This window comes from Rhodocytophaga aerolata (assembly GCF_030503435.1).
Lineage (GTDB): Bacteria > Bacteroidota > Bacteroidia > Cytophagales > 172606-1 > Rhodocytophaga > Rhodocytophaga aerolata.
The window spans coordinates 230,687-288,357 of sequence record NZ_JAUKPO010000002.1; the positions used below are offsets into that span (position 1 = coordinate 230,687).

Below are 57,671 nucleotides of genomic sequence, written 5' to 3' on the forward strand. Positions count from 1 at the left end.
TACAACCCCATTACAGGTTAAATCGACACTGGTTGCCTTCTGTATAGGTATACTTAGTTGTTTGCTGTCAGCCAGCTTGTCTGCTCAAAACAACCCTATTACGGAACTTACTTACTATGCAACAGAAGATGTAAAAACACAAAATCCGCCTTCCTTTCCCGGCGGTCATGAGGAACTGGAAGAGTTTATCAGAAACGAGGTAGAAAACTCCCCGAATGAAATAAAATTAGGCCGAAAAGTATACATTACAGCCAAGATAGATGAATCAGGAAAAGTTATTGAGTTAAAACCTGCTTTTAACGCAGATCCTCCATTAGAGAAGGAATTGAAAAGAATTGCTTCCTTAATGCCTGTCTGGCAAGCAGGAACCGTAAATGGCAAAGGCGTACGTACAGACTATACCTTTGTTTTAAAACGAAACTAAAAAAAGTTGGGATTTACCGCTGTTTATACCCATTGGCCAGGCACTAACTCCTAAGCCTCATGCAATACTCTACAGCCTTGAGTTAACTAACCCAGTAGTTGAATGATAGAATGTATGTGAAGGCAAGTAGGTACACGTAACTTAGGAAAGATACTTGCCTTCTATACCTACCTTCTGTTTTGTTAAAACAAGCCAATAAACCAGTCGATCAGTTTCCACAGTACAAACACCACCACACCTAATAGTACCAGTAAAACCAATCCTACACCTATCAGCAAGCCGGTGCCACTTCCACTGTGTTTTCCTTCCAGCTGATGTTCTTTCAGTAATTTATAATTCCGGTAATTAGCTTTATACGCCACATCAAAAAGGTCGCCTATCAAAGGGATACTTCCCACTGCCGCATCGATCATTACATTGCCTATCATTTTTATAATGACTTTCCGGCTTACCCCATATTTCACCATAGACAAAATAAGAATACTGGAGATACTGAATGTAACAGCTTCTCCTACAATAGGGAATAGCCCAATAATAGGGTCTAAGCCAAAACGGATATTGGTACCTGGAATGCGGAAGCGGTTATCCATTACGTTAATCACCCGCTCTATCCATTTCAACTCATGGATATCTCTTAGCGGTACCTGTGGTTGCATGGCGCCGGAATGGCCATATGATATACCTGGCTGTGCTGCATGCGGTACAGCCGGATTGTTTATTGAATATTTACCTGCATTTGCCATAGTTTTTTCTCCTATATAAGGTAGTCTATGTACAGGTACGCATTTTCTAGCAGCAAGTTCTCAAGAAATACTTGACCCTATTTAGCTATTGCCAGTTTGTAGGTGTAGCCGAAGTGTATGCCAGTTTCTATGCGGCAATAATAGATACCGGCCGGCCATCCACTTACTGGTAACACCATAGAAGCAGCCGATGGTTGCAGAGGATTCCGGCTTATCTCCTGGCCATACAAGTTGTAGATTAATAACTGAGCATTGTGTGAAGCATACGGTAGCTGATAATGTATAGCTACCTCTGCCAGAGCAGGATTCGGATAAATTTTCTGAATATGAAGCGAAGGATCTGGGACAGAATGGTTTAACCCAGTGGTCGTTGTACAAATGTTTGCCTGATATAACTTACGCCCGGTACCCATAAACTCTTCATCCGTTACATAGACCGTACAATTATCCATAAAGGCTATCCCTTCTTTTTGTGACAGCCTGCTCATGTCTAACCTGCTGACTTTTCCGCTAAAAAACCGTGATCCGCTGAATTCGCTGAAAACATAAATCTTAGTATAAGTAAGTAATGCCAGCCGCTGCTTATCCGGACTAATGGCAGCAGCAGTAATCTGTCCACTCAGCATATCAGTGCCAGTATAAAAGCTATCCACTAAAGCGGCTGTGTATGTACCAGCTACCGCAGGCAAGCGGTAAAGTTTGGTGTACCCATTAAAGGGTGTTGTCTGATTTTTAGAAAACAAGTAGAGTGAATCATTAAAAAAGATCATTGCCTCCATGTCAAAGTTCTTCTGGTTGTCGGCAGGCGGATAAGCTTTCTGGTCCGGGTATTTGAATTGAATGGTTGCAGCAGCTACACTATTTCCGGGAATAGAAGCCGGCGGGGGAATTTTGTAGATGTACAGACCTTTGCGGTCATTTCCGTTATTGCCAAAGTCTCCTACATAGATATTCCCAGCGGCATCTTTGGTTATATCTTCCCAATCCGTTTTGCCAGCATTGGTAACGGCAATGGTACGGGTTATATTCCCTAACGTATCAAAGGCATACACGGCTGCTTGTCCGCCACTATCGTTGTGTGTCCAGAACTGATTAGGACCGGCCGTTTCCAGGCCTGAAGTCTCTGCTAACGAAGCAGGCAAGGTACATACTTCCCGCAGGGAAATTGTTTGGCCGTATAGGGTAGAAGCCATTAACAATACACAGCTGAGCAAAAAGAAAGATATTTTCATACTGTTTTATGCTGAAAATATCAACCGGGTAAACCAACGTATTATACTTATAGGGTCTGGTGGTATTATCACTGTACTTTTCCATTCTTTCCCTCCATATAATCCAATGTTAGCTGGCAAAGTGTTTTTACACCCAGTTTCATGCCGCTTTCGTCAATAAAGAAGTCAGGAGTATGATGCGGAGCCGCCTCTGAGGGATTTTTTCCTTTGGGCATACCTCCCACGAATACAAACAAACCCGGTACTTTCTGCTGGTAAAAAGCAAAGTCTTCGGCACCGGTAACAGCTCTGGTGAGAATAACATTTTCTTTTCCGGCTACAGCTTCCAGCGTAGGCACCATCCGGGAAGTTAACGTGGGGTCATTATAGGTTACCGGGTTGCCAATGGTTATATCTACTTCGGCAGTGGCGCCAGCACTTTCGGCTATTTTAGTAGCGGTTAGCTTTATTTTTTCATGAATTTTTTTCTGCATTTCTACATTTAGGGCCCGGATGGTGCCTACCATTTCTACTTCTTCTGGTATAATGTTGCCGCGTACGCCTCCATGTATGCTGCCAATAGTAACCACGGCGGCATCCTGTATCAGTTCTGTCTGGCGGCTGACAATCGTTTGTAACCCATTAATGATCTGGGCCGATACAGCAATTGGGTCAACGCCATCCCAAGGATAGGCTCCATGCACCTGCTTTCCTTTTACTTTTATGCGCAGCCCATCCGAACTGGCCATGGTACCTTCGGGGCGGTATTTGAGTTTCCCTACTTCAGTCAGCGAATTAATATGCAAGCCAAAAACTACGTCTACTTTGGGGTTCTCTAATACTCCTTCTTCTACCATCAGGGAAGCCCCGCCTTTTTCTCCACTGGGGGCGCCTTCTTCTGCCGGCTGAAATATAAACTTCACCGTGCCTTTTAGTTCATTGCGCATACCTGCCAGTATCTCTGCTGCTCCCATGAGCATGGCTACGTGTGTGTCGTGTCCGCAGGCATGCATAACGCCTACCGGCTGGCCATTGTATTCGCCTTTCGCTTTTGAGGCAAATGGAAGATTAACCCGCTCGGTAACCGGCAAGCCATCCATATCGGCACGCAAGGCTATTACAGGCCCGGGTTTTCCTCCTTTCAGAATACCTACTACGCCAGTATGCGCAATACCGGTTTTTACCTCTATGCCTAGTGCCTTTAGGTGGGCGGCTACTTTTTCGGCAGTTTTGAACTCCCGGTTGCTCAACTCCGGATGTTCGTGAAAATCCCTGCGCCATTCTATTACTTTGGGCTCCAGCTTATCTGCTTGCTTGGCTATGGCGGCTTGCCATTTACTTGACTGCCCGGCAGCTACAGAACAAGATAATACAACAATACCTACAGCAAGTAACGGTTTATAGAGAGGAAGGATAGGTTTATTCATATCAGATGTGGATTGATCCGGTAAATTATGCAATACTGCGGATAAATGAAATAAAACTGGTTGCAATTTAAAAGCAAAATAACCCATAGCCATACATGGGTTTTTGTATAGTGCCTTTCCAATGCTTGTGAATCCTGCTAAAATTTAGTAACTATCGATTACCAACCTCCACTTGCTTTACACAGTATAAGGTTATTGCTTTAAACATTTCATCTTTACATTATCATGGATTCACTACAGCATATCAGCAGAAAAGGCAAAAGTTATATTAAACAGTTACTACAAGTAGCTATGGCCGATGGCCATCTGGATGCACACGAAATAAATAACCTGATGCAAATAGCCAAGCGGATGGATATTACCGAGGAAGAGGTGCAGGACATACGAAACAATATGGATAAGGTACCTTTTACTCCCCCTAAAGGCACAAAAGATACCTTCCGCCTGCTGTTTGACCTGGTATGGATGATGATGATAGATGGGAATGTAATTGGCAACGAAATGCGGGTTTGTCAGAGCCTGGCCATGCAAATGGGTTTCGCCCCTGAAACAATCACTGACCTGGCAGGTTTTATCAGGCAGCATATAGCGAAGGGCGTACCGGCGGAGGAAATTTATCAGAAACTGGAACAAATGCTTACTTAATAACTTCTGATATAAAAAGTCAGGCATTATTTCTACAAGAAACAATGCCTGACTTTTTATGTAAACAAAATTGCTTTACAACCCTACATCTGCTTTAATTTCCCCGATCGTGTAGTTCACCGAAAAGTCCAGATACGCATACAATAACAAAATCACAAGTATCCAGGTAATTCCTGCTTTGAGGCCACTTGTCAGCAAACTCTCTTCATACGCTTTTTTTAGGGCAATCCACAAATAGACAAATAGGCTGAGCAGCCCTATACTAGCCAGGTCTTCATTAAAATTGCCAGGAATCAGAATAAGAAAGAGAAAAGCAAAAAAATGATAAGAAAACGTAAGGTGGTGAACGAAATAATATTTTTTACCGCTTCGATACAAGGCTCCCAGGAAAAGAGCCAGAATAGGCACCACCACCATTAGAAACGCAGGTAAATGATCATGCACTTTCTCCTGGAATAAAGCATCTACTTCCGTAGCTGTCATCTTCTGTGTAGCATAGATAGCTTCCAGGTCTGCCGGATTAAGCAACTCGGCAGAATTTTCTAGGGTTAGGGGATCAAACTGAGAGGCTACAAAAAAGAAAATAATACTCATACATAAATAAATCTGGGAGGGACTTACGTAGCTGGCCCGTTTGCCCTGGATATACTGTGCATCCAGCAGCCCTGGCTTAAACACCAGCCAACGTATGCTTTTTAGCGATCTGGAATCTATGTCAATAAGCGAACGAATATAGTCTACAACAAAATCCTTAAAATGAAGTTTGCTGGGTTCATGCTCCTGCCCGCAATTCACACAAAACTTTCCGGTAGCTGGTGTTTCGCAGTTGTCACAAACGCGTAAGGTTGAATGTTCCGGAACAGGTAGGGCTCCGGATAGTTGTATGGCTTCCATAGTCCTTAATCAAGAAAATATTCAGAATGTAAATTACTTTTGCTCAGCGGATAAGCGAATACATTTAGGTTCTTAAATACCTGTTGAGTGATGCATAAACAGTACCCATGAGTACGTATTCATTGAAAGAAACTGGCGCTGCAACCGAAAATAAAAAGCTGTTTATCAGGCTAAGTAAGTGTAGCTATCTATGTCTATTATATGTAAAATCGTCTTCTGCCTTATCCTTCGCACAAAAAGCACGTAAGAGAATACTATAGCAGCTGATTGGCTGAAGAAAAATTGGGTATTGACTGGCTTGTCTCATATATATGGAAACTCCTAAAGATATTATTGTTCAAAATTGGCAAGAACTCCAGGTAGCCCTTTTTCAGGACTCCTGGGATAAAAATATTAATCGCTACCGGTCTTCCTACCTATACCGCGGATTGTGGAATAAGAACTTTGATTTAAAAACCAGCCTGATTCGCCTGGGAGGTGCTTATGACCGGTTGGAACCGCATATATTGCGCAATTTTAGAAAGTATGCACATAATAATCCTTCTCCCGGAAATTCAGTATGGAACTGGCTGGCTGTAGCACAGCATCACGGGTTACCTACCCGCCTTCTGGACTGGACATATTCGCCATATGTGGCTTTGCACTTTGCTACGGCTCATCTGGGTCATTACGATAAAGATGCTGCTATCTGGTGTGTAAACTATGTAAAATCAACCCAGTATTTACCCAAAAAATTACAGGAAGCCATTTATAACGAAGGGTCCAATGTATTTACACCAGATGTACTGGAACCGGTCTGTGCTTCATTAAAAGAACTAGCCTCTTTACAGGAAGAACCCTTTGTTTTATTTCTGGAGCCACCTTCGCTGGATGCGCGAATTGTACATCAGTTTGCCTTGTTCTCTATGATGTCTACGCCACATGCCATACTTAGCCAGTGGTTGCAAAATCATTCCGAACTATATTTCCGTATAATTATTCCTGCCAGTTTAAAGTGGGAAATCAGAGATAAATTAGACCAGGCCAATATTACTGAAAGGGTGTTGTTTCCAGGTTTAGCTGGTTTAAGTCAGTGGTTAAAGCGCCATTATACCTCTGCACCTCCCCACAAGGGCGATGACGGAACGCAGTTACTGAATATTCCCTGGCACCTGGGTCCGGCAGAAATGGATGGTATGTTGTAGAAGAAATACCTATTTACAACAGCCCCATACACGTATAAAAAGAGAATATATACAAAATTGAATTATTAAACCTACAGCCACATAACCTATGAATTATTTACAATCAGCCGGTGCCGGATTAGCCGGTGCTTCTGCGCTCACTCTGCTTCATGAAACAGTAAGGCAATTTAATCCGGATGCTCCCAGAATGGATTTGCTGGGAATGCGTACTATTGATAAATACCTGCGTAAGGCAGACATACAACCTCCTCAGGGGAAGCAATTGCATACGGCTGCTTTGGTAGGCGATGTCATTTCTAACACACTGTATTACAGCCTAGCTGGTATCGGAAACAAAGATACCCTCTGGCTACGGGCCGCCGGTTTAGGATTGGCAGCAGGTATCGGTGCCATTGTATTACCAAAGCCCATGGGTATTGGCGATGCTCCCAGCTCCCGTACCCCGCAGACAAAAGCAATGACCGTTGCCTGGTATTTAGTCGGCGGATTGGCAACAGCCGCCATTTTACACCTGTTATCAAAAGATAAATAGACTATTCGGCCAAGTACTCTATGGGAGGGCTTATGTACTAACTTTTCCATAGAATACTTGAGTAGAAATCCACTGGGCCGATTAAGAAAAAAGAGGCAAAGTGAACTAAATAAAAGCCAGATTATTTGTTCTATCTGGCTTTTAAAAAGACATATATAGATTTACCAGTATTCGTACGCTTATCATCCATCTGGTATTTCTTCGTTTTCCACAGTAAGCTACTGCTGTATCTGCTATTTTCGGTGAACAATGAAAACAAAGCAAAAAGATAAGCGATAGGAGGAAAAGCAGGGAAAGCAATTTTGAAAAGGCATATGGCTAGTTTTTGTCAAAAGCACTTTGCAAAGTTGCCTTTTACTTAACGCCCTTCCGCTCAATCTCCCGAAGGTTTTCCATTTTTTTGTTCCGCAGGAAACCATTAATATCTTCAAAATGCTCCTTAATGCGTTTGTTGCCGAATTCAAATACCTTAGTCGCCAGGCCATCCAGAAAATCTCTGTCGTGCGATACCAGAATCAGGGTTCCGTCGAAGGCTTTCAGGGCATCTTTCAAAATGTCTTTGGTGCGGATATCCAGGTGGTTAGTAGGCTCATCCAGGATAAGCAAGTTGACTGGTTGCAAAAGTAATTTAATCATCGCCAGGCGGGTTTTTTCACCGCCGGAAAGTACCCGTACTTTTTTCTCAATAGCATCGCCACTGAACATAAAGGCTCCCAGGATATCTTTAATCTTGGTACGTATTTCGCCAACGGCAATATTATCTATCGTCTGAAACACGGTCAGGTCTTCGTCCAGGAGGGAAGCCTGGTTTTGGGCAAAGTAGCCGATCATAGAGTTATGGCCCATCTGAAGTCTGCCTTCATAGTCTATTTCGCCCATAATGGCTTTTACCAGCGTAGATTTACCTTCGCCATTTTTGCCCACAAAGGCTATTTTTTGTCCACGTTCAATGGTAAGAGAGGCATCTTTGAACACCGTATGGTCGCCGTATTTCTTGGTTAATCCTTCTACAATTACCGGATAGTTGCCAGAACGGGGAGCCGGCGGAAACTTCAGGTTCAGGGCCGAGGTATCTACTTCATCTACTTCCAGAATTTCCATCTTCTCCAGCATCTTCACCCGCGACTGTACCTGCAGGGTTTTGGAATAGGTACCTTTAAAGCGGTCTATAAACTCCTGAATATCGGCAATTTGCCGTTGCTGTTCATCAAAAGCTTTCTGCTGCTGCTCCCTCCGCTCCTTGCGTAGTTGCAGGTAATGCGAATAGGTAGCTTTGTAATCGTAAATGCGGCCCATCGTTACTTCAATGGTGCGGTTGGTAATATTATCTACAAAGGTTTTATCGTGGGAAATCACAATTACGGCCTTTGCATTGTTTACCAGAAAATCTTCCAGCCACTGAATAGACTCAATATCCAGGTGGTTGGTCGGCTCATCCAGGAGAATTAAGTCTGGTTTTTGCAGCAGAATTTTAGCCAGTTCTATCCGCATCCGCCAGCCGCCGCTGAACTCTTTGGTGGGCCTGGTAAAATCACTCCGTAGAAAACCCAAGCCTAATAAAGTTTTTTCCACCTCTGCGTCGAAATTGCTGTCTTCAATGGAATAATACTTCTCACTCAGGTCCGATACCTGTTCAATAATTTTGCTGTATTCATCTGACTCATAATCGGTACGTGTTTCCAAGGCATGATTCAGCTCATCTATCTGCTTTTTCATGGCCAGTATTTTACCAAACGCCTTAGACGTTTCTTCAAATACATTGCTGTCGTCTTCGATCAGTAAGTGCTGGGGCAGATAGGCAATAACGGCATCTTTGGGTGCCGATATTTTGCCGCGGGTAGGCTTGTTTACGCCGGCAATAATCTTTAATAAAGTGGATTTTCCCGCACCGTTTTTCCCCATCAGGGCTATGCGGTCATTCTCATTGATGTTGAAGGTAATATTGCTGAACAGCGCAGAGCCGTTAAACTCGACGGTGAGGGAGTCAACTGAAATCATGGTAAAATAAAATAAGCCGCAAAGATAGGGATTAATGTGGAAATGTGAAGATGAGAGAATTTGAAAATGAAAGGATTGTCAGAAATGAGCAAGCCACAACCTGTCAGGAACTTTATCACATTTGATACTATCTAAGGTTCAGTTTAGGTTCTCACCATTTCTTCCTTAATCTCACCTGGAAATGTTCTAAAATTTCAAAATAAAATAATAGATATTGCTGGCATTATCAGATTTTTTTTTACAAATTTCTGTTCACCACTCCTGATGAGTAAACCAGCAAAATTCATCAGGCTCTTATCTCAACCGGACTGTATCTAGGGTATCTAGGATGAAGACAACACGTTTGGTAAACTTATACCTAAGATAATCCGGTTCTAGTTTTGTATTTGACATAGTTTCCAATCAAAACGTACCGATATGCAGCTAACTGGCAAACAAGTTTTGAATGCAGCCCCTTCTAAAGTCTGGGAGAAGCTGATGGATACTCCTACACTAGCCAGGATAGTTCCGGGAATTACAAAACTGGAACAAACAGGCGAAAATGCGTATACCTCTACCATCCAGATCAAGATGGGCCCGGTAAATGGATCGTTTTCGGGTAATCTACAAATGCAAGACATTACAGAGCCAACGAATTTCACCTTGAAAGTGCAGCAGAACAGCAAGATCGGCAATGCCAATGCCGCTATTAAGGTAGACTTAATCCCTCTAAATGGGGAACAAACAGAAGTGGCTTTCGATGGCGATGCCAAACTTTCGGGATTGCTGGCGGGTATGGGGCAGCGGGTAATTAGTGGCGTAGCCAACACCTTAACCAAACAATTCTTCAGCAATCTGGAAAAAGAACTGGCTGGCTCCAACACCGAAAAAGTGTAGCGGATAAATTATCAGACTCGTATAGATTTTTTCACCATAAACCCCTATTCCTATGCAAATTCGTGTAAAGGTGAATGGCGTGGACTACACCCATGACGTAGAACCACGGTTACTGCTTGTCCATTACCTGCGGGATGTATTGCGTCTCACAGGCACCCACATAGGCTGCGATACCAGTATCTGCGGTGCCTGCACAGTGCAGGTAGATGGCAATGCTACCAAAAGTTGCACCCTGTTTGCCGTACAGGCAGATGGCTGTGAAATTACAACGGTAGAAGGCTTGTCGACCAATGGAGAACTGCATGCGCTGCAAGAAGGATTTAAAGAGATGCATGGCCTCCAATGTGGCTTCTGCACCCCGGGCATTCTGATGACGATGGATGAATACCTGAAAATTAATCCCAATCCTACCGAGGAAGAGATACGCCATGGTTTGAAAGGGCACCTGTGCCGCTGCACCGGTTATCAGAACATTGTAAAATCCGTACAGTATGCTGCCAACAAACTTAAGAAAGAGGAGGTACCAGTATGAGCACAATGAATGGAATGGTCGGAAAATCCGTGAAACGGGTGGAAGACAAACGCTTCGTTACTGGTAAAGGAAAATATACCGATGATATTATATTGCCTTTACAGACCTATGCCTACTTTGTGCGGAGCCCTTACGCACACGCCCGGATAGTGAATGTAGATACAGGAGCCGCTATAGATATGCCTGGGGTGCTTGCCATTTATACCGGAAAAGATGTGGAAGCCATTAATGGTGTACCCTGTGGCTGGCAGGTGAATTTCAAGAATGGAGATACCATGAAAGAGCCTAAACATCCTTTGCTGGTAGCCGACAAAGTTCGGCATGTAGGCGATGCGGTGGCAATGGTGGTTGCCCAAACCCGCGAACAAGCAAAAGATGCCGCACAAATGGTGATGGTCGATTATGAAGAGTTGCCGGTAGTAGTGAATGCCGCCGAGGCTGTAAAACCAGGGGCTCCCCAGGTTCATGCGGATGTACCCAACAATATCTGCTACGATTGGGAATTAGGCAATTCCAAGGCAGAAGTAGATCAGGCTATGTTGGAGGCCGCCCATATTACAAGTCTGGAGTTTGTAAATCAGCGCATGATAGCCAATGCCATTGAACCCCGCAGCTACAACGCCTTTTACGACGAGGCCAATGAAAAATATACGTTATATACCAGTACCCAGGACCCGCACCTGATCCGTTTGCTCATGTCGGCTTTTGTATTAGGTATTCCGGAGCATAAGGTGCGGGTAATTGGCCCGGACGTAGGGGGTGGATTTGGAAGCAAAGGCGATCATTATGCAGAAGAAGCCCTGCTTACCTGGGCATCTCAAAAAGTGGGCAGGCCCATAAAATGGACGGCAGAGCGCAGTGAGAGCTTTGTATCAGATGCGCAAGGACGCGACCATGTTACCAAAGCCGAAATGGGATTTGATAAAGAAGGTAAAATTCTGGCACTGCGGGTAAAAACCTATGCAAATCAGGGTGCTTATCTGGGCACGTTTGGCCCCGCTGTACCCACCTACCTTTACGGTACCTTAATGCAGGGGCTGTATACTACTCCCAAAATAAATGTAGATGTAACTGGTGTGTTCACCAATACCACCGTAGTGGATGCCTACCGGGGAGCAGGCCGGCCGGAGGCTACCTACCTGCTGGAGCGCCTCATTGACCTGGCTGCGCTGGAAATGGGTATGGATCCGGCAGATATTCGCTTTAAGAACTTCGTCCCACCTTTTGATGGAACAAATCAGCCAGGCTATCAGACACAGGTAGCCCTGCTGTACGATAGCGGAAATTATGAAGGGGTGCTCAGAAAAGGATTATCCATGCTTGGCTACGATGATTTCCGCAAAAAACAACAGGAAGCCACCCGGAACGGAAAACTGCTCGGGGTTGGATTTTCCACCTATATAGAAGCATGTGGTCTGGCACCATCAGCAGTAGCCGGAGCGTTAGGTGCAAGAGCGGGTTTATATGAAATGGGCCAGGTGCGGGTACAGCCCACCGGCAAAGTAACGATCTACACTGGTACACATGCACACGGGCAAGGCCATGAAACAACGTTTGCGCAGGTAGTAGCCGACAGGCTGGGTATACCCATGGCAGATATAGAAATCGTCCATGGCGACAGTGATAGCATGGCATTCGGTATGGGTACCTATGGTTCACGGAGTCTGGCGGTAGGTGGTTCGGCTATCGTAAAAAGTATTGATAAGGTGATAGAAAAAGGCAAGAAAATAGCCGCCCATAAACTGGAAGCCAATGCCGGTGATATGGAATTTGCCAATGGCAAGTTTACCGTAAAAGGCACCGATAAATCCATCAGCTTTGGCGATGTAGCGTTAACTGCCTATGTGCCCCATGTATATCCCGCAGATCTCGAACCCGGTCTGGATTTCACCAGTTTTTATGACCCTACCAACTTTACCTATCCGTTCGGCTGCCATATTGCGGTAGTAGAGGTAGATAAAGAAACAGGTAAGGTAGAGCTAAAACGGTTTATTGCTGTAGACGATGTAGGAAATATAATAAACCCTATGATTGTGGAAGGACAAATTCATGGCGGAGTGGCGCAAGGTATAGGACAAGCCTTGTTTGAAGGAGCCGAATTCGACAGCAATGGCCAGCTTACCAACGCTTCGTATATGGACTATTGCATGCCCAGGGCCGACGACTTACCCATGTTTGAAACTACCAATCAGGTTACGCCTTGCCCACATAATCCACTAGGAGCCAAAGGAGCCGGCGAAGCGGGAACCATAGGTGCTACCCCTGCTGTGGTAAATGCAGTAATTGATGCCCTGTGGAGCGGCGGCCATAAAGTGAAGGATATCCGCATGCCTTTAACCTCCGAAAGAGTGTGGCGGGCCATGCAGGCCAGTGTGAATTAAATCTAAACAACAAAACTTAGATAAAGAACTGATAACAGCTTTTGCAAAAGGCACCTGATAGAATCTTTAGCATAGTCAGTGGGTTTGTGCGGATTCTATACAGGGCTGTTGCAAAAGCGAGGCCTGCCCGGCCATGAGGGCAAAACTCTCGGTAAGGTGTATGGTCAATACTTACTTCCTGCTTGATTAAAATGGTATAAGTAGAATATATTTCTACATTCTGTAAATCTAACCACAACACAAATGATTCCAGTTGAATTTGACTATAAAAAAGCCATCTCTGTGGAAGAAGCTTTGGAAGCTTTATCCAGTGGAGATAGTAAACTTCTGGCCGGAGGCTACAGCCTGATCCCTGCCATGAAACTGCGCCTCAATCAGCCGTCCATGCTGATTGATATCGGAGGCATTGCCTCTCTCAAAGGCATAGAGGAAGAAGACGGGCAGATTATCATCAAAGCCGGCACCACCCACAACGACATTCTGAACAATGACCTCATTAAAACGCATCTTCCGTTTTTTCATGAAGCGGCCAGTATGATTGGCGATGTACAGGTACGGAACCGGGGTACCATTGGCGGAAGCCTGGCCCATGCCGATCCGGCTGCGGATTGGCCGGCACTGGTACTGGTAGCAGAGGCAACCATTGATGTGGTAGGCACTGGCGGTAAACGGAATATCAAAGCTGCTGATTTTTTTACCGGCTTGTTTACAACAGCCTTGGCCGAAAACGAAATTATTACCGCTATCCGCATTCCTATACCAGCTAATGGGTCGCGTATGGTGTATCTGAAGTTCGAAAATCCGGCTTCCAGGTTTGCCGTAGTGGGCTGTGCGGTGCTCCGCTCTTCTGATAAAAAAACCACGATTGCCTTTACTGGCGTAGCCGACTATGCCTTTAGAGATACCGCTGCCGAGCAGGTGGTTTCGGGAAAAATTCTGGACACAAATACTATTGCGGATGCAATGAATGCAGCTGTATATGGGGTGAACGTTTTAAGTGACAATTTTGCTTCTGAGGATTACCGCAGACATCTGGCAAAAGTGTATTTGAAGCGGGCATTACAAGCTATCGCATAGCTATACTGTGTTTACGGAGAAAGGATCGTTTGTAGAGGTGTAAACAGTGTTTCACAAAGCTCCTCTATTAAGGTTTTACTTTATGCAGCCCCCTTAAGATACTATACTAATATATATAGTTCTCTTTAGGGGGCTCTACTAATTATACTATTGTAGATTGGAAGCCCACAAAAATCTTAATAACGTTACCTTAGCCGACATCCGCAGCTTACTGCTGGAGCAAGGCTACATCACCGATGAATCAGTGTCTATGTCGCTGTTTCTTTCGCTTCAGTTAAATAAGCCACTGCTGGTGGAAGGGCCGGCAGGCGTAGGTAAAACTGAAATTGCTAAAGTAATGGCCAGAGCCTTGCAAACCGACCTGATCCGTCTGCAATGTTACGAGGGCCTGGATGCCACCCATGCTTTATATGAATGGAATTACCAGCGGCAACTGCTACACCTGAAAATGGTAGAACGCGAGCAGCAATCGGTAGATGAAAAGGAGCAAACCATTTTCAGTGACCAGTTCCTGATGAAGCGGCCATTATTGCAAGCCATTACTCATTCCCGCAAACCCGTCTTGCTGATTGATGAGGTAGACCGCTCTGATGAAGAATTTGAAAGTTTTTTACTGGAAGTACTCAGCGAATGGCAGATCACGATACCAGAAATTGGCACCATTACCGCTACGCACATTCCGCAGGTGATTCTTACCGGCAACCGCACCCGGGAACTTTCCGAAGCTTTGCGCCGCCGCTGCTTGTACCTGTATATTGACTATCCGGATTTTGAAAAAGAATGGCTCATTGTACGCCAGAAAGTACCACAAATAGATGCCAGACTTGGCGAGCAGATATGCCGCTTCATGCAACAACTCCGCCAGATGAAGCTGGAGAAAACACCCGGAGTGGCCGAAACCCTGGATTGGGCCATGGCTTTAACTGCGCTACACATCGACCATCTGGATAAAGCTATTATAGAGCAAACACTGGGTGTACTCATCAAAGACTGGCACGACACCCGGCAGGTACAAATGAGCCTGAGTGAACTGCTGGAAAAAACCGGTGTATACTCCAAACTTGATAATCTTTGATTACCCGCCATACTTCCTTATCCAGAAATATAGTCCATTTCTGCCGTTTTCTGCGCCAAAAAGGCTTTGCCCTAGGTGTAGAAGAAGAAACACTTGCATTGACCAGCCTAACCTATATAGACTATAGCAACCGGGATGTATTCCGCATAGCCCTCAAAGCTGTACTTTGTCGCAGCCAGCTTCAGTTACAAGAGTTTGACGAATTATTTACTCACTATTGGAAAGAGATAGATAAAGCCCTGGATTCTAAAGTACAAACAAAAGCTAAACCAAGCTTAAAACCGGGTGTTAATGAGGCTTCTTTTAAAGCATTGAAATCATGGCTGAACGGAAATAAACATGAAGAAGAGGAGCAAACGGCTTCCTATAGTTTTCAGGAAAGTTTCTCGCGGCAAGATTTCTCCAAAGTGCCAGCCGATGAACTGCAGGAGATGATGCGTATTATCAAAGCTTTATCCAGAAGGCTGGCGGCACAGGCAAACAGACGGTATGAAAAAACCATCAAACAAACCCAGCCAGACCTGCGCAGAACCTTACGGAAAAATATGCGGCTAGGGGGAGAATTATTGAAAATTGCTTTTAAAAAACCAAAAAAGAACCGCATTAAACTGGTGATATTGTGTGATGTCAGTAAGTCCATGGAGTTGTATTCGGCATTTCTGCTGCAGTTTATGTATTCCTTTAGCCAGGTGTACAGCCGCATAGAAACCTTTGCTTTCAGTACTTCCTTACAGCACCTGACTCCTCTATTAAAGAAGACAGATTTTGCTCAGGCGCTCCAAACACTCAGCGTACAACCCACAAGCTGGAGTGGTGGCACCCGTATCGGTGAAAGCCTGCATACCTTTGTTACACACTATGCCCAACGTTTGTTAAATAAACAAACTATTGTAATTATCCTCAGTGACGGATGGGATACAGGAGATGTAAAATTAGTCCAGGAAAGCATGGAAACGATACATGCCAGAGCCCGGAAAATAATCTGGCTGAACCCTCTGGCCGGATATACTGCTTACAAACCACAAGTAGCCGGTATGCAGGCTGCCTTACCCTATATAGATGTATTAGCCCCGGTACACAATGCCGAAAGTCTACAGAAGCTCAGTCAATGGCTTAGATTATAACATACGTATCCTAATTTAATTCTGTAGACTTGCTTACTATAGCTAAATTCATAGTAGTTATGCTACCTTTACAATTTGGTATCTGCTTTTTGAAATAAGCAGCCATAAAAGAAGTAGGCTAACACAATACCTGTATGCTGGAAAAGTTTAAAGCGTATGTACAAGACAAGGAGCTGTTCACTCCCAACGACAAAGTTATATTGGCTGTAAGCGGGGGGATCGATTCTGTGGTCATGTGCCACTTATTTCATCAGGCAAATTTTCCTTTTGCTATTGCCCATTGTAACTTTGGCTTACGGGGCGAAGAATCCGATGAAGATGAATTATTTGTAAAAAAGCTGGCAAAAAAGTATAAAGCCCCTTTCTATAGTGACCATTTTGAGGCGGCTGCTTTTGCAGAAAAAGAAAAAATATCTATCCAGATGGCTGCCCGTACCTTAAGGTATGAATGGTTCAACCGCTTAGCCGAATCAGAAGGGTATGCCTATATAGCCACTGCACACCACCTGAACGATAGTGTAGAAACCTTGCTATTAAATATAACCCGGGGCACTGGCATTGCCGGCTTGCATGGCATACAACCAAAAGTAAACAGGCTCATCCGCCCCCTCTTGTTTGCCGACAAGGAAGAAATACATGCCTATGTAGTCGAAAATCAATTAGCCTGGCGGGAAGATTCCTCGAATCAATCTATAAAATACCAACGGAACCTGATTCGCCATGAGGTGATTCCCCTGCTTAAAAAGATTAATCCTTCGCTGGAAAGCACGATGGAGCAAACCATTGAACGGCTTACCGCCGTTGAACATATATTTCAGGCAGAAGTAGAACGGGTACGGCAGCAAGTAATACGGAAGCAGGGAGACGTGGAATACCTGGATTTTACCTTCCTGCAGCAGGAAACCGAACCACTAATTAAACTTTATGAATTAATTAAAGAAACCCATTTTTCTTACACCCAGGCTCAGGATATATGGCAGGTACTGGAGGCTGAGCCAGGCCGGAGGTTTGAATCACCCACCCATACATTGGTAAAAGACCGTACAGAACTTATTATCACCCCCAAGCAGGTACAGCAATTCATCAGTGCTACTATAACAGAAAACCAAGATTTTTTTTCTAACGAAAGCCTGGAATTACGCTTTCAAGAGGTATCTGCAAAAAATTTCAGCATTCCTACTGATGCAAATATTGCTTGTCTGGATAAACAACTTATACAATTCCCCTTAAAGCTGCGCCAGTGGAAGCAAGGCGACTGGTTTTGTCCGCTAGGGATGAATAAAAAGAAGAAATTAAGCGATTTTCTGATAGATGTAAAAATTCCGCTTAACTTGAAAAGCAAGATTTGGGTGCTGACATCCAATGGCTCCATAGTGTGGATTATTGGACAACGGATAGATAACCGGTTTAAGATTACGGAGAAAACCGAACATATCTTGCAGATAACTGCCCGAATCAGCTAAAGCTTAAACCCTTTGCTGACATATAATTTTATTGGTAGATAATTAAATCTATATACGATTACTGCTGTATGATTAATCCATTTAAGAAAACATACTCCATCAAAGAGATGAATTTGTTCAGGTTCTTCTCTAAAAATTATCTGTTTGAAAAGCTGACACAAGAGGAAATGGCTGTTTTTTTTCCGCACCTGCACCTGCGTAATTATACTCGTGGAGAAGCTGTTTTTTTCAGGAATGACCCGAGCAGAGCTGTGTATATAGTTAAAACCGGCCGGGTAATGATTAATATTGACGTAGCCGACAAATTTGAATTTTTGAAGTTTGCCCGCCCTTCCGAGTCTTTTGGCAACAATGCGGTGCTGGAAAATAGCCGCCGGGCATACAATGCCGTAGTCGATTCAGATTACTGCGATCTGTATGTACTTCCGCAGGTGAATATTGTGGAAATATTTGAAGCCAATGTGGTGATACGGGCCAAAATGATTACAGCTCTTTGCGAGTTGTATAACCAACGTACCCTTAACTTGTTTAAAGCCTACCAATCTACCTTTGGTTTTTTTGATCTTAGCCAGGCATACATGGACGAAATGAATATGTAAACTTTTGATTGAAGCAAGAAAACAAGACAGCACATATATTTTCTATCCCTTGGTTGTTGATAAAATACAACGTATTTCCTTACATAACAGGCTTGCTTAAGGGAAAAACCTTGTCAGGAAGTTGGATCGATCCAGTAAAAAAATAGCACGATTACCTGACCAGTATTAGCAATTCCGCACGATAACTTATAAATTCGCGCGTGTAAAATGTATTTTGTTCACTAAACTCGTATACTTATATGAAAATTACAGTAGTGGGAGCAGGTAATGTGGGTGCTACATGTGCCGACGTCCTCGCTTATAAAGAAATAGGTAACCAGGTAGTATTATTAGATATCAAAGAAGGGATTGCCGAAGGAAAAGCCCTGGATATCTGGCAGAAAGCCCCAATCGATTTGTATGATACCCGCACTATAGGCGTAACGAATGATTATAGCCGGACAGCCGATTCGGATGTAGTAGTCATTACCTCTGGCTTACCCCGCAAACCAGGGATGAGCCGCGATGATCTTATCTCCACGAATGCTAACATTGTGCGTTCGGTTACAGAAAATGTAGTAAAACACTCTCCTAACGCCATCATTATTGTGGTTTCCAATCCACTGGATGTAATGACGTATTGTGCGCATATTACTTCTAAAATGCCCCGTACCAGAGTAATGGGTATGGCAGGTATCCTGGATACAGCCCGTTACAGAGCCTTTCTGGCTGACGAAATTAATTGTTCACCAAAAGACATACAAGCCATGCTAATGGGTGGCCATGGCGATACAATGGTACCTTTGCCGCGTTATACTACTGTTGGCGGTATTCCGGTAACTGAACTGGTTGCCAAAGACAAACTGGATGCCATTGTAAACCGTACCATTAATGGAGGAGGCGAACTGGTAAAACTAATGGGTACTTCTGCCTGGTATGCGCCTGGCTCGGCTGCCGCACAAATGGTAGAAGCCATTGTAAAAGACCAACGCAGAATATTCCCGGTTTGCTTGAAGCTGGAAGGCGAATACGACATTGATAATTGCTACCTGGGCGCGCCGGTTGTGTTGGGTAAAAATGGTATCGAAAAAATTATTGAACTTAAGCTGAACGACGAAGAAAAAGCCCTGCTGGAAGTTTCCAGACAGAAAGTAACGGAAGTAATGCAGGTTCTGGACAACATCGTTGAGAAAAGCTAAGCAGCTAAAATTCTTTTGTTTTTGCAAAAAAGTGATAAACCCGGTTTATCACTTTTTTATTGTTTATTGCTCAGCAGAATATTCGTTAAAAACAGGATCTGTTGGTCAAATTATTTTAACTAAATTACTGCAAATCAACCTATTGAACACATATACCGCATTTTACATCGGCTAGTTATCCTCTTCAGAAGCAGTAGTTACTGCTGATTTGTATACCACCCTCCGCTAGTTTACCTGATAAAGTACTGCTTGTCCTAGCTGAAGTTTCTATTCCTAGAATGAATCTTACATTTCCCTGGTTTGCCTTAACTTACCGGCGGCATAGTTTTAGAATTAAATCAATTAAATTATATCCACGATTTAGAAGCTCATCAGCCTTGCTACATGAAAACTAGGACATTGCATACAACTTCTGCACAGGAAAAGAACCTGGATAAGTTGATCTTATCGAATATGCATGATGTTATATGCCTGCACGATAAAGAGGGTAAGTTCGTTTATATCTCTCCTTCAGTGGAAAGGCAACTTGGGTACACGCCTGCAGAATTACTCAATGCTTCGGCATATAGCCTTGTATTTGCCGAAGACCAGCAAAAGATAGAAAGTGAATACTTGAAGCCCTTACTGAAAGGAAGTTTCAACACCAGTTTCACCTACCGTATCCGTAAAAAAGATAGCACGTACATATGGTTTGAAACGTTCATCTGGCGCATAGATCAAGCTGAAGAAGGCATTTCTTATCAATCTGTTTCCAGAAATATTACCGAGCGCATGTATGCCGAGCAGCGGCTGAAAGTACTGAATGAAAGCCTGGCTGAAGCGCAGAAAATAGCTCACATAGGCAACTGGGAATACAACCCTGTAACAAAGGAAATATGGTGGTCAGAGGAGTTATTTAACATTTATGGGTTAGATCATGCAAGTGTAGCTCCTTCATTTGAAGAGTTTGTAAAATATATCGCTCCGGACGATACGCAACTGGTTTTTGTTGAACTCAACAAGTGTATTCAACATGGGTTGATGTATGATGTTACCTACCGGATAATTCTCGCAGATCAATCCGTAAAATATATTCATACCATTGGCCGCCCGGTGTTAGCAGCTGATGGTAGAGTGATGTCCATAAAAGGGATTTGTCATGAAGTATCGCAGCAAAAGCTGGCGGAAGCCCAGCTGATAAAGGCAAAAGAGTTGGCTGAAGAATCGGTACGGATGAAAGAGCAGTTTCTGGCTAATATGAGCCACGAGATCCGTACGCCGCTGAATGGGATTGTTGGTGTCGCCCACTTATTGTCGAAAACTCCCTTGAATAAGGAGCAGAGGCAATTTATGGAAGCTATTAAATTTTCAGCCGACAACCTGATGGTAATTATCAATGATATTCTGGATCTGGCTAAAATCGAAGCCGGGAAAATGCATATCGAAGAAGCCCCTCTGCAAGTCAGGCAAGTAGTAAAAAATGTAGCAAACATGTTTTCTATCAAAACCAATGAAAAAAACCTGGCTTTGGTAGTAGACGTTGCAGAGAATGTTCCCGAATATATGCTCGGAGACTCCGTGCGGCTGAATCAAATATTGCTAAATCTGGTGGGCAATGCTGTCAAATTCACTCATACTGGTTCCATAACGGTTGGTGTGCGAATGATAAAAGAAACAGAGGGTGAGGCAACTCTTCGGTTTTCGGTGAAAGATACTGGTATTGGTATTGCCGAAGATAAATTGCAGTATATTTTTGAAAGCTTTACACAAGCTACGCACGACACTACCCGCAAATTTGGCGGAACAGGACTGGGTCTGGCTATCTGTAAAAAATTGGTGGAACTTCAGAAAGGAAAAATCGACATTAAAAGCACCTTAGGCGAAGGAAGTGAATTTAGCATTATTGTTCCCTACAAAAAAGATAAAACACATGCAGCCTCTGTCACCCGCGAACCAGCCATTCCTGACAAAGAATGTTTACCCGAAAACATCCGCATACTGCTTGCCGAAGATAACGAGATAAACCGGCTGATCCTGATTAATATGCTCAAGCGGTGGAAGTTGATAAAATCGCAGGTGGATATTGCTACCAATGGCAAAGAAGTGCTGGAGCTTTTAAGCAAACAAACCTATGATCTGATTCTGATGGATTGCCAGATGCCTGAAATGGATGGCTATACCACCACCCGTATTATCAGAAATGAGTTAGCTTCTCCAACCAGGGAAGTACCCATTATAGCCGTAACAGCCTCTGCCTTGCAGCAGGATAAAGAAAAAGTATTTGCAGCCGGCATGGATGACTTTATTCCCAAACCTTTTGAGCAGGCAGATTTATTTAACAAAATTTTGTCTGTTGTACGGCGTAACCCGGATTCTGTACCTCAGCTGCAGGTGAAAGAAATATCTCAGGAAACCCATGAAAAGCTTTTTGATCTTTCTTTCCTCAAGAGCATTGCCGGCGAAGATTTATACGAGTTGGAAGAGATCATTCTGAAATTCATTGAAAAACTTCCGATTGAAATAACCCTGATGGAGCAAGCCATGGCAGAGAAAAACTTTAAGCAAATGGCTGCCTATGCACATAAAATTAAGGCAAACGTCCGGTTCTTTGGCATAGAATCGCTGTTTGAAATAATTGAGCTACTCGAAAAAACAGGTACCGTTCCCAGAAACCAGGTAGATATTCAAATACTACAACACCATATAGGAACAGTAAAAAATATCTCTACAAAAGTACTGGCTGAATTAACTAAACTTGTTACGGTTAATAGCAGAGCTTAAATAAAAAGGCTGCCGATAAGGACAACCTTTTTATTCATCTACAGCAAATGAACTAAAGTAATGCCCATCCCTGGCGATACTGCCTGCGAATATACTCATTTGCCTCAGGCACATTTGTCACCCGCATATTGGGTCCATCCCAAAGCAATTTTTTCCCTGGCACCATCGCGGCAACCACACCCAGTAACATCGTCTCAGTTAAGGGTCCGGCATAATCGAAGTTAGAGCTGGGTTGTTTGTTATTTTTTATCCCATTTACCCAATCCATTTCGTGGCTGGTGGTTACCCGTTCTATTGTAGGTTTTGGCTGCTTATACGATTCCATTTTAGATTTTGGCAACAAACGTGGATTCCGGCCATATGTTTCGTGCATCAGCTTGCCTTTATCTCCTACAAATAATACGCCGCCTCCTTTGTCTATATTTTCACTAGGTTCCATTTCTTCGGGGCGTGGAGGCATCAGGCCACCATCGTACCAGGTCATCCGCACCGCTGGCATATCTCCACGAGCCGCAAAATCGTAATGCACAATAGAAGCCAGCGGATAGCTTTCCAGTACATCTTTTCCACTGGCATCTTTACTTTTACCAAAAGGCGTAGAAGTGGCTTCTATACTTACTGGCGCACCTAGTTTTAAGGCCCAGTTTGGATGATCTATCAGGTGGGCACCCATATCGCCTAGCGCACTTACGCCATAATCTACCCAGCCACGCCATTTAAAAGGAGTATACGCCGGATTATACGGACGGTAAGGCGCCGGACCGAGGAACAATTCCCAATCCAAGGTATCTGGTACGGCAGGTTTATCTTCAGGCCGCGGTATGCCTTGCGGCCAGATAGGGCGGTTGGTCCATACGTGTACCTCTGTTACTTTCCCGATGGCACCATCCGCTATCCATTCATTTATTTTCCGTGCATCGTCGCTGGAGTGGCCCTGGTTTCCCATTTGGGTGATCACTTTGGCTTTCCGGGCTTCTTCCGCCAGTGTACGGGCTTCGTGTACGGTATAGGTTAAAGGTTTTTGTACATACACATGTTTGCCCATTTTCATAGCGGCCAGGGCAATTACGGCATGCGTATGATCTGGGGTGGCAACTACTACTGCATCTATATCTTTCTGCTTATCCAGCATTTGCCGGTAATCTTTGTATTGCTTGGCCTTTCCGTAATGTTCTTTTAACCGCTTAAAATTCTCTGTCTGGTCATTAATAGACTTCCGTTCCTGGTCAGTTTTCACCTCTTTCAACCTGGCCTGCGCTTTTTCCATGTCTGCATCCAGCTTTTCGTAAGCCTTTTTGGTATAATCCCAGTCCACATCGCATAAAGCAACTATATTCTGTGTACTTAAATTAAGCAAATTAGCTCTGCCCATACCACCTACGCCTACCCCGGCAATATTTACTTTATCACTAGGCGGAATAAAACCCGGACCACCAATTACGTGGCGGGGAACAATCGTAAAAGCCGCAGCTGTGAAGGCCGCACCTTTAATAAACGTGCGGCGGGTAATCGGATTTTCTGTTTTAGCAGGTTCATCGTTTTTCATAACAGTATGGATTAAAGCAAGGTACAAGGTTATGTTTACTGAATATTACCCGAATTCTACCATAATTTTAGCACAATTGCCAGAAGTTTTACTAAAAAAGTAGGAACTATATTCGGGGTATAGTTCCTTACGAAGTCATAGCTAACACAAAAAGCCTGCGATTAGCAGGCTTTTTGTGTTACTAAATATATACTGCCGATTACTTTGCTTTACGAGGATTCGTCATAGCTACAATATCTACCCGGCGGTTAGATTTTTTTGCACTGGTAGCTGGCACGGTGGTAGTTGGCTGATTTTCTCCCATGGGTTGTACCGAAATGCGGGATTCATCAATGTTCCCATTTTCTACAAGCCAGTTCCTGACAGCCATGGCACGTTCAGAAGATAAGGCAATATTCTCCTTACTTGTTCCTTCCGAAGGATCGGCATATCCATAGATCCGGATATCACCTTTCGCTCTTTCAGCCATAGATAAAACTATCTTGTTTAACGTTTCCTTAGAATTTTCCCGGAGTTTGGCTTGTCCTTTGTCAAACAGAATAGATTCCTCCATGGAATAAACCGTATAGTCTTTATTTCCGCGGGTTTCTAATCCGATTACTGATACTTCCGGTAATTTTACGGAAGGTGCATTACGATCCAGCTGGTTCCACTGGGCATCCATATCGGTTGTTTCCGCATCATTGCTGGCCATGGTTTCATCCGGATCGTTAACTACTACACTGTCTGACACGGCAAGATCCTCATTTTTTGTGCTGCTGTCACTGCTCTGATTGCATCCATATAAAGAAGCAGTTATCAGCAAACTCAGAATGGCTGTTTTCTTAATCATAACTGTATTAGGTTTTAGTGATACTTTCATTACGGAGTTTATTCTTAAATTGTTAACCAAACTTTAGTCATCTTTGTAGCTATGGCCGACCAGTTTCTGAAAATGGGTTCCTTTATAAATTCTCCGGCATTTTTCCGGTATGCCATCTGCTGGCTCCTAGCAGCTTATTTTTTTCTAAACATACTTCCAGCCATAAGCCAGCCAAAACGAAAAACGGACGTATCTATACAAGGAGAAAAATTCTACATCAATGGAAAACCTACCTTTGAGGGCCGCACCTGGAATGGCTATCAGGTAGAAGGTTTATTGCCCAACTCCCGGATGGTACAAGGTATATTTGATGATTTAAATCCGGAAACACAATCCCGTTGGACTTACCCGGATGGAAAGAAATGGGATGCCAACCGCAATACCAAAGAATTTATAAAAGCCATGCCGCAATGGAAAAAACACGGATTACTGGCATTCACTATTAATCTGCAAGGCGGTAGCCCGGAAGGCTATTCTAAGAATCAACCCTGGTACAATTCGGCTGTCGATGAAAATGGAGAGTTGCGGCCAGCGTATATGGAACGTCTGCAAAAAATTTTGGACCGGGCCGATAAACTGGGGATGGTTGTTATACTGGGTATTTTTTATTTTGGACAAGATGAACGGGTGAAGGAGGAAGCAGCTGTACTAAAAGCCGTAGACAACACGGTAAACTGGCTTTTTGACCATAATTACCAGCATGTACTATTGGAGATAAATAATGAATGTGATATTAACTATACCCATGCTATTTTGCAGCCAGACCGCGTACATGAACTGATTGAACGGGTAAAAAATACGACACGCAACGGGCGGCGTTATCTGGTAAGCACCAGCTATGGTGGCGGCACTATTCCTAAACCAACTGTGGTAAAATCAGCAGATTTTCTGCTCTTACATGGCAACGGCGTAAGCGATCCAAAGCGTATAAAGGCAATGGTTGAAGAAACCCGGCGGGTAGAGGGATATACACCAAAGCCCATTGTATTTAATGAAGATGACCATTTTGATTTTGATCAGCCTGAAAATAATTTTGTAGCAGCCACCAAAGCCTATGCTTCCTGGGGGTATTTTGATTTCCGTATGAAAGATGAAGGCTACGAGGAAGGATACCAGAGTATACCGGTGAACTGGAAAATTAGCTCTGCACGTAAAAAAGGCTTTTTTAATAAACTAAAAGAAATTACCGGAGGTCTGTAAGGCAGGCGTTCAACTTAACCAAGTACTATTTATTGTTTCTAGTCATAGCCATGTTAGCTCTCGTAAAAAAATTACTTTTTCCTCTTATTGTCCTTTGTTTTGTTAGTTCTGTCCGGGCACAAACAGATACCAGCCATACCCCTTTTACCCTGGCAGATTTTTATTTATATAATCCCCGGCTGGAACAAAAAATTGATAACTATTTTAATAAAATGGACGACTCGCAACGGATAGGGCAAATGATTATACAGGCGGCCGGCCGGTTAGGCAAACCTACCGAAACCATTACTAAACTCTTGCGGGAACAAAAACTGGGAGGGGTGCTTATGCTGGGCGGAAACAAAGAAGAGTTGAAAAAACTGGGAAAAACACTCAATACACTGGTAGAACAAAACAAAGGTATTCCGTTGCTATACAGTGCCGATGCGGAACCCAGCCTAATCAATAGGAAGATAACCGGTGTGCAAAAAGTAAAAAACACCAGTGAAATTGCCAGCCTGGAAGAATGCCGGGAAATAGCCCGTACCATCAGCCAGGAACTTCTGGACATGGGCATCAAACAAAATTTTGCCCCGGTAACTGATTTAACAACTACTAACAAAGCTATTACTAACCGGAGCTTTGGCAACAGCCGCGATACCGTTGTTTGGATGAACGATGCTTTTATACAAACGACACAGGAAATGGGCCTTATTGCTACGGCTAAGCACTTTCCGGGGCATGGCTATGTAAAAGGCGATACCCACGTGCAACTAGTCTATATTGATGGGGAGCTGCAGGAAGTAGATACGTACAAGCCACTTATCCAGAATGGAGTATTAAGTGTAATGGTTGGCCACATTGCTGTAGCAAATAATGAAACCTACAATACAGAAGGTTTACCGGCTAGTTGTTCCAGGAAAATAGTAACGGATTTGCTAAAGAACGAATTAGGCTTTAAAGGATTAGTTGTAACCGATGCCATGAATATGGGAGCCCTGAACAAAATACCACTAGCCACTTTAAAAGCCGTACAAGCCGGTTGCGATATGATATTAATGCCTACTAACGAAACAGCTCTTATTACAGCGGTAGCTAAAGAAATGGCAACTGACGAAGCTTTTAAAAGCCAAGTATATACTTCCGTAAAGAAAATTCTGCGGGCAAAACTTTGCTTGGGAATGTTACAGTAAACGCTGCTTGTACTTGCCAAGGAGGGAGCAAACAAGGAACGTTGAAAATTCAGCATTCCTTGTTCAACTCTTCATTATTCATTGCTCAACAGAGCCCAACCAATTTACTCTTTCGCTACAAACGAACGTAGCTCAGCATCAATCCACTGGTTCCATTTTTCCTGGGCCGCATGGTTGAGCCCATGGCTTGTTTCCCCATCATACTGCTCTTGCAGCCGGTTCATCTCCCGGAACGATTCCAGGTACTGATATTGGATAATACTATTATAATCTTCCAGCGTAAGGCTATCGGGCTTAATTTTTTGCTTAAACCGTTCAGCAACCAGCTTTACAATATCGAAGTGCCGCTGCTCATGATTCAGGCCATAGGCATCTCTGGCATTATCCCGTACCCATGACGCATTTTTAAGCATATATACTTTCATGGTCAGGTTTACATGAATTACGCCATCCCTAACATTGCTCTGGCCTTGGTAAGAGAAACTAGGAAATACGGAGGCAGCATACTTGCCAACCCGTGGTGTATCACGGAAATCGTCCCAGATGAGGGGGCGGTTGGGTGAATAAAAAACCGTATCGTCCTCTACATTTTCCGTAAAGTCTGTAAACGTTACTTTAATAGCTTTCGCCAGTTTCTCATTGCCATCTGCCTCCTGATTCATCCACGTATCAAAATACCGGATGGCACTCACCAGCGACTGCCGGAGAACCCGTTCTATAGCCGCCTGCTGCCTAACAGAACGATTATATTGTGCGCCTCCCTTATAGGCAATCAGTTCTACCATTTCGCCATCTTGTTCCCATTCGAACGACATATGTATAGCTACCTTTCCAGCAATACGTCCCTGATCAGCCGGAGACTCGGTAACCAGGCATTCTTTCAAGCGGGCGGTGATAGGCCGTAGCTTTTTATTCTGAGGCAGACTTTTATGTATAAACTGACGGACCGCTGCAAAGCCACCTCCTTCCAGATCTACAGGCTGAGGCGTAGCAAGCAGTTGCGTACTGCCAGGAACGGTAAGTAAATAGGCTATGGCCTTGCGGTCTTTACGTTCATCTACTATAGAAGCAAGGTAATATTCCTTGGGTGTAAAGGGCATGGGTTCTGCCTGCAGCCGAAAACTTGCGGCAGTAGCTACTGTCTGGCCAATGGCTGATTGGCCCAACAGCATTACCATACCCATACTTATCCACAGAGAATAAGCCATTATAATACGCACCCGTTTCCAGCGGTGATACGGTCGACTACAGATCCCAGATAGGCTAAATAAAATATGAATCATTGGTAAGATGATAAAAGAATTGAAGCTATCTATCCACACAGCAAAATAGCATGATTTTCAGGCGTTACCAGCTTCTAAGTAGGTAACATTGGTAGACTTGCTCAAGTTCGCAGATGGTAGAGAGAGTTTCAGCTACGTATACGTGGGAAATACAAAAATTCTCTACCTCCAGAAAGACTGATAACTTTATTTTCAGGGAGCATTGCCTGTTTAAGCTAAAAAAGAGTATACTTATAATGTAAAAAACTACCTTACTTTTTCCCTAACCTTACCAATGAAAAGAAGAACTTTTATAAAGAACGGCTCACTAGCCAGCTTAACCTTATCTACCTTCATTCTCGGATCGTGCAACCAAACTTCCACCACAAAAGAGACAGCTACCACCGCTGCAACTAGTGCTGAATCCGGGGAGTTTGCATTGAATGAAGTAACCTTAAGCCAGTTACAGCAATACATGAAAGAGGGCAAATACACGTCCCGTGCCATTACCCAACTCTATCTGGATCGCATACAAGCCATTGATAAAAGTGGTCCCAAACTAAACTCCGTTATTGAAACCAACCCCGATGCGTTAACTATAGCCGATGCCATGGACCAGGAGCGGAAAGCTGGTAAAGTGAGAGGCCCACTGCATGGTATTCCGGTATTGATTAAAGACAACATAGATACGGCCGACAAAATGGCTACTTCCGCCGGCTCTATTGCCCTGGCCGATAACAAAGCCGCCAAAGATGCTTTTATTGTAGCCAAGCTGCGTGAAGCGGGAGCCGTGTTGTTGGGTAAAACGAATTTAAGTGAGTGGGCGAATTTCCGGTCTACCCGTTCGTCGAGTGGGTGGAGCAGCCGCGGAGGGCAGACGAATAATCCCTACATTCTGCAACGTAATCCTTGCGGCTCCAGCTCTGGTTCCGGTGTGGCTCCTTCCGCTAACTTATGTGCTTTAGCTATCGGGACGGAAACCGATGGGTCTATTACGTGTCCTGCCTCGATTAATGGCATTGTGGGCATTAAACCAACCGTAGGTTTGTGGAGCCGTTCGGGTATTATTCCCATTTCGCATACGCAAGACACCGCAGGTCCCATGGCCAGAACCGTAACCGATGCTGCTATCCTATTAAGTGCGCTTACCGGTGTCGATGCAGAAGATGCCGTTACCCAAGAAAGTGAGGGAAAAAGCCAATCGGACTATACCCGTTTTCTGGATGCCAATGCGTTGCAGGGCAAAAGAATTGGCGTAGAGAAATCTTTCCTCAAAGGCCATGAAGAAGTGGATGCTTTACTACAAAAAACCCTGGAACTGCTGAAAAGTAAAGGAGCTACTATTGTGGAAGTGGAAGTGATGAAACACATGGGTGAGATCAGTGACAGTGAATACACCGTGCTGCAATACGAATTTAAAGATGGCCTGAACCGGTATCTGGCTAAGGCAAATGGGCAAGTAAAATCGCTGAAAGATCTCATTGCCTTCAACAAACAGTACGAAGACAAAGCTATGCCCTATTTCAAGCAGGAAATTTTAGAAAGTTCTGAAGCCAAAGGCGACCTGAACAGCAAAGAATACAAAGAGGCTTTAGCAAAAAACAAACGGGTTTCCAGAAACACCATTGATACCGTGCTGAAAGAAAATTCCCTGGATGCCATCTGCGGACCAACCTACGGGCCTTCCTGGTGTACCGACCTCATCAATGGCGACCACTTCAGTGGCTATGGGCTTACCTCTCCGTCAGCCGTATCTGGGTATCCGCATATTACCGTGCCTATGGGTATGGTAAAAGGTTTGCCTATCGGATTCTCTTTCTTCAGCACCGCCTACCGTGAAGGTGAATTAATTGCCATTGCCTATGCCTATGAACAAGCCTCTAAAAACAGAGTAGCTCCTACGTTTCAGCCTGTGGCAGTGTAGGAGAAAAAACACGGATATAGTAGATAACTGTTAATACAGAATGTGCCTGCTATACTTATTTGAATACAACTATTGCCTATACTAAATGAAAGAAGCTGATAACCTATTGTGGAACAAAATAAAAACCTTTGAGTTAGATGACCCTACAGCTCCATTGACTTTCACCGACCGGCTCGCTAGAGAGAATGGATGGAGTATGGAGTATAGCCTGAAGACAGTATGCGAATACAAAAAATTTATGTTCTTGCTTTGTTTAGCTCCTCATCCCTTAACCCCTTCCGATCAAGTAGACCAAGTCTGGCATTTGCATCTACTCTACACATACTCGTACTGGACACTATTTTGTCAGCATACAATCAAGCGGGCTATTCATCACGGTCCTACAAAGGGAGGATCGCTGGAAAAGGAGCAATACCTGGACTGGTACATAAAAACTAAAGCATTTTATCAGGATATTTTTGAGCAAGCACCTCCTGAAGATATTTGGCCATCAGCTGAAAAAAGGTTCAAGGAAAGACATTTTCAGCGGGTAAACCTAAGCCAGTACTGGCTAGTTAAAAAGCCTCAGTTCTTTAATCCATGAAATATTTAACTATGCTTTCTCCGGCCGAAACCCTGTTGGTACTCAGGAGAGAAACTACTACATTAAACGAATTGTTAAAAGTAACTTTGTGGGACTTATTGTATAAATCTGTCTTGCAAACTTTACAAGTCAGCCGGCAGCCTTCTCCGCAAGATCCTCCGTGTACCTTCATTTACATAGTAAAGGGTGAGTATTTTGATACGTATAAACCACTTCCTCATGAGGGAGTATTTTTGTATCCTTTCCCTACTAATAATGGTATAGAAATTCTGTTTCGCCATCTAGTGAAAATAGCTTACCAGAACGCTGGGAGTCGTCAAAAGTTTCTCCATCTGGTAAGTCAATCTGAACAGATGAAAACTTGCTTTTCACAGACTAAGCTGCAAAAGATATTTGGTGGATATTCGATTACAGCCAATGGCCTAGCCTTGGAAAAAGACCTGGCCAAAGAATTAGCCGAATTAGAAGCCCGCTTACCTTCCTTGCTTGAATCAGGAAAAGAAAAAGTGCTGGAAATATACAGGCAGATCAAAGGAAACATGCTGCTTATTCAAGGGATTGAGTCAACTTCATTGGGCGGGCTTGATAAGCAACTATGGGAAGAAGTACAGCAGGAACAAAACATGCCTTTACCGGCAAGTTGTAGCGGTACTTTTAGCTCATTTGATTCCTACTCAGAAAGCTTTGATAGTAGTTGTGGAGGAGACAGCAATGGTGGGGATTCGGGAGGAGATGGATGTTAAGGATGTGGAGGATGTGGAGGCGATTAATCTCAAAATCCATATTACAGGCAATATAGACTAAAACAGTACGGCTTGTAAAGTACAAATATGCTCAAGAGAAATTTCCATATAGAGTTTAACAAAACACCTGATCATGCCTTAGACTATCTGCTGGGAACCCTGGAAGATACTAGAGTTACTACCCTACAAATCCTAGAAAAGTTAACCTTCCAGGAAGTCGATTGGCAGTACAAAGAAGGCTGGAATACCATAGGGGCATTATTATCACATATTACTGCTTTGGAACATTATTTCCGGATTGAATTTATAGAAGGCCGTAGATTAACCGAGGAAGAAAATGAACGGTGGCTACCGGGACTAGATATGGGCAAATATCTGCCCCAACTAATAAATGGGCAATCTATAGAAACTTATATTGCTCACCTGGAAGAATCAAGGCAACTGCTGTTAGAGGCTCTAAAAAAACTAACCTTTGAAGATCTGGTGAGAAGAATAGAGGATTATGATCCGGTTACAGGTTGTAACCTGGCCTGGGTTTTACACCACATGATGGAAGACGAAATTTATCACAGAGGCCAGATTAGTATACTGCGAAAGTTGTACAAAGAAAGCCATTTGTAAATAGCTAAATGAAAGTCAGGTAGATTTTAAGCAAGAAGAGTTGAAATCTTCTGCAACTTTGTAGCCTGTTGACTGAGTAATTATTAAATATAAACATACCTCAATTAGTAAGCTAGATAAAAATCTGTTGCTTGGTAGATAAATAGTTTGCAAAAGCCGTAGAAGTACTCTATACAAAACCAGACAACAATCCATGAATGAACAGAAATTTTGGGAGATCATCGAGGCTTCCTGGGAAAAGCTACCTATGCTAAACGGTATGCGGCAGGAAGCATTACAAACCAATGAGCCCGATTTATTTGAAGGCCTTAGCTTTGGACTAGAAGATGAAGTAGTAGAAGAACTGGAGCAGCAACTTGCCCAGTTGAGCAAAGAAGACCTCACCAAGTTTATCCGGATTATGGAAGAAAAATTGCATAATATAGACCGGGAAGAAATTCATGCCCATACCGATGGGTCAGATGATGGATTTTTGTATTGCCGGGGTTTTATTGTAGGCATGGGAGAAAGATACTATACCTTCATAGATCAGAACCCTACCAAAGCAATGCTGGATACAGAAGCCGAATCAGTGTGTTTTGCAGGATATGAAGTGTATCAATCCCGATTCGGAGAGGAATTTGAACGAAACACCATTCACCGTACTGAATCTGGTTCCAATCCCCATGGATGGCGTGAATAATGAACTAAATGAAGAAATAAAGTATGGTATGCTTACCAGTATGCATGAGAAGTTTTATACCAATGCTGTATCATCCCTATCAACCTACCTGATCTTAATAAGAATGGTTGCAATGGTGCTGCTCAGCCTGCTGGCAAACGCTGCCTTTGCACAGTACATTGACTCTTCTACCGTTGATATCAAAATTGGCCTTGGGCCTTCCTACCTTAAAACAGGCACTATTCTTATAGGCAAAGCGGAAGTAGAACTAACAAAGAAATGGAATACCTATATTAGTCAGGCTGTGTCGGTAAGTGGCGGCTATGGAGACGTACAATTTTATGATAAATACGCCTCTGCCAGCCAGACAGCTTTTACTACCCATGTAGATGCCAATATCTTTCTGTCGCCTTTTGGAAATAACCGGTACGATAATTTTAAGCTAGGCACCGGCTTTTCAGTGATGTATATATCGGAAAAATATCCCTTCCAAAATATCTATCTGCCACCGCCCAACAGAGTTTCCTTAGGCTACAACCTGATTATTGAAAATGAAGTAGCTGTATCCAGAAAGTATTTGATTGGGGTAAAAGCCATTATGCAGTCGTATTTAAATAAGGATATTGCCACTAGTGTATTTTTGAAAGCAGGAAGAAAGTTTTGATGGTATATTAATAGATGTCTCCTGCTGAATAACCTGGCCGGAACACACCTATCAGTAATTTACTTCTATGAACAGCCTCGCAAAAATTATGCTGCTTATTACCTGCTTATTTCTGTTACATATCCCTGCTTTGTATGCACAAACAAACGATTCGTTGACATATACGGAAATTTTAAACATACCCTATTACACAGGTACAGGAGCAGACAGCAGCTACCACAAATTGAATCTGGTACTACCCAAGGGAAAAACAAACATGCCTTTACTCTTATGGATTGGGGGCGGTGCCTGGTCGTATGTTGATAGGCATCAGGAGATGGAGCTGGCTCGGAAAATAGCCGGGCAAGGAATTGCGGTAGCCTCGGTGGGTCACCGGCTGAGTCCGGCAACCTGGAAAGATCCTGCTTTGAACACTGGTATACACCATTCGGAACACATAAAAGATATTGCCAGAGCATTTAAGTGGTTGTACGGCCATGCTGCCCGATATGGCTATTCGCAGAACGATCTGTTTGTGGGTGGCTTCTCATCTGGCGGACACCTGGCAGCCTTACTCAGCCTGGATCACCGGTATTTGAATTCTATTCAGCAAATTAAAGGAGTAATTCCGGTTTCAGGCACTTATGATATACCGCATTACTACCAGATATTATCGTCCGGAAGTGGCCAGCAACTAGCCGATTCTCATGTAAAAGGGGTATTTGGCAGTTCACAAGAAGATTTTCTGGATGCTTCTCCTACCACGTATCTGCAAAATCTATCACTGCCAATGCTATTGATCTCAGACAGAAACACCTATGTGTATACCAAATTTTTTGAAGATAAAATAAAGGCAACCGGTTTTAAAAAACTGCAGGTGCTGCATAGCACTGACTTAAGCCATAGCGAACTCTGGAAAAACCTATCGTTTGCAGACAAAAGTAAATACCGGGATTCAATCGTAGATTTTATTAACTCCCATACCTCTTTTTAACCTTACTAATACAGCATGACCGGAAAACACATTTTCTCTAGTTCCCGCAGAGAAGCATTGGTAAAACTTTCATTAGGCACAGGAGCTTTAGCTTTTGGCGCTTTACCAAAACAAGTAATGGCTGATGCCTTACCCAAAAAACTAGGAATTGCTTTAGTTGGCTTAGGCAATTATAGCACCATGCAACTGGCTCCTGCCTTGCAGGAAACCAACCTATGCAAACTGGCAGGTATAGTTACCGGTTCGCCTGATAAAGCCAAAATCTGGTCGCAGAAGTATGCCATTCATCAGAAAAATATCTACAACTACGAGAATTTTGATACGATTAAAGACAACCCAGATATAGATATTGTGTATGTGGTATTGCCTAACGCCATGCATGCTGAATATACCATCCGGGCAGCACAGGCAGGCAAACATGTAATTTGTGAAAAACCCATGGCTCTTTCTGTACAAGAAGGGCAAATGATGATAGATGCCTGCAAAAAAGCTAATCGTATGCTATCAGTTGGATACAGGCTTTACTTTGAGCCGCATCATCTGGAAGTCAGGCGGCTGGGTGTGGAAAAAGTGTATGGAAAGGTAAAAATGATAGAAGCCAGTTTAGGGTTTTCCATGGCCAATCCCAACTCCTGGCGGCTGGATAAAAAACTGGGTGGCGGCGGAGCCATCGTAGATTTAGGCTTGTATGCCATACAGGGTGCCCGGCGGGTAACAGGCGAAGAACCTATACGAGTACAAGCACAGGCATTTACGATGGATAAAACTATATTCAAAGGGATTCCTGAAACTGTATTCTGGCAAATGGAATTTCCGGGTGGCACCTTATCTAACTCCAGCACTTCCTACACCTCTTATGTAGATCGTCTCTATGCAACGGCAGAACAAGGATGGTTCGGCTTGAGTCCTTCTTTTAATGCCATTGGCACCAAAGGATTAACCAGCAAAGGAGAATTAACTTTCAAAACTAATGCCTACCAGCAAACGGCTCAGATGGATGATTTTGCTGATTGTATTATCAACAAGCGTCCATCCATTGCATCCGGGGAAGAAGCGTTGAAAGATATACGCATATTAGAAGCCATCTTTCAGTCCATCGAAAGCAGGCAACCGGTAAACATATAATACTTATACTAGCCAAATATATCAAATGCTACGCGGAAGGTGTTGCAATGGGCTTCTACAATATCGGCCATGCGTTCAGAATATCCGCCACCCATAGCTACGGCCACTGGAATTTGCTTCTTGGCACATAGTTCCAATACTGTCTGGTCACGGGTACGGCATCCTTGTCTGGTTAATGCCAGTTTGCCCAGCTTATCAGTGTCCAATACATCTACCCCGGATTGATAGAATATAAAATCAGGTTTTTGCTCTTCTATCAGCTTTGGCAACGTTTCTCTCAGAATTTGCAAATAGGTACTGTCGGTTGTATATGCTTTCAGAGGTATATCCAGGTCAGACACTTCTTTTTTCAACGGATAATTATCCGCTCCGTGCATGCTGAAAGTAAAAACCTGCGAATTATTCTGGAATATTTCGGCTGTGCCATTCCCCTGATGCACATCCAGGTCTACCACCAGAATTTTACTGGCTAATTGGTTTTGCAGTAAGTGGCAGGCCGCAATAGCCAGATCATTTAACACACAAAAACCTTCCCCTTTATAAGTAAATGCATGATGTGTACCTCCGGCAATATTCAAGCTAATTCCATCTTCCAGGGCATGCACTGCCGCCTTCAACGTACCGCAACTGCTGCTTAGCGAACGGTCTACCAGGCGTTGATTCAATGGCAAACCTATACGCCGTACTTCATGTACATCAAGTGTTAGGCTTTTAATTTTATGCCAGTATTCTTGCGTATGCACAGCTAATACCTGCTCCTCCGTACACAACCCGGTATCATAGAGATTAGCCTCCTCGATAGTGCCTTCATACAACAACTGGTCTTTGATTAAGGCATATTTTTGTATAGGAAATTTGTGGTCTTTGGGTAAGTCCAGAAGGTAGCGGTCAGAATAGGCGATTTTAATCATTCGGGTGAAAGTTCTGGTAATAAAAATATAGCTGCTAGCGCAGAACTATACGTAGGAGATGTTTATTTTTATACCCTAGTTAACTCTGCGGGATAAATTTAGTTCCTCATTATTTTAATCATATGCCTGGCGAAAATGGTAGGCTTCCCGTACTAATCCCTATGAACTTTAGCAAGCTCATTTCCAGAATTAAAGTATTTATCAGGCAGGAATCTTTTGAACCCGACACCAGCCGGGCTTTGCTGGTAACGGTAGCCTTAATTATGCCCATTACCATTAGCCATTTGGTAGGGAAACCTCTATTAGGTGTGTTTGTCGGGTTAACGGCTCAACTATTAACTTCGGCTAGATGGCAAGGCACATATCCGCAAAGGGCGCTTATTATCTTTACGGGGACACTCTGTATTGGCATTGCCGCTTTTATTGGTACACTTGCCGGAAGCTATTTGGTAACAGCTGCACTCTTTATGGCACTGGTCGCTTTTCTGGCTTCCCTGGCCAGAGGCTTGGGAGATTATGGGCAAACACTGGGTATTTGTGCTGTTATCTTATTTTTGTTCTCTTTGCGTGCTCCTAACGATCTAATTACCGCTTTTGAACGGATGAGCCTGGTATATATTGGAGGCACCTGGGCTGCATTTCTTTTACTTTTTTACTGGCCATTCAGCCCTAACCTGCCGCTGCTGCTCAAAATAGCCCATCCATGGGAAATTTGCAGCAGTTTAATGCAAGCAATTGCTACCCATACGTTCATTGAAGCTGAGGAAGATGATGATTTTACTAAAAGAGTGAATATGCTGCGTGTAGCTGTGAATACGGTGCTTTCCTTATCAAAAAGACATATGAATGGATTAACCGCTATTCGCAGAGATCTACTTAAAATTACTAGAGAAGCTTACCGCTTCGGAGCTACCACTGCTGCCCTACGCGAAGAACTGGCAAATATGCCTGCCGATATACGCAGTCTGAACTTAATGACCTCTGTTGAAAAAATTGCTGGTAACTTGAGTAAGGCAGCAAAATTGATCGCAGACGCAGTCATAACCCAGAAAAAGAAAAAGCTTCAGCCGCTGCAAGATAGTATTGCTGAGGCCAAAGTCCAGGTGGTTATATTGCATGAGCAGGCAGATGCTGCTGTATTAAATACTCCTGCCCGGTTAGCAATACAGCATATTATTTCCCTCATGGAATCTGCTGTAGGTTACTTAGATATAGTGTATACATTGCTAAACCGCATACAAACCAAACAAGTAACCAGACAGCGTACACAGGCTTTAATTCTTAAGTTTAACTTCCGGAAATGGTGGCAGAAGATGCAGTTCAAGCTTCAACCCAACGCTATGTTGCTAAAACATAGCCAGCGGGTAGCTATTGTAACAGTAGTAGGCCTTACTTTATATTATACCCTAGATCTGCCAAGAGGCCAGTGGATAGTATTAACGATTATGGTGCTGCTACAGCCCGACTTCAGTACCACCAAAGAAAGAACCCAGGACCGGCTGCTCGGTACAATGGCAGGCGTAATACTAGGTACGTTATTACTGATTTACCATTTGCATTTCTCCCTGCTGATAATAGCTATTTCGGTGTGTGCCTTTTTCTTTGTATACCTGCAAGCAAAAAACTATAGGTTAGCCGTGGTGTTTGTTACTATCATGCTGGTAGGTATACTGGAAGTATCTGAGTTTGTAGGCTGGCAAATTGCCGCCTACCGCTTGCTGGCAACTCTTATTGGTGGAATGTTGTCTATTCTGGCAGCGTATGTATTATGGCCTAGCTGGGAAAGTATGCAATTTCCTGCCCGGATGGCAAAAGCCTTAAAAGCAAACAGAGATTATCTTTGGCAGATTGGCCATGAATTGCAGGATAAAACAGGCTTTCATGCCAGAGTAGTTTCCGACCAGCGGAAAGCAGAGGCAGAAAACATTAATTTGCTTGATACAGTAAAACGGCTAGCACAGGAACCAGACAGTATACGCGACAGAGTAAAAAATGCCCAGAAACTAGCCTATTATAATAACCGCTTAACTAAAGAACTAACTTCTTTTGCGGCATTTTTACCCAGCTTAAAAGCAGATTTTGACTATACCGAAGCGGTTAGCATCATTCAAGAGTTAACCAAGGTAATGGATGAACTAAGTACGGATATAGCCCAGAATAAACCTGTGCTGCATAAGCCCGATCTGGAAGCCATTCTGGGACGTATGAATGTAGAGATAAAAGAAATTGAGCAGATACTCCACCACAGCAACCAGAAGTCTAATCAGTTAGAAGAAATGGTGCTTAATTATGAACTGATTTTTTCCCTACTGGATAAAATAGCCCATGAACTCGGCTCTATGATGAACCTGATGGATCAGGAAACGGATGTTAAAGCTTCAAGCACTGCCAGTACTACCCCTGTTGTTCAACCTTAAGAATGAGTTGGATTATGTAAAGGCTATCAGGTAACGCAACTTAATTACAGACAATAAATAGGCGGCCTAGGCTTGTATGTCAACAAATATTTTTCAATTTTAGAGACTGATATTGACGAAAGTACTTAATAGAATCCCTATGAGAGAAATCAGAATTGCTGCTGCACAGTTTGAGAATGCAAGCGGCGACAAAGCATATAATTTATCTGTCATTGAGAAACTAGCTAAACGGGCCAAGGAGAAAGGTGCCCAGGTGATAAGTTTTCATGAACAATCTGTAACGGGCTACACTTTTCTGAAAGACCTGGATTATGAGCAGTTATATGCATTAGCTGAAAATGTACCCGATGGTGAAAGTACAGAAAAGCTGATAGACATTGCCAGGAAGTATGACATTGCTGTGCTGGCTGGTATTCTGGAAAAAGAAGGTGAAAAAATTTATAAAGCCTATGTATGTGTAGACAAAAATGGCTTTATTGCTAAATTCCGTAAGCTCCATCCCTTTATTAATAAACATATTTCTCCTGGTAATGAGTATGTAGTTTTCGACCTGCTGGGCTGGAAATGCGGCATGCTCATCTGCTACGACAACAACGTAATTGAAAACGTACGGGCTACTACCCTATTAGGCGCGGAAATTCTGTTTGCTCCGCATGTAACCATGTGCACCCCTTCACCTATGCCTGGCCGGGGCTTTGTCGACCCTAAACTTTGGGAGAACCGGGAGAAAGATCCGGTCTCTTTGCGCTTGGAGTTTGATGGACCAAAAGGTATGCGATGGCTCAACCGCTGGTTGCCTGCCCGCGCCTACGATAATGGCATTTATATTGTTTTCAGTAACCCTATTGGCATGGATGCCGAGCAACTGAAGAATGGAAATCCCCTGATTATAGATCCTTATGGAGAAGTAATTGCTGAATTGAAAAGCTTTGAAGACGATATAGCCATAGGCTTGTGTACTTCCGATAAACTGACGCTGGCAGGGGGTTACCGCTACCGGAATGCCCGCCGCCCGGATTTGTACAAAGATATTTTAGGCCAGGCGCATACACCAGTTACTAAGCCAGTATGGTTGCAGGATAAAAAATAGGTATGTAAATCTTTTTATTGATCAACTGCTTGTACTTTTTTAATCCTTTCGGGTATATGTGCAATTTATCTCTTCACCTATTACATACAGGTGAGCCAAAAATGTAGGTATACTAACAGCATACAATGGCTGAAGGTACGGGCTAGAGTAAGCCAAAATTTTTATTCAATTTTATACACAATCTATTCTTTTATCTATTTTTTAGAGCATGGGTCTATGGCGGCTACTGGTCCATAATCCATTTGTAATTAATTTATTTTCAGATACGTTATTTATGTTTTCTTACCTCAACTTATTTGTTTGTTACTTACTTTAATATATTAAATAAAGGGAAACGGCTAGGGTAATGGGAATGATTCAACCGGATATATTCTTAAAACTAGTTTGCTTTTTAGGCTCAATGTATCCAGCTTCTATTATTAGAACATGAGTAGCAATAAGATAATAGTCCTTTACCTTACATCAGCTACGTATTGGCCCATTCTCAGCGTAGCAAGCCTATATTTCATAGTAGTATTGAAATCGATTTACGTTGATTTTTTTACCTATGAAACAATTATTAACAGCACTACTGGTGGTTTCGTTTACCTACAGCAGTTTTCAAGTACAGGCGCAGGAAAAGCCTAAAGAAAAAGAGGTTGAAGATCTAATTGATCTCTCCTTGGAAGAATTAATGAATGTGGAGATTGTCTCTGCCTCCAAAAAAGCCGAAGGTTTATTTGATGCTCCCTTATCAGCCTCTGTTTTAACGAAGGAAGAAATAAAAAGATCAGGCGCCACTTCTATCATGGAAGCCTTTCGCCTGATTCCTGGTTTAATCGTACGTGAGCAGACAAATGGCAATTTTGATGTGCATGTGAGGGGCCTGGATAATGTACCCCCAAACAGCGTAATGGTAAACTCTGCGAATACCACTACCCTGGTTATGATAGACAACCGGCCAGTGTATAATTATCTGCAAGGCGGCACCTTATGGGAAACCCTTCCCATTGATCTGAATGATGTAGAGCGGATAGAAGTAGTGAGAGGCCCGGCCGCATCCATGTATGGCCCCAATTCGGTGTCTGGTGTGATCCATATTATAACCAGAAAGCCGACGAAAGAAGGCGTATATGCGCTAGCCAATACCCAATATGGCACTAACCGCACAGCTATAGCAAATGCTTCGGTTGGTTATCAGAAAGCAAATATGTTTACTATGGGAATGAGCGGAAATTTCCAGAAAAGAGAACGCGAGGAAGTATCGTATTACCGCATCTATGATAACCGGTATGTATCCATGCCCGACTCCTTATACAACTCTTCTGCTACCGGGCAAGAACAATCGTACCTGGTAAATTCGCAAGAACGGTATCCGCATCCGGCTGTTTCTATGAATAAACACGCAGTAAATGCTTTTGTTGGGTACCAGCCGGCTAAGGAAGTGCAGGTGAATGTAACCACAGGATTGCAGAATTCGCACGTACAAAGTGCTTATGCCGAAAACCTGAATACGCCTTTATCTACAGTCATGTCTACTACCAAATATGCTGATCTGAAAGTGAATGCATATGGATTAACCGGACAATTCTCTTATACAGATGGCACACAGAACCCGGTAGCAGGAGGCGTAGGCGCTAAATACGACTTTAACACACTCGATGCCTATATGGAATATGGGTTTTCTATCAAGAAGCTTTCGTTAAAACCGGGCTTAACGTACCGGAAAGCAGTTTATGATGATAGAAAATACTGGGATGTTGAAAGTAATCAGGGATTAATTAGTGGCAAAGGCGAAGTAATTACCTACGCGGCCTCTATGAGAGGAGATTATACCTTGCTGAAAGACAAACTGCGGCTAATTGGCAGTATCCGGGCAGATAAGTTTAATTACCCCGATAAATTGTATGCTTCTTACCAGATAGCTGCTAACTATAAACTGAATGATAAGCACTTATTTAGACTTGTACAGTCCCGTGCAAATAGATCTCCGTTCATTTATGATACGTATTTAGACAAAACATTTATTGGACAAGCCCAGGTGGCACCTAATGTATTTATCCCTACCGAAACCCATGTGCATGGCAGCAGAGACTTAAAACTGGTTACCTCTGAAATGACAGAAGCCGGTTACCGGGTAAAAGCAGCTACCAATCTGCAACTGGATGTGGAGGTATTCAGGACTCTTACCAGAAACTATGCTGAATTTGTTCAGGATAAAAGTGTATTCACACCCGGAGAATCCATTAAAACAGATATTTCTATTTATAATTTGCCAATGATGGTCAGACAGCATGGAGTAACGGTTTCAGCTAATTATGTAATTAATAAAATACAGGTAAAACCTTTTGTTACCCTACAGGAAACGAAATTAAAGGATTATTCTTCCTCTTATAACACACCTGAGTTTAGCCAGACAACTAATGTGAATTCGGGTATTGGCACAGCTACTGCACACAAAGGAACCCCCACTGTATATGGTGGTGCTTACCTTAATTATCAGGTGCATCCAAAATGGAACATCAATTTGAACGGATATTATTTCTCTGCTCAAACCTTTTATCACAGAGAAAATCTCAAGTTTGCTGATGGAGTAAGAGGCGTAGATGTGATTGGGGCTAAATTTATTTCCAGTGCAAAAGTATCCTACAGCCCGGTGAAGCGGCTGGATGTATTTTTAACCGGAAGAAACCTAACCAGCAATGGCTCCAGAGAATTTTACCGGGCAGATAAAATCGGAGCAAGTGTTTTAGGCGGACTTACCTTTGAATTTTAAACTTTTAACAACTCTACTGAAAAAGCCGCTGGTGTGCACCAGCGGCTTTTTTATATGGCTTACCTGGAAAGATAACAACAGCACATTAGTTCTTTGTACTTTGTGCTTTATTTACTTCGGCTGAGAATTTCTTTACCTGGTCGTCTACTTTCTTTTTGTCGCCTACCACTACCAGGGTCATGTCTTCTTTGCGGATGTACTTCTGTGCCATTTCCTGTACTTTCTCCGGCGTAATAGCATAAATGTTTTTTACATAATTGGTCAGGTAGCTTTCATCCAGCCCATGTAATTCTAAAAAAGCCAGCTGATTAATAATGCCTCCGTGCGAAGAATTCTGCAACACAAAAATACCGGCTTTGTAATTTTGAATTCCCTGTAACTCTTCTTTGGATGGCGGCTCTGCTTGTAGCTTATTAATCTCATAAAATATCTCTTTCAATGAGGCTTCGGTGTGTTCGGTGGTTACGTCGGCCTGTTCTGCCCAGGTAGAGGTACGGTAGCGGTTGGCCACAGTACTATAGGGAGAATAAGTATAGCCTTTATTTTCCCGGATATTGCTGGTAATGCGGGAACCAAAAGAACCACCCAGCAGATCGTTCATTAACGAAAGTGCCAGATAGTCTTTGTTAGATGGATCAATAACCGGCAAACCTACAATAATGGTAGATTGTGGAGCATTCGGCCTGTCGATAGTTAATACATCTGGCTTAGTGGCTGGCTTGGCTAGCGGTATATTCCGTTCCGGACCTTTTTTCCATCCATTAAAAGCTTCTTTTACGGCTTTAGCTACAGCTTCTTCATCAAACTTTCCTACCACGTATAAATTAGACCGTTGCGCCCCGAAGTTTTGCTCATAAAAGTCTTTTATTTTAGCGGCGTCATAGGAATTAATCATCTCCTCAGTAGGAAAGAAGCGGCCGTACGGATGGTCAGGATACATGGCGGCAGCAAACTTAGCCTGTGCCTGGGCTTGTGGCTGCGACTGCTGAATTTTTAACTGACGCAGCAGGTCATTTTTCAGGCGGTCTACTTCAGAAGCCGGAAAGGCTGGATGCTGTACAATATCGGCGAATAATTTTATCAGGTTGGGTGCATATTCTGCCAGTACAGAACCACCGATAATGGTAGAATTAGGGCTAACTGAAATGCTTAGTTCTCCACCCATTCTGGCCACTTCTTCAGAAATAGTTTGCGCCGTTTTTGAAGTGGTGCCTTCTTTCATCAAATTCCCTGTTAAATCTGCCAGCCATACTTCATTGGCTTTTTCGTGTACATTGCCTGTTTGCACATGCAGGCTTACAGTTACCTTTGGCACGGCTCCATAAGGCACCATGGTTGTTTTTAATCCATTATCTAAGGTAACTTCTTTTTTAGCAGGAAGCTTAAAATCTTTAGGTTCGCTGCCTTCCGGAGGCGTTTCTTTTTGTGCCTGTGCATGTGTGCCAAGCAATACACAATATATACTGAGGAGAGAATATAGGATTCGTTTCATAGAAATAGGCGTTAGTTGTGAATGGCCTGTTCATTATATCGTATCAGTTGATAAAACCATAGGCCATTGGTGGTTATTTTGTTTGAGGAGCTAAAGGATCTACAGTTAAGATAGTACGGTTGGTTGGCTGCAAGTACTCTTCGGCTGTTTTTTTAATCAAAGCCGGTGTTACTTTCTTAAACTCTGCTTCCAGATCATTAATCCGGGCAGGATTGTCATCGAATAAAGCAAAGCTGGCAAGCAGATCTGCCCGGCCAAAGCCATAAAATCCTACTAAATTATCATACAAACTAGACCGTATTTTTACCAGTGCCCGGTCAATGGTAGCCTGGTCTACTCCCTGGTTTTTCAGATCAGCAACTGCCTTATCTAAAACAGTAACAATAGAATCAGCCGGTACAGTGCTATCATGAATTAAATTGCCCATCCATAGCATGGGGCCATTGTAATTAAACATATTGCCCAGGTAATTAATACCTCCGGAAACGGAGCCCGTGTAGCCCTTTTTCTGAACCAGCGTCTGGTACAATTTGCTGTCGTCGCCCTGCAGCAAAATCTGGTCTATTAAGCCCATGGCATAATATTCCGGGGTATTGCGTGGAGGCATGTGATAGGCAAAAGCCAGGGCAGGTTTATTCGCCAGCGAGTCTTTTTTTACAAAACGTTTTTCCTTTACTTGTTTAGGTTCGGAAATATCTGGCTGAGCAGGTAATGTAGCGGGTTTGATGCCTGAAAAATATTTCTGCACCATGGCTTTTGCCTCTTCCGGCTTAAAATCGCCAACAATGGCAATGGCGGCATTATTAGGTGCATAATAGGTATCAAAAAACTTCTTTACATCTTCCAGGGTAGCTGCATCCAGATCTTTCAGGTCCCCATAAAAATTATGGGCATTGTACCAGTTCTCGTTGGCATATTGCGGCATATCCAGCCAGGGAAATCCACCATACGGTTGATTGAGCACATTTACCCGTACTTCACTTTTTACTACGCCTTGCTGGTTAGTCAGGTTTTCCTGCGTAATAGCTAATCCTTTCATCCGGTCGGCTTCTGCCCAAAGAGCTGTTTCCAGTTTGTGTGCAGGCAGAATCTCAAAATAGTTGGTAAAGTCAAACCGGGTAGACCCATTTAAGGTACCGCCATTTCGTTGTACCAGGCGAATGAACTCCATTTTACCTAAATTATTGGACCCCTGGAACATCATATGTTCGAACAAGTGAGCAAAACCTGTGCGATCTTTAGGTTCTATTCTAAAACCTATATTGTAGTATACCGCTACCACTACTGTTGGGCTGGTTGTATCGCGGGAGAGAACTACTTTTAAACCATTATCTAGTTTGTAATAGTCTACCGGCACCCGGAATCCAATCTCTTCTTTTACCTGAGGCGAAGCTTGAGCAGGGGCCTGGGAAGTAGTTGGGGTATTTTTTGCGCAGGCAGACAGCAATAGAATTACAATACCACCTACGAGTTTTGGTATTTTCCACAAGGCAAGGGCAGTTCGGGTTGTTTTCATAGAAGTTTGTTTTGGTTAAGGTTCTGCTAAATGTATAATTTTTTATGTGTCTGCCAAATAATAGCAGGTTTATTCTCGAAAATCACCCAATCTGCGGGAAGGGTTGTTAGATGGTTAATTTTCCTGACTCAAGTTATAAGTGGTTCTAACATTATTTCTGGGACCAGTTTACAAAAATACCTGGCCATTGCTGCTGAACAACACATTTTTAATGAACGGTCTAAATCTTATTTGCAGACAAGCCGGTTGGCACAAAAGCCTTTCTATAATTTTGCGCCTTTCTGATATATTTGCCTATATCTTTGTTGACTAACTTTAAATGACTATCCGCCTTTTTCTGTTTTTACTTCTCTTACCTTATTTCCCGGTACTTTTACAAGCCCAGTCCATGCCGCCCAAACGGGAATTCCGGGGCGTATGGATAGCCACCGTAGCGAATATTGACTGGCCAAGCCGTAAAGGGTTATCGCCGGTGGTACAGCAGCAGGAATTTACCACCATACTAGATGCGCATCAGAAAAATGGCATGAATGCCGTAGTCGTACAGATACGCCCGGTAGCCGATGCGTTTTACCGGAGTCAATACGAACCCTGGTCAGAGTGGCTTACCGGCAAACAAGGGCAGGAGCCAAACCCACCTTATGATCCGCTGGCATTTATGGTAGACGAAAGCCACAAACGGGGTATGGAATTTCATGCCTGGTTTAACCCCTACCGGGCCACCTTTGATACCATTGCCAGTAAACTTTCCCCTACCCATGTATCGCTGCAACATCCCGAATGGCTATTAACGTATGGAGGAAAGAAGATTTTTGACCCTGGCTTGCCTCAGGTCCGGGAATACATTGTACACGTTATTCTGGATGTAGTACGGAATTATGATATTGATGCTGTACACTTTGACGACTATTTCTATCCCTATCCGGTAGCTGGCGACACCCTACGCGATGACAGCACCTTTGTAAAATATGCCAATGGTTTTACAAATATTGACGACTGGCGGCGGCACAACGTAAACCTGCTCATTAAAATGATCTACGACAGCATCCGTCAGGCCAAACCACATATAAAATTTGGCATTAGTCCGTTCGGAGTCTGGCGTAATGCATCCGACGATCCGCTGGGATCAGATACCAGAGCTGGCAATACTTCCTATACCCACCTGTATGCCGATTCCCGTGCCTGGCTGCAACAAGGAATACTGGATTATATAGTGCCGCAAAATTACTTCAGTACTGGGTATACAGTGGTGAACTACGAAAAGCTGACCAAGTGGTGGCTGCAAAATACGTATGGGCGGCATTTGTACATGGGACACGGGCCATATAAAATTAATAAGAATGCCGACAGTACCTGGTTCCATCCATCTGAAATGCCGCGGCAAATCCGCTTGAACCGGCAATATCCACAGATACAGGGAAGTGTATATTTTAGTTCTAAGTCTATTATGGGTAACCCCAACCATATTGCTGATTCGCTGCAAACAGATTTTTACCGGTATCCGGCTTTACTTCCCACCATGCCCTGGCGGGATAGCCTTACACCTCTGGCACCAGAAAAACTACAAGCCAAAAGGCATTTAGGAGGCCTTACCCTTACCTGGCAGGCCCCTCCGCCAGCAACTGATGGAGATACCGCCTATTATTATGTAATCTATCGTTTTAACCGAAAACAGGAGTTGAATACTGAAGACCCCAGAAACATTTTAGCCATTCACCGCCAGAAAACAACCACCTTCACCGATGCAACTGTAGAGCCACGGAAAAAATATGTATATGTGGTATCGGCTCTGGACCGACTGCATAATGAAAGTATGGGCAATAAACAGGTGAAGAAAAAAGCCAGAAGGAAGTTGATAGTGGAAAAATAAGCAGGCCTCACAGCTTTTGAAAAGTTGTAAGGCTTGCTATGCTCACCTTTTGATAAGTTTACTCTTTATTTCTTCTAACTTTTCCTCATAAGAAACACCTACCGGGATAGTTTTACCAGCTACAGTCACCTCCTGGCGGGTGAGTTTTTCAATCTTATCTATAGCTATGGTATACGAACGATGGATGCGGATAAATTTTTCCGGAGGTAATACTTTTACTATATCCGTCATGGTCTGGCGGCTTAGCAGCTGTTTGTCCTTCAGCATAAATGTCAGGTAATTGCCTTCTGCCTCCACATAGCAAATGTCTGCCAGCCATACTTTCTCTTCCTCGTAACCTGTTTTAATAAATATATAATTTTCGGGTTCCTTGCTGCGGAGTTGTTTATGCTCAAGGGCTTTGTTGCAGGCTTTGGTGAATCGGACCAGAGAAAAAGGCTTTAACAGGTAATCTATAGCATTCAGTTCAAATCCCTTAACCGCATATTGAGAGTAGGCCGTAGTAAAAATGATCATAGGAACTTGTGACAAACAGGTTATAAACTCAATACCAGAGATATCGGGCATTTTTATGTCCAGAAAAATCAAATCCACTTTATTGGCCTGTAAATAACTTATGGCTTCAAAGGCATTGGTAAAACTTGCTTCCAGTTGCAGAAATGGCACTTTCGCTGCATGTAACTGCACTACGTCTAAGGCTTGTGGCTCATCATCTATGGCAATAGCAGTAAGCATCTAATTTTTTGTTTTTGATTATTAACTCCAGTAAGCAGCTTTTCTGAAAGAGGCGGTAACTTTTTGTGTTTACCAGTACACCAACGTCAGGGCAACAAAAAAGTCTTTGTCCGACTGCTGAATCTCTAATGTATGACGGTTTGGATAGATCAAGGCCAGGCGTTTTTTTACATTAGCCAAACCTACCCCAGACTTATCCTGTTCGGGATCGTTTTCCCGTTTCATATGCAAAGAATTGTGTACTTTAAAATATAATTTAGTAGCATCCAGTGTTAAGGTAATAAATATCCAGGAAGGATTCTGTAAGCTGATGCCATGTTTAAACGCATTTTCTACAAATGGATTGAGCAGCATGGGAGCCATGTAGATCTCTTTGCCAGGCTCCTGAATGTTTACCCGGATTTCTACGCCCTGCGACTCATCAATCCGCATTCGTTGAATAGCAATGTAGTTGTGCAGGTATTCTACTTCTTTACTAAGCGGAATCCGGTCCTGGTTGTTTTCCTGGAACATGAAATGCATCATATCGCCTAGCTTCTGAATCCCATCGGCTGTTTTATCACTATTTTCCTTTAGCGCGGTTGCATACAAACTGTTCAGGGCATTGAATAAAAAATGCGGATTGATCTGTGAACGGAGGCTAGCCAGTTCAGCAGAAGTACTGGAAACCTGGGTTTGTAAAATCCTTTTTTCTCTAGATAAAAGAGTACGAACATAAGCAATAACACCAGAACAGAACAAAGAGAAAGCACTAATAATCGCAATAGGTTCTGTAAATATCCACCTAAATTCTCTATAGCAACCCCAAATGATAAATGTACTCATCATAGCAAGTAAAAAACCTATAGTAATGTGTGAGGTAAATCTGCCGAAATCCTGTTTCTCTACGAGAGGAATTATTATTTCATATAAGTAACTTTGAAGGAAATAGATTTGTAAAAGTATGCCACCAAGTAGCAGTAAACGCGAAGTATCGCCTTGCCATAAAGGTACAGGAATCTGTACAAGAAAAGCAGCAATTACTAAGAATGTACCTAAGCACGCCATAAAAAAATAACTTAACAAACGGGAGATATTTTCTTTAGCAAGGTGCTGATGGAGATAATAATATACTTGGGCAAAAACCTCATAAATACCCATAATAATTATTATGCCTATGGAATCTTTGAATACAGTCATTTTCCGGAACTCGGAATATACCCTTACATGTGTAAACACATTGTTAGTGACGTATCTGTGGATGTAAAGTTTAAAATAGTAAAACAGCCAAACACCAACTATAACAAAAACAATCGCCAGAGCTGTAAGCCCAAAAGCTTCTTGGATATTTTTTCCGTAGGTAAACTTTGGATAGGCTATATAATGAAAAGTATGCCAGGCCATTAATAGCAGTACGGTGCCTGCTATAACTGGAATAAAATTATTAAGTATCTGATTATAGCCTTCTATGCCCTGCACATGAGCCACATTCATACTTTTAAAATTGGTAGTTTCTAAATATAGCCGCCATGCTACGTGTACATTTGCTGCTAAAAGCACAAAAGCTAGTTCAAAACGCCTAATTGTTTGTATCTCCTGCATAGTTTTTCAATTCTTTTACCTGAGCAAAACTATTCTAAGATATTTAGCTTGTGGAAGAAATGGGGTGAATGCATAAAAAAATGGGGTGAATACGAAAACACCTCACAGGTTTTGGAAACCTGTGAGGTGTCTTTCTTAAAGAATACCTTTTTAAAAGGGCGGTGTATCGTCTGGCGGATTATTGAGTTTAGGCGTATAACCCGGGTTTGCCCGGCTGCCTAAGGTAATAGTGCCAGGAGGCGTTTCAAATTCAGAAGGCATGGCATTCATATCCGGGAAAGCCGCACTGCCAAAGGGCGACATATTTCCTGTATCTAAATCACCAAACTTCGTAAACTTGCCAATAAATTTCAACTGTACGGTATCCAGGGAACCATTCCGGTGCTTGGCTATAATTACTTCCCCCATATTTGTAGTCGGGTTGCCACTCTCATCCTGGGTGATACCATAATACTCCGGACGGTACAAGAATATTACCATATCCGCATCCTGCTCAATAGACCCTGATTCCCGTAAATCGGATAATTGTGGTTTTTTCTCCCCGCCTCTGGTTTCTACAGCCCGGCTCAGCTGTGAGAGGGCAATTACCGGCACATCCAGTTCTTTCGCCAGGTTTTTCAAGGCCCGGGAGATAGAGGCAATTTCCTGTTCCCGGTTACCGCCACCGCCCCGGCCAGAAGAGTCGCCGGACATGAGCTGCAAGTAATCTATAATAATCAGTTGAATATCGTGCTGTGCTTTTAAGCGGCGGCATTTGGCGCGTAGTTCCAGAATAGACAAAGCTGGCGTATCGTCAATAAAAATAGGAGCCGCTTCCAGGTTGCGTATCTTATAGTGTAACTGTTCCCATTCGTATTGGGCCAGGTTGCCTTTCTTAATTTTCTCACTTTCCAGTTCTGCTTCAGCCGAAATAAGACGGTTAACCAGCTGAATAGACGACATCTCCAGGGAAAATATAGCCACCGCATGCCCAAACTCTACCGCCGCATTCCGCATTGCGGAAACAACGAAGGCAGTTTTGCCCATACCAGGCCTAGCCGCCAGAATAACTAAATCAGAACGTTGCCAGCCAGAAGTAACACGGTCCAGGGCACTGAAACCGGTAGGTACACCGGTTAAGCCATCTTTGTGGTCTTTCTTAGACTCCAGTTCTTTTATCGCCTGTTGCATTAAGGAACGCATGTCGGCAAAGTTCTTCCGGATGTTGGATTCAGAGATGGTAAAAAGATTCTGCTCTGTTTTGTCTAGCAATTGAAATACGTCAGTAGTATCTTCATAGGCATCCCGCTGAATTTCAGAAGCAATAGAGATCAGCTCCCGCTTAATAGACTGCTGGGTGATAATACGGGCGTGGGCTTCAATATTCGCTGCAGAGTTTACCCGGGAGGTTAATTCGGTAATGTAAAAGGGGCCGCCAGCCATTTCCAGTTTACCAGTATTCCGCAAGCGTTGCGTAACGGTAAGGATATCTACCGGCTCCGACATAGAAAACAAATCCAGAATAGCCCGGTAAATTTCTTTATGGGAGTCTTTATAAAAACTTTCAGGCTTCAGAATGTCAATTACATTCGTCAGGGCATCTTTTTCAATCATCAGTGCACCCAACACCGCTTCTTCTATCTCCAGTGCCTGCGGTGGCAGCTTACCCATCCCGGTATCCAGTAAACGGTTGGTTCCCAAACGGCCCCCGGTAGAGGAAAAAGCTTTTTTAAATTGTGAGTTACCTATATCCATAGAGTATATAAATCTAATAAATAGGAGGGTAAAGTACGTCTCCTGGACAGTAAAAATTTTTGATAGAAGTTTTGCGTAAAAACTGCCTAGTATATGGTACGTAACATATAGGCAAAGCCCTGCCAGGTACATACCATTGGCTGTAGACAGAAAAACCCCGCATAGTTTTACAGGGTTTGGATTATGTAAGCGTAAAGCACAAACTACTTCATGGGCATGTAGTATTAGGCGGTAGTTGCGGGTTCTTCGTCTTTGACAATAACTTTCTCAATCTTGTCGCCCTGGCGGATCTGATCTATTACCTCCAGGCCTTCCACCACTTTGCCAAAGCAGGTATGGTTGCGGTCCAGGTGGGCTGTATTTCTACGGCTATGGCAGATGAAGAATTGAGAGCCGCCAGTATCCCGGCCGGCATGCGCCATAGATAATACACCTCTGTCGTGGTACTGATTGCCACCCGTTAGTTCACACTTAATTTTATAGCCTGGGCCTCCTCGTCCGGTACCGGTGGGGTCTCCTCCCTGGATTACAAAGTCAGGAATAACCCGGTGGAAAATGGTACCATCATAGAATCCCTTCTGGGCCAGGTCTACAAAGTTTTGTACAGTGTTGGGCGCATCTTTTTCGTAAAATACAATCTTCATCACGCCTTTTGCGGTGTGCATCTCAGCTGTCTTCATAGGTAAGTATTATGGTAATGGCTATAATGAACTAGTGAAATGAACAACTGCTTAGGTTACACCATTTTGCTAGTTCTGTATAGGTTTGTATGTATAAAATGTTCTTTTTTATTTCGTATACTCTATTGTTTCCGCAGGCAAAATCTACCTTTGAAAACAGGCTAACCGAGCCAGATTTTTCAGCAGCAAGAATACAAAGCTAAAAGAAAATATTAAAAGGGAGGGCTAACCAAAAGAATATTTATTTACGTATTTTACCTCAAAATTATAACCCCCTATGGATAACCAGATTAAGCAATTGTTGACGGATGCTTCCAAAGATTTGTTATACCCCAGTGAATCCGACTACCCGTTTGACTATGTAGAATGGGAAACCGGAAACGAAAAACTCACCAAAAAACGTATCAGGCAACTAACCGGTAAAGCAGGAAAAGAGCCTGTAAAATCAGTAAGCCTGGAAGATTTTTTTAAACAAGTTACCGAAGAAAAAGACTGGTATGGAGAAGAGGAAAAAGCTACCGCCGAACGATTCCGGAAACTACAGCAGGTCCTCGAAAACAATCTGACTCATGTGCGGGTGTTTAAAGTGGGTAAAATAGAAATAGATGCTTACATCGTAGGAAAAACCAACGAGGGTAAATGCGCAGGCCTCTCTACCAAAGTTGTGGAAACATAAATCCATGCAGACTCACTCTTGTAAGTAGCTGCTCCTATGAAATGTGCAATAATTTTGTCTTTACAAAAGGTATCTAATTCATAAAAACTTGCGTATACACGACAGAATTATTGTTACCACTACAAAAAGTTATAATTATCAGCAAAGCAACTAACATATTACGTAAAGCAGGGAAGATAGTAGGATTCACTGTCTTAGGTATTATCCTTCTCTTTCTCTTGATATGGGGAGCCCTGCAAATACCGCAGGTTCAGACATTTGCCGTAAAAAAGGTTACGCAGAGCCTGTCGTCGAAACTCAATACGACTTTTCGTATTCAGCGGGTAGATATTGATTTTTTTAAGACCATTGTCCTGGAAGGTATTTATCTGGAAGATCAAAAGCAAGATACGCTCTTATATGCCAATGAACTGCGGGTAAATTTGGGTGTACTTTCTTTATTCAAGAAAACCATTCATGTAAATGATATTGGCCTGGACAATGCCTACATACATATCAACCGGCCAGCCAACGATTCTACCTACAATTTTGCTTTTATCCCGGAAGCCTTCGCCTCTACAGACACCACCACCCAGGATACTACGGCCTCAGCATGGGATTTTGATTTGAGTGAGGTAAATCTGGAGAAAGTCCGCTTTGTAATGGACGACAAGTATGAAGGCAACGAGCTGAATCTTGCACTCAACTCTTTCAAACTTGATGTAGAAACGCTGGGGTTGCAAGACAAATTTCCACAGATCAACGACATTACCATAGATGGCCTGAACGTAGCTTTTGCACAACCGCAACCAGAAGCTGATACACTAGCCGAGGTGGCTGCCGAAACTGCTAAACTTGATACCCTGGCTGGCTCAGTAGCAAAAGCTGTGGAAGGAGATAGCTTACAAAATGAGCTGGCTCAGAAAGATTCCATCAATACACCCTTTAATGATAGCGGTTACAGGGTAGCAGTGAATAACTTCACTATCCGCAACACCAACATTAAATACGATGTAAAAGGCGCACCTGTAGCAGAAAAAGGGATGGACTTTAGCCACATGGATATCCGCAACCTCCTACTGGAGATAGCCGACATCAAAGCTGGCGCCAATGACTTTACCCTGGATGTGAATGCGTTAACTTTTCAGGAAAAAAGCGGATTCGATTTGCAGGAGTTTGCTCTCAACTTCCAGGCAGATATGCCTATGATTCAGGCTGATTTACAAAAATTCCGCACAGCTAATTCTGTACTGGATGATGGCCTAATGGTAAAGCTTGAATCTATTAACGACATAGATAATCTACTCCAAAACTTGCAGATAACTGCCAAATTTGCCCAGGATTCTCTGGCCATGCAGGATCTGGCTTATTTTTCAAATGCCCTGGATACTATCCCTGCTCTTGCCGGTCAGCACCTGTTCCTGGATGGCGGCTTACAGCTGAATGGCACTTCTGCTCAGATTACTAATTTACGGGCAGCTATGAATAATGCCAATTTTGTAACGCTGAATGGCAAAGCCGATAACTTCGATAACCTGCCGGAGATGCGAATAGATCTGGGAATACAGCCATTGCAAATCAGCCCCGACTTTGTAAAAGGATTTGTGCCAGCCGGAACATTACCTCCTGAATTTACCAAATTAGGCAATATTGAACTACGCTCTACCCTGAATGGCATGCTGCGCAACATGCAGGGCGATATACGTCTGGCAACGGCTGCCGGGCGAGCCAACATGACGTTTAGGGCAGGTACGGATACCTCTTTTACTAACAACTGGCTGGATGCTGACCTTACTTTAGATCAGCTAGATCTGGAAAAGCTATTAGGAAAAGCAAGCAATCTGGGTAAAGTATCCCTAACAGCCCAGGTAGATGGCAGACGGTCTGGTGAGGTAATAGATGTAAATGATGCCCAAGTAAATGTTAGAAGCCTGCGGTACAATCAATATACGTATCAGAATATCCGGCTCAATGCCAGTTATTTGAACGAAATAGTACGAGGCAAACTAACTTCTGAAGACCGTAATTTGCAAGCAAGTATTGTAGCCATCGCCAACCTGGGTAAAAAACAGCCAGGGTTTAATGTGCGGGCAGACATCCTGGAAGTAGACCTTAATGCGTTAAACTTTACTGAAGATACCTTAACCATCCGCACTGGCCTTATAGCAGACATTCAGGGAACTGATCCCAATCAGATGGTGGGAGATGCTATTATCAGCAACCTGGTATTGCAGCAACCTACCCGGGCTCTCACCATGGACTCTTTAATTGTGGCTGTAAATAATTCGCCAGAGTTTAAGGATATTCAGGTGCGGTCAGATATTCTCAGTGCCAAAGTTAATGGCCGTTTCAGCTTCGAAGAATTACCCCTGGCTTTAAATTTATTTGTCCAGAAATACATCACTACCTATGAGGTAGGCCCTGAACAGCTGAAAAACGACCAGTCGGTGCATTTTGAAATGGCCATACCTGCCAATCCGAATATTATAGAAGGAATGGTAGAAGGCTTACGTATTCCGCAGCCTATTACAATTAATGGCAATTTTAACAGTGGCACCAGTCAGTTACTCTTATTTGGCAGCATTCCCCAAGTCTTTTTCAACGACCAGGTGGTTAATGCCTTCCTGCTGGATGTACGTACCGATGAAGATAAACTGCATTTTGATGCACGGGCCGAAAGTATAAAAGTAAGTGATAGTTTAATAATTCCTACTCCCCGCATCAACAGTACTGTAGAAGAAGATGATCTGCGGTTTAACCTCCGGCTGGCTGCGGAAGATGCAGAGTCCAGAATGAATCTCAATGGCCGCTTCCGGATTAAGCAAGATACCTTCCTGCTGGATTTCGATCCGTCCGATATTTATTTGAAAAACAAACGCTGGATACTTTCTGAAACCGGACAGATAATTTATGCGCCTGAATATTTGCAGATTAATGAATTTATGCTGCGCCAGAATAACCAGGTGATTGCTGCCAACAGCCGTGAAGTAGGCGGAGGCCGTTCTGCGCTGCATTTATCGCTGGCAAACATCAGTATAGAAGAAGCGCTGGAGCTAGCCGGGCAGCAGGATTTAGGTTTGAAGGGAATTATTTATGGAGAAGCCGAAGTAAGCGACCTTTTTGGCACACCTATTCTGGAAACACTGGTACAAATAGATACATTGAAAGTAGAAGAGAGTGCCATAGGCCATGTAGCTCTGGAAGCCGACCGGAATGCAGAGGGTGGAATTGGTATGGAAGCTTCTATTAAAGGGCAGTCGAACGATATAAATATGGCTGGTTCTTACCTTCCGGCAGAAGAAACCAATAACCTGAGCCTGGATGTAAACATCAACCAGATTACCTTAGAGCAATTCAACACCTTTGTTAAAGATTTTGTTACTGAAATGAAGGGCAGCCTAACGGCCGATATTAAAGTGCGCGGCAGCGTATCCGACCCTACAGTAAATGGCGAGCTGGTATTCGACTCCACCATGATCCGCCCTACCATGCTGGGAGTACCTTTTTCTATTATTAACCAACGAATTGCTTTTCAGGAAAAAGGCGTACAACTCAATAACTTCACTTTTACAGATGAGCAAAAGCGCCCGGCGGTATTGAACGGCTGGGTAGATTACAGCGACCTGGAAAACGTACGGATGGATCTAACGTTTAAAACAGACCGCTTTCAATTTGTAAATACCCGCACTGGAGATACCTTCTATGGTCAAGCGTTTGCTTCTACCAATCTTCGTATACAAGGCCCCTTATCTAATATGGTAATGACTGGCCAGGTACGTACGCTGGAAGATACCAAACTCTTTTTAATTGGCTATAACAAAGGAGCCGCCGAAGCCAATAGAGCTACCTATGTAACGTTTGTAGGCGTCAACGATCTGAATTCTTCTAATGATGCTGAGCAAAGCGAAGAAACAGAGCCTGAGGAAAAGCCTGCCAAGTCAGCATCCACGTTTTCTATGGACGTGCGGGCCGAAGTTACCTCTGAGGCTGAGGTAAATATTCTGCTCAGCGATGCAAGTAAAGACAACATCCGGGCGTTGGGAGATGGCGCTTTCGATATACGCATGACGCCACAAGGCGATATGCTTATTTTTGGCGAGTATGTTATAAAAGAAGGAAGTTATCTGTTAAACTTGCTTGGTGCCGTAACAAAAAAATTCGATATAGAAGAGGGAAGTACCATTACGATGAATGGCCCAGTTGATCAGGTACGTTTAGATATTACAGCTATTTACGAAGTAGAAACTTCCCTGGCAGAACTGAATGAAGAAGGCATGGCGCTGGTACATGTGCTAACAAATATTGAAGGGGGCTTAGAGGGGCTGGAAGTGAGTTTTGATATCCGGGTACCTGAAAACCGGAATACCACCGGAGCAGATGCTGTATCGCAGCAGTTGGAGCAGTTCCGTCAAGACGAAAGTGAGTTGAATAAACAAGCCCTGGCGTTAATTGCCTTAAACCGGTTTCTGATTAACAGCAACCCATTGGCAGGCGGCTCAGGCGGAGGCGGTACTGTACAAACGGTGAACGAACAGGTGGATAAAGGTATTAGCGGCCTTCTCTCTTCACAGCTTAACAACCTGGCACAGGATTACCTGGGCGTGGAAGTAAGTGTTAACGTAGAATCCCGGGAAGGCACTTCCAGCTATACAGACAAGAATGTTGGCTTAAATGTATCAAAGTCTCTGTTTGACGACCGGCTAAGTGTATCTGTTGGGGGTAATATTGGTGTGGGCGGTACAGCGTCTACCAGCAATAGCGCCCGGAATGTAATTG

45 protein-coding genes (2 of these 45 running past the window's edge) are annotated in these 57,671 nt (G+C 43.3%); 30 read left to right on the forward strand and 15 right to left on the reverse strand.

Translation table 11 applies throughout. The features are described from left to right. On the forward strand, positions 1 to 424 hold the 3' portion of the coding sequence (locus tag Q0590_RS05405; RefSeq protein WP_302036474.1) for a hypothetical protein. It extends 14 nt beyond the left edge of the window; 424 of the gene's 438 nt are visible here — the last part of the coding sequence; its start codon lies off the left edge, out of view; its stop codon occupies positions 422 to 424. 182 nt (positions 425 to 606) lie between these two features. Here Q0590_RS05405 and Q0590_RS05410 read toward each other — a convergent pair whose 3' ends face one another. The 3 genes from Q0590_RS05410 to Q0590_RS05420 all read right to left on the reverse strand — a co-directional run bounded on the left by Q0590_RS05410 (position 607) and on the right by Q0590_RS05420 (position 3,805). Then, positions 607 to 1,167, reverse strand: a complete 561-nt coding sequence (locus Q0590_RS05410; RefSeq protein ID WP_302036475.1) for a DUF4112 domain-containing protein — start codon at positions 1,165 to 1,167, stop codon at positions 607 to 609. A 77-nt stretch (positions 1,168 to 1,244) separates the two neighbouring features. After that, on the reverse strand, positions 1,245 to 2,399 hold the full coding sequence (locus tag Q0590_RS05415) for a T9SS type A sorting domain-containing protein (RefSeq protein ID WP_302036476.1): 1,155 nt from the start codon (positions 2,397 to 2,399) through the stop codon (positions 1,245 to 1,247). A 68-nt stretch (positions 2,400 to 2,467) separates the two neighbouring features. Further along, positions 2,468 to 3,805, reverse strand: coding sequence for an amidohydrolase (locus Q0590_RS05420; protein WP_302036477.1), 1,338 nt, complete (start codon positions 3,803 to 3,805; stop codon positions 2,468 to 2,470). Between the two features lie 225 nt (positions 3,806 to 4,030). On the opposite strand from Q0590_RS05420, the gene Q0590_RS05425 reads away from it, so the two are divergent. Next, positions 4,031 to 4,450, forward strand: a complete 420-nt coding sequence (locus Q0590_RS05425; protein ID WP_302036478.1) for a TerB family tellurite resistance protein — start codon at positions 4,031 to 4,033, stop codon at positions 4,448 to 4,450. 75 nt (positions 4,451 to 4,525) lie between these two features. Here the strand turns inward: Q0590_RS05425 and Q0590_RS05430 are convergent, their stop codons facing one another. Continuing rightward, complete coding sequence (locus tag Q0590_RS05430; protein ID WP_302036479.1) at positions 4,526 to 5,344, reverse strand: DUF3667 domain-containing protein; 819 nt, start codon at positions 5,342 to 5,344, stop codon at positions 4,526 to 4,528. A 311-nt stretch (positions 5,345 to 5,655) separates the two neighbouring features. Here Q0590_RS05430 and Q0590_RS05435 point away from each other — a divergent pair, with 311 nt between their 5' ends. Then, entirely contained in the window at positions 5,656 to 6,528 is an 873-nt protein-coding gene (locus Q0590_RS05435; protein WP_302036480.1) for an FRG domain-containing protein, read from the forward strand. Positions 6,529 to 6,616: 88 nt separating this feature from the next. Next, a complete protein-coding gene (locus tag Q0590_RS05440) occupies positions 6,617 to 7,060 on the forward strand; it encodes a hypothetical protein (protein WP_302036481.1) in 444 nt (147 codons plus the stop codon). A gap of 354 nt (positions 7,061 to 7,414) precedes the next feature. On the opposite strand, the gene Q0590_RS05445 is transcribed toward Q0590_RS05440, so the two are convergent. Continuing rightward, positions 7,415 to 9,058 carry an ABC-F family ATP-binding cassette domain-containing protein gene (locus tag Q0590_RS05445; protein WP_302036482.1) on the reverse strand — a complete coding sequence of 548 codons (1,644 nt, stop codon included), beginning with the start codon at positions 9,056 to 9,058 and terminating at the stop codon, positions 7,415 to 7,417. Between the two features lie 417 nt (positions 9,059 to 9,475). On the opposite strand from Q0590_RS05445, the gene Q0590_RS05450 reads away from it, so the two are divergent. From Q0590_RS05450 to Q0590_RS05495, 10 genes are all read left to right on the forward strand, one after another. Continuing rightward, entirely contained in the window at positions 9,476 to 9,934 is a 459-nt protein-coding gene (locus Q0590_RS05450) for an SRPBCC family protein (RefSeq protein WP_302036483.1), read from the forward strand. A gap of 52 nt (positions 9,935 to 9,986) precedes the next feature. After that, entirely contained in the window at positions 9,987 to 10,466 is a 480-nt protein-coding gene (locus tag Q0590_RS05455; protein ID WP_302036484.1) for a (2Fe-2S)-binding protein, read from the forward strand. After that, a complete protein-coding gene (locus Q0590_RS05460) occupies positions 10,463 to 12,847 on the forward strand; it encodes a xanthine dehydrogenase family protein molybdopterin-binding subunit (protein ID WP_302036485.1) in 2,385 nt (794 codons plus the stop codon). Before Q0590_RS05455 ends, Q0590_RS05460 begins: the two co-directional genes overlap by 4 nt. Positions 12,848 to 13,090: 243 nt before the next feature. Next, positions 13,091 to 13,924: an FAD binding domain-containing protein gene (locus Q0590_RS05465; RefSeq protein ID WP_302036486.1), complete on the forward strand. Its 834-nt coding sequence runs from the start codon at positions 13,091 to 13,093 to the stop codon at positions 13,922 to 13,924. Positions 13,925 to 14,081: 157 nt separating this feature from the next. Then, entirely contained in the window at positions 14,082 to 14,999 is a 918-nt protein-coding gene (locus tag Q0590_RS05470) for an AAA family ATPase (protein WP_302036487.1), read from the forward strand. Further along, positions 14,996 to 16,123: a vWA domain-containing protein gene (locus Q0590_RS05475; protein WP_302036488.1), complete on the forward strand. Its 1,128-nt coding sequence runs from the start codon at positions 14,996 to 14,998 to the stop codon at positions 16,121 to 16,123. Before Q0590_RS05470 ends, Q0590_RS05475 begins: the two co-directional genes overlap by 4 nt. A 134-nt stretch (positions 16,124 to 16,257) precedes the next feature. Continuing rightward, on the forward strand, positions 16,258 to 17,586 hold the full coding sequence (tilS, locus tag Q0590_RS05480) for a tRNA lysidine(34) synthetase TilS (RefSeq protein WP_302036489.1): 1,329 nt from the start codon (positions 16,258 to 16,260) through the stop codon (positions 17,584 to 17,586). 68 nt (positions 17,587 to 17,654) lie between these two features. After that, positions 17,655 to 18,185: a cyclic nucleotide-binding domain-containing protein gene (locus Q0590_RS05485; RefSeq protein ID WP_302036490.1), complete on the forward strand. Its 531-nt coding sequence runs from the start codon at positions 17,655 to 17,657 to the stop codon at positions 18,183 to 18,185. A gap of 239 nt (positions 18,186 to 18,424) precedes the next feature. Continuing rightward, positions 18,425 to 19,363 (forward strand): malate dehydrogenase, encoded by a 939-nt coding sequence (gene mdh, locus Q0590_RS05490; protein ID WP_302036491.1) that lies wholly within the window; start codon positions 18,425 to 18,427, stop codon positions 19,361 to 19,363. 384 nt (positions 19,364 to 19,747) lie between these two features. Beyond that, a complete protein-coding gene (locus Q0590_RS05495; protein WP_302036492.1) occupies positions 19,748 to 22,123 on the forward strand; it encodes an ATP-binding protein in 2,376 nt (791 codons plus the stop codon). A 52-nt stretch (positions 22,124 to 22,175) separates the two neighbouring features. On the opposite strand, the gene Q0590_RS05500 is transcribed toward Q0590_RS05495, so the two are convergent. Both Q0590_RS05500 and Q0590_RS05505 read right to left on the reverse strand, forming a co-directional pair. Next, positions 22,176 to 23,669 (reverse strand): Gfo/Idh/MocA family protein, encoded by a 1,494-nt coding sequence (locus Q0590_RS05500; protein WP_302036493.1) that lies wholly within the window; start codon positions 23,667 to 23,669, stop codon positions 22,176 to 22,178. Positions 23,670 to 23,868: 199 nt separating this feature from the next. Next, positions 23,869 to 24,501 (reverse strand): OmpA family protein, encoded by a 633-nt coding sequence (locus Q0590_RS05505; protein ID WP_302036494.1) that lies wholly within the window; start codon positions 24,499 to 24,501, stop codon positions 23,869 to 23,871. 81 nt (positions 24,502 to 24,582) lie between these two features. On the opposite strand from Q0590_RS05505, the gene Q0590_RS05510 reads away from it, so the two are divergent. Both Q0590_RS05510 and Q0590_RS05515 read left to right on the forward strand, forming a co-directional pair. Continuing rightward, positions 24,583 to 25,731: a hypothetical protein gene (locus Q0590_RS05510; protein WP_302036495.1), complete on the forward strand. Its 1,149-nt coding sequence runs from the start codon at positions 24,583 to 24,585 to the stop codon at positions 25,729 to 25,731. Positions 25,732 to 25,781: 50 nt separating this feature from the next. Next, positions 25,782 to 26,903, forward strand: coding sequence for a glycoside hydrolase family 3 N-terminal domain-containing protein (locus Q0590_RS05515; protein ID WP_302036496.1), 1,122 nt, complete (start codon positions 25,782 to 25,784; stop codon positions 26,901 to 26,903). Between the two features lie 104 nt (positions 26,904 to 27,007). Here the strand turns inward: Q0590_RS05515 and Q0590_RS05520 are convergent, their stop codons facing one another. After that, on the reverse strand, positions 27,008 to 28,186 hold the full coding sequence (locus Q0590_RS05520) for a hypothetical protein (protein WP_302036497.1): 1,179 nt from the start codon (positions 28,184 to 28,186) through the stop codon (positions 27,008 to 27,010). A gap of 274 nt (positions 28,187 to 28,460) precedes the next feature. On the opposite strand from Q0590_RS05520, the gene Q0590_RS05525 reads away from it, so the two are divergent. The 8 genes from Q0590_RS05525 to Q0590_RS05560 all read left to right on the forward strand — a co-directional run bounded on the left by Q0590_RS05525 (position 28,461) and on the right by Q0590_RS05560 (position 35,459). Next, positions 28,461 to 30,089 (forward strand): amidase, encoded by a 1,629-nt coding sequence (locus tag Q0590_RS05525; RefSeq protein WP_302036498.1) that lies wholly within the window; start codon positions 28,461 to 28,463, stop codon positions 30,087 to 30,089. An 85-nt stretch (positions 30,090 to 30,174) separates the two neighbouring features. After that, on the forward strand, positions 30,175 to 30,672 hold the full coding sequence (locus Q0590_RS05530) for a glycine-rich domain-containing protein (protein WP_302036499.1): 498 nt from the start codon (positions 30,175 to 30,177) through the stop codon (positions 30,670 to 30,672). Further along, positions 30,669 to 31,415: a hypothetical protein gene (locus Q0590_RS05535; RefSeq protein ID WP_302036500.1), complete on the forward strand. Its 747-nt coding sequence runs from the start codon at positions 30,669 to 30,671 to the stop codon at positions 31,413 to 31,415. Before Q0590_RS05530 ends, Q0590_RS05535 begins: the two co-directional genes overlap by 4 nt. An 87-nt stretch (positions 31,416 to 31,502) precedes the next feature. Further along, complete coding sequence (locus tag Q0590_RS05540; RefSeq protein WP_302036501.1) at positions 31,503 to 32,036, forward strand: DinB family protein; 534 nt, start codon at positions 31,503 to 31,505, stop codon at positions 32,034 to 32,036. 193 nt (positions 32,037 to 32,229) lie between these two features. After that, positions 32,230 to 32,718 carry a DUF4240 domain-containing protein gene (locus Q0590_RS05545; RefSeq protein WP_302036502.1) on the forward strand — a complete coding sequence of 163 codons (489 nt, stop codon included), beginning with the start codon at positions 32,230 to 32,232 and terminating at the stop codon, positions 32,716 to 32,718. Beyond that, positions 32,657 to 33,361: a hypothetical protein gene (locus Q0590_RS05550; protein ID WP_302036503.1), complete on the forward strand. Its 705-nt coding sequence runs from the start codon at positions 32,657 to 32,659 to the stop codon at positions 33,359 to 33,361. Before Q0590_RS05545 ends, Q0590_RS05550 begins: the two co-directional genes overlap by 62 nt. A gap of 67 nt (positions 33,362 to 33,428) precedes the next feature. Continuing rightward, positions 33,429 to 34,334 carry an alpha/beta hydrolase gene (locus tag Q0590_RS05555; RefSeq protein ID WP_302036504.1) on the forward strand — a complete coding sequence of 302 codons (906 nt, stop codon included), beginning with the start codon at positions 33,429 to 33,431 and terminating at the stop codon, positions 34,332 to 34,334. Between the two features lie 15 nt (positions 34,335 to 34,349). Beyond that, positions 34,350 to 35,459: a Gfo/Idh/MocA family protein gene (locus Q0590_RS05560; RefSeq protein WP_302036505.1), complete on the forward strand. Its 1,110-nt coding sequence runs from the start codon at positions 34,350 to 34,352 to the stop codon at positions 35,457 to 35,459. A gap of 8 nt (positions 35,460 to 35,467) precedes the next feature. Here Q0590_RS05560 and Q0590_RS05565 read toward each other — a convergent pair whose 3' ends face one another. Next, positions 35,468 to 36,370, reverse strand: a complete 903-nt coding sequence (locus tag Q0590_RS05565; protein WP_302036506.1) for a histone deacetylase family protein — start codon at positions 36,368 to 36,370, stop codon at positions 35,468 to 35,470. Between the two features lie 161 nt (positions 36,371 to 36,531). Between Q0590_RS05565 and Q0590_RS05570 the strand changes: the two genes are divergently transcribed. The 3 genes from Q0590_RS05570 to Q0590_RS05580 all read left to right on the forward strand — a co-directional run bounded on the left by Q0590_RS05570 (position 36,532) and on the right by Q0590_RS05580 (position 42,632). Continuing rightward, entirely contained in the window at positions 36,532 to 38,787 is a 2,256-nt protein-coding gene (locus tag Q0590_RS05570; RefSeq protein WP_302036507.1) for an FUSC family protein, read from the forward strand. Positions 38,788 to 38,926: 139 nt separating this feature from the next. Further along, complete coding sequence (locus Q0590_RS05575; protein ID WP_302036508.1) at positions 38,927 to 39,877, forward strand: nitrilase family protein; 951 nt, start codon at positions 38,927 to 38,929, stop codon at positions 39,875 to 39,877. Positions 39,878 to 40,424: 547 nt separating this feature from the next. Next, a complete protein-coding gene (locus tag Q0590_RS05580; protein ID WP_302036509.1) occupies positions 40,425 to 42,632 on the forward strand; it encodes a TonB-dependent receptor plug domain-containing protein in 2,208 nt (735 codons plus the stop codon). 85 nt (positions 42,633 to 42,717) lie between these two features. Here the strand turns inward: Q0590_RS05580 and Q0590_RS05585 are convergent, their stop codons facing one another. Both Q0590_RS05585 and Q0590_RS05590 read right to left on the reverse strand, forming a co-directional pair. Beyond that, positions 42,718 to 44,124 carry a M16 family metallopeptidase gene (locus tag Q0590_RS05585; protein ID WP_302036510.1) on the reverse strand — a complete coding sequence of 469 codons (1,407 nt, stop codon included), beginning with the start codon at positions 44,122 to 44,124 and terminating at the stop codon, positions 42,718 to 42,720. Between the two features lie 73 nt (positions 44,125 to 44,197). Further along, positions 44,198 to 45,640 carry a M16 family metallopeptidase gene (locus Q0590_RS05590; RefSeq protein WP_302036511.1) on the reverse strand — a complete coding sequence of 481 codons (1,443 nt, stop codon included), beginning with the start codon at positions 45,638 to 45,640 and terminating at the stop codon, positions 44,198 to 44,200. A gap of 319 nt (positions 45,641 to 45,959) precedes the next feature. On the opposite strand from Q0590_RS05590, the gene Q0590_RS05595 reads away from it, so the two are divergent. Continuing rightward, positions 45,960 to 47,510 (forward strand): glycoside hydrolase family 10-like protein, encoded by a 1,551-nt coding sequence (locus Q0590_RS05595; RefSeq protein ID WP_302036512.1) that lies wholly within the window; start codon positions 45,960 to 45,962, stop codon positions 47,508 to 47,510. Between the two features lie 42 nt (positions 47,511 to 47,552). Here the strand turns inward: Q0590_RS05595 and Q0590_RS05600 are convergent, their stop codons facing one another. The 4 genes from Q0590_RS05600 to Q0590_RS05615 form a co-directional block, all read right to left on the reverse strand. Then, entirely contained in the window at positions 47,553 to 48,245 is a 693-nt protein-coding gene (locus tag Q0590_RS05600) for a LytR/AlgR family response regulator transcription factor (protein WP_302036513.1), read from the reverse strand. 69 nt (positions 48,246 to 48,314) lie between these two features. Then, positions 48,315 to 49,826, reverse strand: coding sequence for a sensor histidine kinase (locus Q0590_RS05605; RefSeq protein ID WP_302036514.1), 1,512 nt, complete (start codon positions 49,824 to 49,826; stop codon positions 48,315 to 48,317). A 150-nt stretch (positions 49,827 to 49,976) separates the two neighbouring features. Then, positions 49,977 to 51,560, reverse strand: a complete 1,584-nt coding sequence (gene dnaB, locus Q0590_RS05610; protein WP_378410397.1) for a replicative DNA helicase — start codon at positions 51,558 to 51,560, stop codon at positions 49,977 to 49,979. A 224-nt stretch (positions 51,561 to 51,784) separates the two neighbouring features. After that, entirely contained in the window at positions 51,785 to 52,240 is a 456-nt protein-coding gene (locus Q0590_RS05615) for a peptidylprolyl isomerase (protein WP_302036515.1), read from the reverse strand. A gap of 277 nt (positions 52,241 to 52,517) precedes the next feature. On the opposite strand from Q0590_RS05615, the gene Q0590_RS05620 reads away from it, so the two are divergent. After that, positions 52,518 to 52,916, forward strand: a complete 399-nt coding sequence (locus Q0590_RS05620) for a nuclease A inhibitor family protein (RefSeq protein WP_302036516.1) — start codon at positions 52,518 to 52,520, stop codon at positions 52,914 to 52,916. 110 nt (positions 52,917 to 53,026) lie between these two features. Next, on the forward strand, positions 53,027 to 57,671 hold the 5' portion of the coding sequence (locus Q0590_RS05625) for a translocation/assembly module TamB domain-containing protein (RefSeq protein WP_302036517.1). It continues 221 nt past the right edge of the window; 4,645 of the gene's 4,866 nt are visible here — the first part of the coding sequence; it begins with the start codon at positions 53,027 to 53,029; its stop codon lies beyond the right edge, outside the window.

What these genes read in the sequence shown, in the direction of transcription:
- Q0590_RS05450 (WP_302036483.1), top strand. Translation starts at nt 9,476, where the DNA reads ATGCAGCTAACTGGCAAACAAGTTTTGAATGCAGCCCCTTCTAAAGTC.
- Q0590_RS05510 (WP_302036495.1), top strand. Translation starts at nt 24,583, where the DNA reads ATGGCCGACCAGTTTCTGAAAATGGGTTCCTTTATAAATTCTCCGGCA.
- Q0590_RS05415 (WP_302036476.1), bottom strand. Translation starts at nt 2,399, where the DNA reads ATGAAAATATCTTTCTTTTTGCTCAGCTGTGTATTGTTAATGGCTTCT.
- Q0590_RS05445 (WP_302036482.1), bottom strand. Translation starts at nt 9,058, where the DNA reads ATGATTTCAGTTGACTCCCTCACCGTCGAGTTTAACGGCTCTGCGCTG.
- Q0590_RS05600 (WP_302036513.1), bottom strand. Translation starts at nt 48,245, where the DNA reads ATGCTTACTGCTATTGCCATAGATGATGAGCCACAAGCCTTAGACGTA.
- Q0590_RS05425 (WP_302036478.1), top strand. Translation starts at nt 4,031, where the DNA reads ATGGATTCACTACAGCATATCAGCAGAAAAGGCAAAAGTTATATTAAA.
- Q0590_RS05540 (WP_302036501.1), top strand. Translation starts at nt 31,503, where the DNA reads ATGCTCAAGAGAAATTTCCATATAGAGTTTAACAAAACACCTGATCAT.
- Q0590_RS05555 (WP_302036504.1), top strand. Translation starts at nt 33,429, where the DNA reads ATGAACAGCCTCGCAAAAATTATGCTGCTTATTACCTGCTTATTTCTG.
- Q0590_RS05590 (WP_302036511.1), bottom strand. Translation starts at nt 45,640, where the DNA reads ATGAAAACAACCCGAACTGCCCTTGCCTTGTGGAAAATACCAAAACTC.
- Q0590_RS05615 (WP_302036515.1), bottom strand. Translation starts at nt 52,240, where the DNA reads ATGAAGACAGCTGAGATGCACACCGCAAAAGGCGTGATGAAGATTGTA.
- Q0590_RS05545 (WP_302036502.1), top strand. Translation starts at nt 32,230, where the DNA reads ATGAATGAACAGAAATTTTGGGAGATCATCGAGGCTTCCTGGGAAAAG.
- Q0590_RS05580 (WP_302036509.1), top strand. Translation starts at nt 40,425, where the DNA reads ATGAAACAATTATTAACAGCACTACTGGTGGTTTCGTTTACCTACAGC.
- Q0590_RS05455 (WP_302036484.1), top strand. Translation starts at nt 9,987, where the DNA reads ATGCAAATTCGTGTAAAGGTGAATGGCGTGGACTACACCCATGACGTA.
- Q0590_RS05460 (WP_302036485.1), top strand. Translation starts at nt 10,463, where the DNA reads ATGAGCACAATGAATGGAATGGTCGGAAAATCCGTGAAACGGGTGGAA.
- Q0590_RS05430 (WP_302036479.1), bottom strand. Translation starts at nt 5,344, where the DNA reads ATGGAAGCCATACAACTATCCGGAGCCCTACCTGTTCCGGAACATTCA.
- Q0590_RS05420 (WP_302036477.1), bottom strand. Translation starts at nt 3,805, where the DNA reads ATGAATAAACCTATCCTTCCTCTCTATAAACCGTTACTTGCTGTAGGT.
- Q0590_RS05515 (WP_302036496.1), top strand. Translation starts at nt 25,782, where the DNA reads ATGTTAGCTCTCGTAAAAAAATTACTTTTTCCTCTTATTGTCCTTTGT.
- mdh (WP_302036491.1), top strand. Translation starts at nt 18,425, where the DNA reads ATGAAAATTACAGTAGTGGGAGCAGGTAATGTGGGTGCTACATGTGCC.
- Q0590_RS05440 (WP_302036481.1), top strand. Translation starts at nt 6,617, where the DNA reads ATGAATTATTTACAATCAGCCGGTGCCGGATTAGCCGGTGCTTCTGCG.
- Q0590_RS05605 (WP_302036514.1), bottom strand. Translation starts at nt 49,826, where the DNA reads ATGCAGGAGATACAAACAATTAGGCGTTTTGAACTAGCTTTTGTGCTT.
- Q0590_RS05565 (WP_302036506.1), bottom strand. Translation starts at nt 36,370, where the DNA reads ATGATTAAAATCGCCTATTCTGACCGCTACCTTCTGGACTTACCCAAA.
- Q0590_RS05620 (WP_302036516.1), top strand. Translation starts at nt 52,518, where the DNA reads ATGGATAACCAGATTAAGCAATTGTTGACGGATGCTTCCAAAGATTTG.
- Q0590_RS05505 (WP_302036494.1), bottom strand. Translation starts at nt 24,501, where the DNA reads ATGATTAAGAAAACAGCCATTCTGAGTTTGCTGATAACTGCTTCTTTA.
- tilS (WP_302036489.1), top strand. Translation starts at nt 16,258, where the DNA reads ATGCTGGAAAAGTTTAAAGCGTATGTACAAGACAAGGAGCTGTTCACT.
- Q0590_RS05585 (WP_302036510.1), bottom strand. Translation starts at nt 44,124, where the DNA reads ATGAAACGAATCCTATATTCTCTCCTCAGTATATATTGTGTATTGCTT.
- Q0590_RS05465 (WP_302036486.1), top strand. Translation starts at nt 13,091, where the DNA reads ATGATTCCAGTTGAATTTGACTATAAAAAAGCCATCTCTGTGGAAGAA.
- Q0590_RS05435 (WP_302036480.1), top strand. Translation starts at nt 5,656, where the DNA reads ATGGAAACTCCTAAAGATATTATTGTTCAAAATTGGCAAGAACTCCAG.
- Q0590_RS05575 (WP_302036508.1), top strand. Translation starts at nt 38,927, where the DNA reads ATGAGAGAAATCAGAATTGCTGCTGCACAGTTTGAGAATGCAAGCGGC.
- Q0590_RS05500 (WP_302036493.1), bottom strand. Translation starts at nt 23,669, where the DNA reads ATGAAAAACGATGAACCTGCTAAAACAGAAAATCCGATTACCCGCCGC.
- Q0590_RS05560 (WP_302036505.1), top strand. Translation starts at nt 34,350, where the DNA reads ATGACCGGAAAACACATTTTCTCTAGTTCCCGCAGAGAAGCATTGGTA.
- Q0590_RS05495 (WP_302036492.1), top strand. Translation starts at nt 19,748, where the DNA reads ATGAAAACTAGGACATTGCATACAACTTCTGCACAGGAAAAGAACCTG.
- Q0590_RS05595 (WP_302036512.1), top strand. Translation starts at nt 45,960, where the DNA reads ATGACTATCCGCCTTTTTCTGTTTTTACTTCTCTTACCTTATTTCCCG.
- Q0590_RS05570 (WP_302036507.1), top strand. Translation starts at nt 36,532, where the DNA reads ATGAACTTTAGCAAGCTCATTTCCAGAATTAAAGTATTTATCAGGCAG.
- Q0590_RS05530 (WP_302036499.1), top strand. Translation starts at nt 30,175, where the DNA reads ATGAAAGAAGCTGATAACCTATTGTGGAACAAAATAAAAACCTTTGAG.
- Q0590_RS05535 (WP_302036500.1), top strand. Translation starts at nt 30,669, where the DNA reads ATGAAATATTTAACTATGCTTTCTCCGGCCGAAACCCTGTTGGTACTC.
- dnaB (WP_378410397.1), bottom strand. Translation starts at nt 51,560, where the DNA reads ATGGATATAGGTAACTCACAATTTAAAAAAGCTTTTTCCTCTACCGGG.
- Q0590_RS05410 (WP_302036475.1), bottom strand. Translation starts at nt 1,167, where the DNA reads ATGGCAAATGCAGGTAAATATTCAATAAACAATCCGGCTGTACCGCAT.
- Q0590_RS05485 (WP_302036490.1), top strand. Translation starts at nt 17,655, where the DNA reads ATGATTAATCCATTTAAGAAAACATACTCCATCAAAGAGATGAATTTG.
- Q0590_RS05525 (WP_302036498.1), top strand. Translation starts at nt 28,461, where the DNA reads ATGAAAAGAAGAACTTTTATAAAGAACGGCTCACTAGCCAGCTTAACC.
- Q0590_RS05520 (WP_302036497.1), bottom strand. Translation starts at nt 28,186, where the DNA reads ATGATTCATATTTTATTTAGCCTATCTGGGATCTGTAGTCGACCGTAT.